At 48.7% G+C, this 49,945-nt stretch carries 34 protein-coding genes; 5 read left to right on the forward strand and 29 right to left on the reverse strand.

Features of this window, described 5'->3' with window-relative positions:
• Positions 1–309: 309 nt before the first annotated feature.
• Together EKN00_RS06595 and EKN00_RS06600 are read right to left on the reverse strand one after the other, a co-directional pair.
• Entirely contained in the window at positions 310–996 is a 687-nt protein-coding gene (locus EKN00_RS06595; RefSeq protein WP_127849351.1) for a hypothetical protein, read from the reverse strand.
• A gap of 270 nt (positions 997–1,266) precedes the next feature.
• Positions 1,267–2,286 (reverse strand): HNH endonuclease, encoded by a 1,020-nt coding sequence (locus EKN00_RS06600; RefSeq protein ID WP_164848056.1) that lies wholly within the window; start codon positions 2,284–2,286, stop codon positions 1,267–1,269.
• A 501-nt stretch (positions 2,287–2,787) separates the two neighbouring features.
• On the opposite strand from EKN00_RS06600, the gene EKN00_RS06605 reads away from it, so the two are divergent.
• On the forward strand, positions 2,788–4,029 hold the full coding sequence (locus tag EKN00_RS06605; protein WP_127849353.1) for a DNA cytosine methyltransferase: 1,242 nt from the start codon (positions 2,788–2,790) through the stop codon (positions 4,027–4,029).
• 38 nt (positions 4,030–4,067) lie between these two features.
• Here the strand turns inward: EKN00_RS06605 and drmB are convergent, their stop codons facing one another.
• The 16 genes from drmB to EKN00_RS06685 all read right to left on the reverse strand — a co-directional run bounded on the left by drmB (position 4,068) and on the right by EKN00_RS06685 (position 30,647).
• Positions 4,068–6,056, reverse strand: a complete 1,989-nt coding sequence (gene drmB, locus EKN00_RS06610; RefSeq protein WP_164848057.1) for a DUF1998 domain-containing protein — start codon at positions 6,054–6,056, stop codon at positions 4,068–4,070.
• Positions 6,043–9,576, reverse strand: coding sequence for a helicase-related protein (locus EKN00_RS06615; protein ID WP_241559469.1), 3,534 nt, complete (start codon positions 9,574–9,576; stop codon positions 6,043–6,045). The genes drmB and EKN00_RS06615 overlap by 14 nt, the downstream gene beginning before the upstream one ends.
• Complete coding sequence (locus tag EKN00_RS06620) at positions 9,573–12,080, reverse strand: hypothetical protein (protein ID WP_127849355.1); 2,508 nt, start codon at positions 12,078–12,080, stop codon at positions 9,573–9,575. Before EKN00_RS06620 ends, EKN00_RS06615 begins: the two co-directional genes overlap by 4 nt.
• Positions 12,081–12,381: 301 nt before the next feature.
• Positions 12,382–13,656, reverse strand: a complete 1,275-nt coding sequence (locus tag EKN00_RS06625; protein WP_127849356.1) for a tyrosine-type recombinase/integrase — start codon at positions 13,654–13,656, stop codon at positions 12,382–12,384.
• On the reverse strand, positions 13,649–13,855 hold the full coding sequence (locus EKN00_RS06630; RefSeq protein ID WP_033572650.1) for a DUF3173 domain-containing protein: 207 nt from the start codon (positions 13,853–13,855) through the stop codon (positions 13,649–13,651). The genes EKN00_RS06625 and EKN00_RS06630 overlap by 8 nt, the downstream gene beginning before the upstream one ends.
• Positions 13,856–13,932: 77 nt before the next feature.
• Complete coding sequence (locus EKN00_RS06635; RefSeq protein ID WP_033572651.1) at positions 13,933–15,213, reverse strand: replication initiation factor domain-containing protein; 1,281 nt, start codon at positions 15,211–15,213, stop codon at positions 13,933–13,935.
• Positions 15,214–15,755: 542 nt separating this feature from the next.
• Positions 15,756–16,580, reverse strand: a complete 825-nt coding sequence (locus EKN00_RS06640) for a hypothetical protein (protein WP_049181995.1) — start codon at positions 16,578–16,580, stop codon at positions 15,756–15,758.
• A 1-nt stretch (position 16,581) separates the two neighbouring features.
• On the reverse strand, positions 16,582–17,055 hold the full coding sequence (locus tag EKN00_RS06645) for a hypothetical protein (RefSeq protein WP_016365045.1): 474 nt from the start codon (positions 17,053–17,055) through the stop codon (positions 16,582–16,584).
• 97 nt (positions 17,056–17,152) lie between these two features.
• Positions 17,153–18,367: a GIY-YIG nuclease family protein gene (locus EKN00_RS06650; RefSeq protein WP_003606592.1), complete on the reverse strand. Its 1,215-nt coding sequence runs from the start codon at positions 18,365–18,367 to the stop codon at positions 17,153–17,155.
• Complete coding sequence (locus tag EKN00_RS06655; protein ID WP_016365046.1) at positions 18,360–20,312, reverse strand: DEAD/DEAH box helicase; 1,953 nt, start codon at positions 20,310–20,312, stop codon at positions 18,360–18,362. Before EKN00_RS06655 ends, EKN00_RS06650 begins: the two co-directional genes overlap by 8 nt.
• On the reverse strand, positions 20,302–22,980 hold the full coding sequence (locus EKN00_RS06660; protein ID WP_003606596.1) for a DNA methyltransferase: 2,679 nt from the start codon (positions 22,978–22,980) through the stop codon (positions 20,302–20,304). The genes EKN00_RS06655 and EKN00_RS06660 overlap by 11 nt, the downstream gene beginning before the upstream one ends.
• Positions 22,981–23,207: 227 nt before the next feature.
• Positions 23,208–23,993, reverse strand: coding sequence for a hypothetical protein (locus EKN00_RS06665; protein WP_003606599.1), 786 nt, complete (start codon positions 23,991–23,993; stop codon positions 23,208–23,210).
• A 309-nt stretch (positions 23,994–24,302) separates the two neighbouring features.
• Complete coding sequence (gene guaA / locus EKN00_RS06670; RefSeq protein WP_127849357.1) at positions 24,303–25,859, reverse strand: glutamine-hydrolyzing GMP synthase; 1,557 nt, start codon at positions 25,857–25,859, stop codon at positions 24,303–24,305.
• Between the two features lie 246 nt (positions 25,860–26,105).
• Complete coding sequence (gene coaA, locus EKN00_RS06675) at positions 26,106–27,026, reverse strand: type I pantothenate kinase (protein ID WP_127849358.1); 921 nt, start codon at positions 27,024–27,026, stop codon at positions 26,106–26,108.
• A 17-nt stretch (positions 27,027–27,043) separates the two neighbouring features.
• The gene (gene helD / locus EKN00_RS06680) at positions 27,044–29,335 is read right to left on the reverse strand and encodes an RNA polymerase recycling motor HelD (protein WP_127849359.1); all 2,292 of its coding nucleotides are present in this window, start codon (positions 29,333–29,335) and stop codon (positions 27,044–27,046) included.
• Between the two features lie 163 nt (positions 29,336–29,498).
• Positions 29,499–30,647, reverse strand: coding sequence for a cation:proton antiporter (locus EKN00_RS06685; protein WP_127849360.1), 1,149 nt, complete (start codon positions 30,645–30,647; stop codon positions 29,499–29,501).
• A 370-nt stretch (positions 30,648–31,017) separates the two neighbouring features.
• Here EKN00_RS06685 and EKN00_RS06690 point away from each other — a divergent pair, with 370 nt between their 5' ends.
• Both EKN00_RS06690 and EKN00_RS06695 read left to right on the forward strand, forming a co-directional pair.
• On the forward strand, positions 31,018–31,920 hold the full coding sequence (locus EKN00_RS06690) for a proline-specific peptidase family protein (RefSeq protein WP_127849361.1): 903 nt from the start codon (positions 31,018–31,020) through the stop codon (positions 31,918–31,920).
• A 280-nt stretch (positions 31,921–32,200) separates the two neighbouring features.
• On the forward strand, positions 32,201–32,551 hold the full coding sequence (locus tag EKN00_RS06695) for a DUF2200 domain-containing protein (RefSeq protein WP_127849362.1): 351 nt from the start codon (positions 32,201–32,203) through the stop codon (positions 32,549–32,551).
• Between the two features lie 135 nt (positions 32,552–32,686).
• On the opposite strand, the gene EKN00_RS06700 is transcribed toward EKN00_RS06695, so the two are convergent.
• Positions 32,687–33,112 carry a Gfo/Idh/MocA family oxidoreductase gene (locus tag EKN00_RS06700; RefSeq protein WP_127849363.1) on the reverse strand — a complete coding sequence of 142 codons (426 nt, stop codon included), beginning with the start codon at positions 33,110–33,112 and terminating at the stop codon, positions 32,687–32,689.
• Positions 33,113–33,313: 201 nt separating this feature from the next.
• Here EKN00_RS06700 and EKN00_RS06705 point away from each other — a divergent pair, with 201 nt between their 5' ends.
• Positions 33,314–34,492, forward strand: coding sequence for an AbrB/MazE/SpoVT family DNA-binding domain-containing protein (locus EKN00_RS06705; protein WP_127849364.1), 1,179 nt, complete (start codon positions 33,314–33,316; stop codon positions 34,490–34,492).
• Between the two features lie 155 nt (positions 34,493–34,647).
• Here the strand turns inward: EKN00_RS06705 and EKN00_RS06710 are convergent, their stop codons facing one another.
• Entirely contained in the window at positions 34,648–35,904 is a 1,257-nt protein-coding gene (locus tag EKN00_RS06710) for a C40 family peptidase (protein ID WP_164848058.1), read from the reverse strand.
• 408 nt (positions 35,905–36,312) lie between these two features.
• On the opposite strand from EKN00_RS06710, the gene EKN00_RS06715 reads away from it, so the two are divergent.
• Complete coding sequence (locus EKN00_RS06715) at positions 36,313–36,636, forward strand: hypothetical protein (RefSeq protein ID WP_127849366.1); 324 nt, start codon at positions 36,313–36,315, stop codon at positions 36,634–36,636.
• 272 nt (positions 36,637–36,908) lie between these two features.
• On the opposite strand, the gene EKN00_RS06720 is transcribed toward EKN00_RS06715, so the two are convergent.
• The 9 genes from EKN00_RS06720 to EKN00_RS06760 all read right to left on the reverse strand — a co-directional run bounded on the left by EKN00_RS06720 (position 36,909) and on the right by EKN00_RS06760 (position 49,795).
• Positions 36,909–43,556 (reverse strand): MBG domain-containing protein, encoded by a 6,648-nt coding sequence (locus EKN00_RS06720; protein WP_127849367.1) that lies wholly within the window; start codon positions 43,554–43,556, stop codon positions 36,909–36,911.
• A gap of 480 nt (positions 43,557–44,036) precedes the next feature.
• Positions 44,037–44,525, reverse strand: coding sequence for an NUDIX domain-containing protein (locus EKN00_RS06725; RefSeq protein WP_127849368.1), 489 nt, complete (start codon positions 44,523–44,525; stop codon positions 44,037–44,039).
• A 140-nt stretch (positions 44,526–44,665) separates the two neighbouring features.
• Positions 44,666–45,076 carry a MerR family transcriptional regulator gene (locus tag EKN00_RS06730; RefSeq protein WP_127849369.1) on the reverse strand — a complete coding sequence of 137 codons (411 nt, stop codon included), beginning with the start codon at positions 45,074–45,076 and terminating at the stop codon, positions 44,666–44,668.
• 85 nt (positions 45,077–45,161) lie between these two features.
• On the reverse strand, positions 45,162–45,758 hold the full coding sequence (locus EKN00_RS06735; RefSeq protein ID WP_127849370.1) for an NAD(P)H-binding protein: 597 nt from the start codon (positions 45,756–45,758) through the stop codon (positions 45,162–45,164).
• A gap of 19 nt (positions 45,759–45,777) precedes the next feature.
• A complete protein-coding gene (locus tag EKN00_RS06740; RefSeq protein WP_127849371.1) occupies positions 45,778–47,103 on the reverse strand; it encodes an MFS transporter in 1,326 nt (441 codons plus the stop codon).
• A 159-nt stretch (positions 47,104–47,262) separates the two neighbouring features.
• Positions 47,263–48,306 carry a zinc-dependent alcohol dehydrogenase family protein gene (locus tag EKN00_RS06745; RefSeq protein WP_127849372.1) on the reverse strand — a complete coding sequence of 348 codons (1,044 nt, stop codon included), beginning with the start codon at positions 48,304–48,306 and terminating at the stop codon, positions 47,263–47,265.
• A gap of 104 nt (positions 48,307–48,410) precedes the next feature.
• Positions 48,411–48,884 carry a flavodoxin gene (locus EKN00_RS06750; RefSeq protein ID WP_127849373.1) on the reverse strand — a complete coding sequence of 158 codons (474 nt, stop codon included), beginning with the start codon at positions 48,882–48,884 and terminating at the stop codon, positions 48,411–48,413.
• 181 nt (positions 48,885–49,065) lie between these two features.
• Positions 49,066–49,221 carry a hypothetical protein gene (locus EKN00_RS10840; protein ID WP_164848059.1) on the reverse strand — a complete coding sequence of 52 codons (156 nt, stop codon included), beginning with the start codon at positions 49,219–49,221 and terminating at the stop codon, positions 49,066–49,068.
• A gap of 226 nt (positions 49,222–49,447) precedes the next feature.
• Positions 49,448–49,795: an iron chaperone gene (locus tag EKN00_RS06760; protein WP_127849375.1), complete on the reverse strand. Its 348-nt coding sequence runs from the start codon at positions 49,793–49,795 to the stop codon at positions 49,448–49,450.
• Positions 49,796–49,945 lie beyond the last annotated feature (150 nt).

Consider the following 49,945-nt stretch of genomic DNA (forward strand, 5'->3'; position numbering starts at 1 on the left):
AATACTGGAATGAAGCCGCTTAGAGACAGATTCAATTTTATAATATTTCATCTGTCAACTTGACAGGGCCTAGTGCATTATGGCGGTTTTTTGAATCAATTACATTTACGTTTAAGCACTTCAATGGCCAAGACAAAATGAAGTCCCACATGTCTATAACACTACGTACCCTCTGGCTCCGCATCAGATTGAACTGAAGAAGTTTACCTAGTTTCCGCAGTCAAAATTTTGCCACTTTGGGTTTACAACGTTTATTTAATCAATTCGATAGGCGTACTGTCAGCGTGAGCCATAACTAGCCCATAAAAATCATTTATCAGTGTCTGAATTAGGAAAATGAACAACATTATCCTGTTTTCTGTGTTTTGTCTTACTGAATAAACTTTTCACGAAGTCTTCCTGCTGTTTTACAGTTTCCTCCTGCGTTCTACGGTTATCCTCCAATAAATTATTATCCATGGAATACTCGAGGATTTTTTGGACAGAAGCAGTAGTTTTTTCATAGGCAAACAGAATATATTGAATATGACGATTATTCATGGCCATAATTGCTTCGTCCTTAGAGGTCATGTTAACTAAGGCCTGAAACATCACACGCGGCGTGAAGCTAGTAAATCCATCGTCCGTCATTATGACAAAATAATCATCATACATCTGTACTTTCCGAATTTCACTAAGATCTATTTTCAAAGTCTTTTTAGTGTCTGACTGAATTTCTTTAAGGCGCAATTCCGGGACCGCAATTGATTCGGGATTAATTGGCGCGCGTGGATGTTTAGCTTTCTTAGTCACGCTTCGAACAATATCCTCCATATCAGCCTCAAACTCTTTTTTGTCAAGGTGCCGTCCAAGGTCTTCTTTCATATCGTCGACAAGCATCCAAAAAATTGAAATATAATCTTCGTAGCTCAAAACCCCTGGTGTAGAGTCAATCCAGGTTGTTCCATCACTGGAATTCCCGGCTATGAACGCTTGGTGGTTAACTATTGGCTTCATTGTAACAACCTCTTTTCAGCAGAAATTAGATTATAGAACGTTTGTTCGCATACAATTGTATTCCACAAGCTTGTTTCAATCAAGTCACCAATATTTTATCTGACAGCACTTCTACTAGTGGTGATAGAAAATTGGTAAACAGCCAAACCGGCCGTCATTAAACCAAAGTAAAGTAGCTAACCTCAATCTTACATTTTTCCAAATCTACCGCAAAGTGTCTGTCACAGTAACCGTTTTATTGTCACTGAATACTATGACTACCAATTAATTTCAAAGCCTTTCATTAGTGTCAAATCGCTTCCTATGAATACGAAGATAATGCTGAAACGGTTCAAGCCCAGGGTAGTGCTTGCCAGCAATTAGACCAGCTTGTTCCACCGTAGTACGGCTTAAAGATTTGGAAACTATAAGGTCGCCAGTACTGCTAAAGGTTATTAACAGTCTGTCAAACAAACGATCATGAAGCGCACACAGGATTAGTCCGTTATGTGGGTCAACCTTCTCTCTGTCTTTACTGTCCACCCATCGCTTGATGTGACTGGCAATAAGTAGTCGCTCATCGGTTATTTGACAAATGAGACAGGACTTTTGAGTTTGCAGAAGCCCTCTTCGAAAAACAATTTGGGTCGTACGGGTCAAGACCGTTCTTGGTTCAACCATAGCGTGATCAGCATCCCAAATCTCAGGCATTTCGTCACAGATATAGTCAGTCCACGACTGAGGAGCATGAGGGCTAGACTTCCATCTACCTTCTTTTAGGTCTGTAAGCCATGCTTTTGTCACGACGGTTTTTTGATCAATATAGAAATTCGCCCGAAAATTGTGGACACCGTCCTTTTCAGATTTTTCTAGTCCATTAACTAGCGGAAAACAGAGACCGACAAACTCAATTTCTCTTTTACTAGTAGATTTAAAAAACATAATCGGATAGACATCGACAGATTCCAAACGGTCGTCAGCAAAAATCTTGTCCAAATATTTGTTGCCTTTAGTGAACTTAACATCGGTATTAGGGGTATCGTTATCTCCATCATACGTTAAAATGCCACCATTGATTGTGTCATTCCAAGAAGCAGGCTTTCTGACGTCTTGGCTAACGACTAGTGCGAGAAAAGCATGCCTTTTCGAATTGCCTTCAACTCTAAGCATACGGAACCCGCCTTGAACTGGTGAAGAGCAGTATGCATCCCTTGTCTTAAGGAGCGCGCTGAGCGTGTTAGGGCTCTTCTTGTCATTCTGATAAACTACATTTGGAACTAGGTCTGCTTTTTGCAGCTCTTTCTCATTCATACTGACTCCCATTTGTAAGCAACATTTTCCATAAATATATTTATGGTCATAAAAGCATTATATTGTTAATAGTTGATTATGCATATAGTATATTAGGCTAATTTACCTCAATAGGAAATTGCGAGTGAAAAATCACTAAATTATATGTATGATTAAAAAGTCTAGTCGTTTAGACATATTTCAAGTTAAAGACGATCAAAACATTCTTAATCATTTACTGTTAAAAGTCTTTATGTAATCAATTTAAAGTTATGCACTAAAATGAGTAATGATACAATTTAAGCGACCAATATTCATTGTCTCGTACTGTTTTCGATTGAAATAGAGTATAAAAAATTTCGTGTTAAAGCTAAATCAATTGACAATATGCTTAATAATGGTGAAAAATCATAAGCCACTCCACAAACCAGTATCAGCAGAAGGTTCCATCATTCGAAAAGCCTCATCAATCGTGGATGTAAGCTCTTCTAAAATTTGGTATAATTCCGTAGAGGTGAGAACATGCTTAACATTATTGATCTGTTTTCGGGTGCAGGAGGGCTTACAGAGGGATTTCGCTCGCCTGATTTTAATATAATCGCACACGTAGAAATGGATTCTGCTGCAAGTCAAACGTTAGAGCTGCGGGATATTTACTATTATTTAAAAAAGTCTGGTAATATTAATCTTTATCTAGATTTCATGCATAATAATCTTTCCTTCACCGAATTAAAAAAATCTGTTCAATCTGAGCTCACCTCGTCTGTAATCAACGAAGCAATCGGTGCTATCACGCTTCCAGAAATAATGTCACAAATTGATCAGAAGCTGGCTGGGCGTAAAGTTCATGGAGTAATTGGCGGACCACCATGCCAAGCGTATTCAACTGTTGGCAGAAAACGTAATGAGTCAAAAAAAGCCACTGACGAGCGTATCTATCTTTACAAGTATTACATCAATTTTCTGGAAAAATATCAGCCTGATTTTTTCCTATTTGAAAACGTCAGGGGGCTTCTCTCGTTTAAGGACATCAACAATGAATTATTGTTTAACAAAATCCTTAATGATTTTCAGTCAATGACACCTTCATACATCGTTAAGTGGAAACTATTGAACGCCTCTGACTATGGCGTTCCTCAGTCCCGGCGGCGCCTATTCCTCTTTGGTTACCGTGAAGGACTAAAATCGATTGAACTATTTGAACACTTACAAACGCAACAAGCTCCAAGCATTCGTGAGTTGTTTCGGGATTTACCAACCATAGCGGCTGGCGAAACCGCGAATTACTATAACACACAATCACCTAGCGAATACGTTAAACAATACCTACGCTCAGAAAATGTCCCTTTGACGTGGAACGTTTCACGTCCAAATAACCCAAGAGATCTTGAAATTTATAAAATTGCAGCAAAACTCAGACAAAAAGGGAAAATACTGAGTTATCCTGATCTTCCAGTTAGTTTAAGAACACAACATCCAGAGGGCTTTACGGACCGGTTTAAGGCCATTCCATTCGACGGTATCAGTCAAACTGTGGTTGCTCATATTGCAAAAGATGGTCACTATTATATTCATCCCGATGCGCGCCAAAATCGTTCAATTACAGTTCGAGAAGCAGCTAGAATTCAAACGTTCCCTGACGATTTTGTATTTATGCGTTCGCGCACAGATGCGTTTAAACAGATAGGTAACGCGGTCCCGCCACATTTAGCAAAACAGTTTGGCCAAATTATTGCACAACAAAAAAAGAAGTTCATCGACTGACATGAATCATGACAGTCTGAACTTCTTTTTCATTTGTCTTAAAGTGTTTCGGAAAAAAAGCCATATTCTGGATGTTCCAAGGTTCCAATAAGTACACCACGATCAAGGAACAAGTTCATACGCTCACAGCTAGTTTCTGAAACCAGTGCACATGCATGGCAAGCGGCTAAGTTCAGCGAATTTCTACCCTGACCATTGCTTTCAATACACGTAGGATCAAAACTACACCAGCGTGCTTTTTCAATCGCGCCTTTAAGCATCTCAAAAAAATTTGAAGGTAAGCCTTGCCGCACTAAACCGCCCAGTGTTCCTTCAGAGTCTGAGCTTGATGTATAGATCAAAAACCCACACATCTGTTCATCGTCATTACCATCTGAATAGTAAATTCGTTCTTGCAATGCAGATGAGGAATAGCCGCTTGCAAAACTGAGCTCTCGAATTACCAAATGGCTCAAAGTGTGAATCAGATAGTAGGCTGGGTCGATATACTCTTGCTCATAATCTGATGACACCTTGCTAATCTTACGAATAATCCTATTTTCGAAATTAGTTTTTTTGATTCTTTTTCGCCATTCGGAAATATTGTGTTTGTCTAAAGAAACAAAAATTCCTTCGCCTCGATTTCGAAGGCCAACATAACGCCCGTCTGTACGCTTCAAAGACACTTCTTTGATTGCTGCTTTTTGACCCTTACCTTCTTCGGACCGTTCTGAACCTTCTTGATCAATCATCCACTGTGACTCAATCGGCCGAATCCTACTAAAACTTTTTAGAATACTAACGACTTCAAGCTGATTAACTAACGTAATCCTATCAAATAACGCGGCTGTTTTGATGTTATTGGGGAATTCATCAGTACCAATTGAGCGCATATCAAATCGATCCGTGTCTTCACGGTATTCCTTCTCCCCCATCAACACAGCATACTCCTCACGTCGATAATCAGTTTCGCTAATACTTTCTCCGCTATCATGAAATCCTTGATAGTCCACTATTCTGCTTCGTATTGCTTCAAGATGTTCCTCGCTCTCATCGGAACCGTATATGTTTGAGGAAATCTTTAATAACGCCGAACGGGACCATGGTTCATAAAGTGCCTTTCTACGAGCAGAAACATCACTATACTGAGATAAGGCATTTTCCAACTCAAGGAATCCAGCCGTCGATTGAATTTGTTCAAGCGTGGCATTTTCCTTCAACGGTATATTTACCGATTTTTCGACATTTGGAAAGTATAAGCTGTTTGAATTACGCATCATCGGTTTAATTAAAGCATTACAGGAGTGACTGATATTTTTTTGCTCCCAGCCAAATTGTCCACGGCACGTAACCCCAATCTTTTTTAGAGTATCGCCCGCAAAATCGCTAAAAATGCCTCGTAAAGAACGACTCTTTCCGCAACAACAACTAACCCACATATCTCCAATCGTACCAGATCCGCCAATGTTTTTAAGCATAAGCACATGCTTTGTCACATCTTTTTTGACACTCCCAGAGGAGTGTGCCCATTCATACCACGGAAAATCCTGGACGTGACCATTAGCACAAGCACAAACGATTCTTACTGGTATTAAATCGATGTGTACTCTTTTACTAGTTTTTTCATTAAGCCACAAATGAAATGGTTCTCGTTCGAACTGCTGGTGTAATCGGTCGCTTGTGTTCGTCCCTGGTAGCAGACGTTCCCAAGACCAAATCGACCTCAGCTCACGTGTCTTTGGAGAAAAATACCATGATGGAAATGTTTTAACTGAAACAGTATCCTGCTGTGTCCCTGCAGGAGGTTCTATAAAACCCTCTGCATGCATCGCTTGTTGTAACCGATTGTCATAAAAAGAATTTGCGTCAACTGTCTCAGCGTCCCAAAAATCTGAGTCGGCAACCATTACGGAGCGATTTTTAATATCCGTTAGCGCACCGGTACCAAAAGGAGTAATGAGTTGTGAACGGCGAATTTGATTTTCTTCGCTACGTACATAGCGTCCTTCCCGGTGAAATTTACCATTTCGCCTATTATTTTGAATCATCGCCAACATTCCCTTTCACTTGTAAATTGGTCACATCTTCAATATCTCTCATTGTATTCATAACCGGAGTCTCTCCATCTGTAATTGTATTATCGTACGGAACCAACAGATATTGAGTATTTGGTTCCGCTCTACGACGACGGTAATAGAACAGCTTATCGACACCGAGTTCGCGGACATCATTTGCCTGCTCAGTCCATTGACTAATAAATTCATTGAGCAAGTATCGAGCCCTCGTTGCATACAAATGATTCGGATCATTCAAACGGATTCTTGCGAGCATCACTTCCGATACCTTGTTAACCTCATCCAAATGGTCAAGTATCTTCACAGCTCCGTCGTCACCTTCCATATCAGGCACGGTATATCGCAACATCGTCACTAACGCTGCTGCAAGAGCTTTTTTCAAAGCTGGTTGCGAAAATGGTGTCACACTGCTTGGCTCAACATAACGATACATTGACTGATGATACCCCGTGAATGACTCGTAGTGTGATCGATCGCGACTACGAACTGAGTTGTACAACGTAAATACTACACCAAGCGTATTTCTACCCACGCGACTGGTTGCTTGAATATACTCTGACGTCAGTTTGGGCTGACCCACCACCAACATCGTATTTAACCGAGCAATGTCAATCCCAACTGACAACATATTTGTAGCAATGACTGTATCAACGACCCGATTTTTATCCTCATAAGTTATTGATAGCTCATCGAGCGTCTGTGAAATCTTATTACTTGAAATTCTTGAAGTCAGTTCAACATTATTTGAAATCCAGCGAATAGACCGTCCCCTCCGTCGGGCAATCCGTCGAATTTCGTCTTGAACATCATCAACTATTAAAGAAGACGCCTTACCGAGTTCACGAATGCTATTAAAATATCCCACACACGTCCAAAACAATTCTTTTTCAGCATCCGGAATATCAAGATAAGCAATTGTCGACAACATTGACGCAAACACTCGAACCTCAGTTGTTACTTGTGATTTTCCTGAGCCCATAATTCCCACATATCGTCTACCAAGGTTAGGCTCATTAGCCTCACGGACATCTGGAGTTACAAAAAACGAATCGTCTGCCAGTAGTCCATCCGGAGGAAATTGAATGACGCCTCGTCCATACAGATTGCTTATCTGGTCTCTGGAATTTCTAATAGTAGCTGTTGATGCCAGATACTTAGGCTGAATTCCTTCACTTGCCATGACATAATCAAATCCTGCCTCATATAAGCCAACAATACTCCCTAGTGGTCCTGAAATAAGGTGTAACTCATCTTGTATCACAAGCTGGGGTGTGTAGGTTTTCAAGCCATCATCACTTATAGCATGAAAGAATGCACCTGTTTTGTCATTAATTGGCACCTGTGCAAATTTATCAACGGTCCCAAACAACAATGTAGGCTGCTCAGCATAAATTGTCGTATCTACAACGTATACGGGCAGGGATTGCTTAAACTCACAATCTGGGTTTAAGCAGCACATATCATAATGCAATCTTGCATTTACTGACGGATAATAGCCCCACTTCGTAGAATTTTCCCTATCATTATCTGCTGGCACTAAGCTATCTTCCTTGTGACACCACGGACATCTAAGTACCTGAAAAACATTTGGGCCGTGTTCAGTTCTCATTTTAGAAAATTTATCTTTAACATCATTAACATCATTTGGAGTTGAATCTTTACCCACCCACAGGCCAATTGATATCGGATGAGTTCCTAATCTAATACCTTGTGTGTGTGTCCGCATATATTCAAGAGCACATATAAGAGCACATGCCCGATCAAATTGTTGTGCAGTTAGTAACCGCAACGTGTAACGCATAATTACGTTGACACCGAACGCCTCAGAATCATTTAATCTTTGGTATAACACCGAAACGGCAATCGCAAATAAATATGCTTCAGTCTTACCACCACCTGTTGCCACCCAAATCAAATCAAGATCCGAACGATTAGGATCAGTTGGATTCACAATGGATGTCAGCGTCGTAAGAATAAAGGCAAGTTGAAAAGGCCGCCACAAAAATCGGCTTTTATTATCCTGGATTGATTGATAATTGCGGTTTTGATAGCATTGAGTTTTTTCTGTGCGGTCCTGAATTCGCTGAAGTAAAATCGCTTCATTTGCTAAATCAAAGGCCTTCAGCAAAAGCGGATTATCTTCCATTTCCTCGATGGCATTTTCCATCCGTGATGCACAAGCCCTACATTTTGTCAGATTATCCTTTGCGAAGTCTTCAAATCTGCGTTTTCTATGGGTGTATAGTTTTGCCTCTATTTCTCTTTCATCAATCCATTTCCGATATTTTGTGACAAACATCCTTAATCTCGTTAGTTGATCACTTTTTGCTACCTCTTTAAGGTATGAGTCCGGACGCAGTATATCATCATCGATACCATCTATGGTAAATTTCATTGGCGTAAGATCAAAGCAAGGCACATAACTAGTCCGGATTACTGCTGGCCCTTCGTCTGAATCGACGATATTTAAGGGTTCCCAAGTGGCTGAAACGCCATGCCCAAAGGCATAGGTTTTGCGGTTTTGATAAGCAAACAGGAGCTTTGCATCCTCTTCTTGAAGGTTATCAATATCAGGTAAGCTGACATCCTCAGACGCAATAAATCTAAACTGTCTATTTGCTTCCACACTCAACTCACACTGGTAATACTCATGATTCGAATTATTTTGTAACACGATGGTCGGCGCAATCACACCGGAAAGATTAGGCCGAATGACCTTGGCGAATAACCTTAATCCAGTAGGTTCCCCATCAAACAATACTTCAACATGGCTTGTGGACTTTGTTAAATCAACTATTACTGTTGTCGAAATAGGAAAACGTTGAAAACAAGCATGTGTCTTGTTTTCAGACTTATTTTCGACACGATTGATTTCTCGAAGATGTGACAGATAAAAATAAACTGGATCAGCTTCGAAATCGGGACGTTGACCTAGCTTTTTTTCAGTATTTTTTAGGAAACGGTCTAAACCTTCCTCTAGTTCTGATGGTGACGTTTCAAATCGCTTTTTATAAGAAAAATTATTATTTTCCTCGTCTATCTCAACGACGTCAGACAATCCGTTCGCATGAATCCTCTCTTTGAATGCTGACATCAGATTGTCAGGTAAATCAATTTTGGGATTGATAATCCTTTCGTACTTTGCTGCTTTAACTATCACTCGTATTTGGTTAACCTCATTGCAGTAGAACGACAAACCAATAGATGTAGGATTAAACCCGTTGTCCACCACTATTGGATCTGATTCGGGATCAAAATCATCCTGGCCGCTGCCTATATCGGTTTGATTATCATTTTGAGCGTCGGACTTATCTCTATTGTGAAATAAAATCCCCGTTACATAACGAGTACGCGGAGGCTCACTAATAACTTCATGTTCAGCATCTCTTGAAATCATTTCAGACCCAGGACCAATAATTTCTTGAAGCACACCATCTAAATACTTATTACGAACAATAGATTGTCTAGTACGTGAAACTTTTGAACTCATCATCTCAACTCCTCTTCAGGTTTTTCTAATATACGGTTCGTCTGCGACCGATTAACATCGGAATGCACAGATTCAACGTCGGAAACAGTCAAAAAACTAACTGGATAATCAATGCTATCAATATCTTCATACTCTAATCGCTCAAGTTGAGATTGACGCTCTACCTGAAACTGTTCTCGAACCGTCTGACTAGCTTTGTAATATTTTCGAGAATAATGAGAAAATTCTGAATGTCCTGTCAGTTCACCGATTTTTTCAATAAACTTAATATCCCTTGGAACAAAATTCAATCGGTGGGGTGAAGACCATGCTTGAAAAAATCCAACAGATCGTTGATATCCCAGCGCTGAAAATTGCTTTTGTAAATCAGAAGGAGAAAGCTTGTGTTTTTCTACATAATTTATAAATTGCCTTTTCCAATAAAAGTCTAGCTTCTGATTCAAATTTATGTCTAGATTATAATTCAGCTCTGTTTCACTATCCGATATTTTTAAGAATGTCTTCCGATAACTCTCAACGCAGTCTTCCAGTTTTACATATGCAATAACGTCCCCAACATGTACACAGTCTATCCTTGCCAACTCAAAAGCATCGTTTTTTCGTCGGATAACTCTTCCATTTGGTGTGCCCAGCAGTATAGCTGACTTATTCTGCTCAAATCGCAGCAGAGATGTTACAGTCACAATCCGATTCTGTTCTAGTTGATTATCAGAAAGTATTTGCCGACCCGTAGGTAACCTTTTTGAAATCAATTGGTCTAATTCACCATCTTCGAACTCATCATCTTCAAATCCATACATGCTTTGCTCATCAATATCTTCGACTTTGTCTTGAACTTTATTCTTTTCTTGTTTGGTCTCTGTAATGGCCTTCCGTATAGATGGAATAATCTCATCAATACCACCATCATTGATAAAATCACTGTCAGATATCGTATTTGCAAAGGCAAGATCAGTTTGCATTGAACGCAACGAAAAAGGTAGAAACGATTCCGGATAGAGACAAATTAGCAATCCACCTAAACCCGCAAACAACCATCGTCTTCTTTGAACTGCAGTCGGATTAATTAGTACAATTTTTGAAAATGAGTGATAGAGTTGATGATTAATCTCTGCATTATACCCTAGCACTGTTGCACGTTTGCCACGTCGCTTTAAATATCCAGCAGTCACCGTGGCAGTTCGGGGGCTCGTAAGGATTAAGGTATCCTGCCCGTATCCAATTTTATTTAGTTCATTGTCTAGTCGAATTGCAAATTTGGAATCTAGAGAATGATTAAGCGCCTCGTTTAGATTACCCTTCACTTCTCGATCAAGCTGAGAATAAAAAATAGCGTCCTGAATACTAGCAAGCAACTTTGATGCTGAATCGTCTCCAGAATCAATAGTGGAAAAATAAATTGTTCGCAGAACACCAATCCAATTGACTATACCAAACGCTTCGGAATCTTCACGGTACTCCGAACTAAAATCAACAATATCTCTCCACGCGTCAAACTCTTCTCTACTTTCATCAATTGGATTAATACTCAGCTTCGTCCTTAAGACGTTCTGAGATTCAAACCATGCATATATCGAGGAAGACTTACTAATCCGGTTGAGGGTAACACGATTCATCATGCTTGCAACAGTAGAAACAACATCTATAGAAATTTTCTTTGCTTTGGCATACGAAAACAGCCACTCAATTGCCGTTTGATGTTGAGGAGCCCACCATTTTCTGCCAATTACATAGATACGTTCAACATCTGACGCTGATTCGTTTAAATACGCCCAGAGTGCATCAATATTTGTGGCATAAGTAATGAACGGATATGCGGTTCTACTAGTATGTCTTGATATTTTAAAATCATCAACCATTTCGCCCTGTGACTTGAGTATTCGGCCTTGGAAAAGTGCACCAAAATTTATGCTTGCACCTCCTAAATCAACCATAGAGTTAGTTACTTCGTTGATTACAGAACTTTCGGCCAAAATAATAATTTGCTTGTCACTCGTCCGACTAAACTGTTTGATGCCAAGCTGTTCAGCAAATTTTTCGCGATAATCAATCATCCTCCGAGTAGAGATACTGTTTGCCGTTGAAACTCTTGCAATAAAATCCGCAGTAGAAATTGTTCGTACCACTCCACGCTCTCCGCCTCGAGTATTAATCGACTTAAGCTGCCATCTTTCCTCAGGCAGGTCTTCAGTACTAAGTCCAGCAAAGACGACGCTTTGCATTCGGTTGTCCCTAGGGAGTGAATACATTAGCTGCGTCCCAACATCAAGCTTATGTGGATCGATGATACCGTTGTCTAACATGTTGCGTAACAAAATTCGATAACCTGCCAGTTCAATTACGGCCGGAAAAATTTCTTCGTTCAAGAAGAGATAAACATAATTATCGTCATGCTTGTCTAGTTCATTAATATCCTTGACAGCCGTACCTATTAAGCTTCGCTTAGAATCGATCATCTTCTTCAAAATGCAATCTGTAATTGTATCAATTAGATTCTCTTCGTTCATGTTCTCGCCCCATCAACTCATTCAAATCGTATCGCCCATATCGATAGAATATCATTTATTAGCCGGCTTAACATTAGAATTTTGGGATACCTCGGAAGACAAAAAAGCCCCGCTAATTTGGCCCTAAAAAGGACCAAACATAACGGGACTTATAGCAGGGACAGTAACTTAGCCCCCTCTCATAATATCTTTCACATTCCCCGAAAGCACCCTAAACATCGCTTTTGGTTAACTAAATTTTGCTATTTACTCCCACTCAAGCGTATTTTCAGCGGCGCTAACCCGCGCCACCACTAGCTTTCTATGCCTCAACTGCTGTTTTGGCGGGGAGTTTGGCGGGGCTTAGTTGATCGTACTTTACCGCCTGATTCCCCACGAACCGCACCTGATTCTGACCCGCCGTCTTGATCGTGATGTTACCCGCAATCTGTTCGGCGATATCTGCATCCAGTCCGCCCCATAAGTGCGAGTAGTGCTTCAGCGTGATCTCAGGTGACGAATGGCCTAAGCGCTTGGACAACACCAGTACGGAGACGTTGAACTCATTGATGAGATACGACGCATGACTGTGGCGCAGCCCTTTGCCTTCGACTGGGTGCACCTGCGCCAACTTGGCGTAGCGGTGGATAATCCGCGAGATCGTGGACTTGGTCATCGGCAAGCCATCGTAGGTCATGACGAAATCATCTACCCCACCCAGACCGAAACTATGCTGCACCTCGCGCCAGCGCCGTAGAATTGCCACGGTGTCATCATCAAGCGTCAAGATGCGCTTGCCGCTGTCTGTCTTCGTGTAGTCGTGGCGCTCCCAGTCATGCCGGTTCTTCATCACCAGCATGTGGTCAACGTGTAGCTGCTTCTTGGCGAGATCAACATCTCGCCACCACAGCGCCGTGCCTTCGTTGACGCGCACGCCAGTCAGGAAGTACAGCCACAACATCACGAAGTTCAGGTGACCGTAAATGTCATCAATGCAGATTTGCGCGATGACTTGTTCAAACTCAGCTTTCGTCCAGAACGGCACGCTGCTTTTGGCCTTAGGAATCGCCTTGACCCGCTTCGACACATTGCTGGACAGGTACTGCATCTGCATCGCATGGTCAAGGGACTTGCGGAAGCAGCCGAACACCAAACCAGCATAGCCTTGCGAGTAGCCCGCACCGCCGTCTTTTTCATCCGTGAGCAGCCACGTGCGGAAGTTCTGCACGTCGGTGATATCGATATCGCGCAACAGCTGGTCGCCAAAGCGGGCGATACAGATATCAAAGCTGCGATTACGGACAGCGAAGGTGCTTTCTTCCACGTCGGTTTTGTACGCTGGGATATACGCGTCTTTCATGAACTGGCGGTAGGTCATGCGAAAGTTCGTAAACCCATGCGCCTCATGATATTCACGCTTCACCCGCGTAAGTTCCTTGTTCGCCGCAAACGCAGTGTTGAATGGCATTCCTTGACTGTCCTTCCGCCCTTTCTTGCGGACGCGCTTGCCACTCATCTTATCGGTGCCCAACTCGGTTTCATAGTAGAAGTTACCTTTGGCGTCTATGAATACGCCTGGATATTTGGTTTTACTCATTCTCAACAGCTCCATTCATCGGTGACCCGAGAATGGACTCAACGACAGAACGCGGCACGCGCCCTAAGTTTCGGTTGAGATACAAGGGATAACCCTTTTGTACCATCCTTTGCTTCGCTTGTCTAATAATATTGCGCGCGGTGTGCTGCTTAAAACCTAATGCCATCAGATCTTGATAGCAGACAAAACTCTTATCCAATTACGTCACTTCCTTCTCATTGATTGAAGTGAGATAATCAAACCAGATAGGACCCAAATCTTATCTGTGAAGGGTGACTACTTGCTTTGGTCGGCATAGTCGCTCTTTTTTGATGTCTCACTCGGTTCTGAATCCGTCAAAACGCCGTTGCGGTGATGCTGATAGTGGTGAATCAAGTCCCAGTGGCGTTGCGTCAACTTGCCGCCGTCAATAATCGCCTTCAGCTCAGTAGTGCCATTGTACTGATCAATCAGCTGCAACATCTTCAGCGACGGCGCGACCTGCTTCTTGAGCCAACGGGTAATGTGCGCGTAACTCAATGGTTCAGGATTGGTAGAAAGTCGCAGCTTGTCGCGATAATTGCCGATGAAAGCATCCCAGCGCGGATCTGTCGCCCACTGACTCTTCGCTTTGTGACTCGGCGTCAAAAAACGCAGGTAGCGGTTGATGATGCCGAACACAACTTTCTCTGGATCATGCTCTGCCAACAAATTCTTAATTGCCGCAGCGGCGCGTTTGCGACGTAACCGGACTTCAAAGCGTGTCCGTATCGGCTGATCTTCAATCGCAATCTCAGGGTGCTTCTGGTGTTGCTCAAAAGCCTTGTCGTAAATACAGAAGTACACTTCACTTTGCGGCGACCCCAGATACAAGGTTCTGCCCGATACCTTCCACTGCTTGGTGCGATTATCTCGGAAACCATGAAAACGTGAGGTGAATTCATCACGGTCACACTTCTCAATCAAGGTTGGTACGTCAAGCAAGCCATTGCGATCATTGATGGCGAGGTCAACTCGGGTGAAATGACCGTCAAGCGCAATGCACGTCTCTAGGAAGTCGTACCAGGTGCGATTCTGCTGGCGCAAATACGATTCAACATAGCGGCAGCCTTGGCCCTTCAGTTCAATCATTGTGCCACTGTCTTCGCTTGGATCATAACCGTCTGCATTCACATCTTGATACGGCGACAGCAACACATCGATTTCACCACATTTGAAGGTCGCCGCGTACCCGTATCGCGCCCCTTCTTTGAGATTAAAGTGATTCAGGTTAATCTGGAACAGTTCGGTCACCAGTTCTTCATAGTCGTGCGACTTGAAGGTAACGCCCAAGTAATCAATACAGACGTCAACGTTGTTCTGGCCGGTCAACGACCGCAGTGCCAACGTCAATCGCAACCGCGCTTGTTGGTTAATCGGCTTGTTTCCCGTCAGCAGCTGGTTCAAATGCGATCGACTGTAATCAGCCGTCTTCGCTAATTGGCCCTGAGTGATCTTGTGCGTGCGCATCTCATCATGAAACTGGTTTAGCCAGTCGGTATTCGTCATCCCGCCGACTAAGTTCAAATCTTTCAGCATGTTAGCTCCTTTCGAAGCGACCTGACAGCAAAGCCTTCTTTCTGCTTACGCAAAGTGGCTTGCCACCGGCGCTTTCGTCCTACTTACGTGTATTTTGTCTCTAATATTTGCCCCCCTATTAGAGACCGGGGGCTCGTGGCGGCCGGCTAACGCCGACCGCCGCCGCTCGCGCTAGCGGCTTTCGCGCTGCACGCCGCGCACGGCGGCGTATGTTGCAAGACCCTTCCGGAAGGCCTGTGAGAACTTTCGCTCTCAACATATACAGACGGTTTGTAGGACGAGTTTTGAAACTGAAAGTTGAACTGTAACAGGATCTTAATGTTGCAAACAATTTGGCGCAATACATATCCAGAAGATTCAATGCATCTCAATCTACCCAAGCACCAATCGTTGAATTAGCGAGTCCGCATCATTCTTTACAGCATTCAATATTTGTGGGACATTATTTGAGCACGAGCAAGATTAAGACAAAAAAAGATGCCATCATGAAAAGTCGGATGACATCTTTCGGTACAACTATTCGTATTCGAACCTAGATGAGGTTACTTTGCACGTCCAATATTAATTACGGAATTGGCAATTCTTTTTTCATTATCAATAGGTGTTGTGTAGTAACGCTGATCGATACCGTATATCAACTTTTTTAGATCCGCATCCGAGCTGATTAAGAACTTTCCATCTTCGAAACGCAATCCTAAATCATACCCTTGAATGTATTTTTTAAGGTCATTTCTCTGGCTATTATTATAGGCATTATACTTATCCCTTAGGGCAGCAATTCGCTTGCGATTGTTAACTTGAACAGAATCGCCGTTAAACCCTTCTGCTGTTTGGATAAAATCCTGACTGAGAAAGTCAGAAATTTCTCTCTTCGTTGCATCACGATATAAGGCAATGATTCCCGGAAAAATCGCCTTGATATTATCAAACTTCAGAAAATATAATACATCCGTGTCTTTTGAATATATTGCGTCCGCATGGTCAAAAATCGTTATTGTGCTACCCTTCTCTGAAAAATCATACATATTGCCATCTGGTAAGACTCGAAGAAATCGTTTTGGCTTCAGCGATGCTGTGGTAATCCGTTGGAAATAATAAATGTCTCCTTCAACATTTATCAATATTTGCTTGTCATACTCGGCTTTATATTCGTTATAATCAGTGGTACTTAATTCATGCTTCAAAATATCAAGACAAAATGAGTGTTCTGAAAAATTTGAAATTTTGTATACTTGGTTAGAGCTAATTGCAGTATCGGGTGTGTATTCAAAGCAACCATCAGAGTGGTCGTAAAGATCGTAAAGCTTTTCAGTCACGCCTTGCAATGTATAAATATTTTCCTTCGCTTCAATAAATGTATGCGCCATATTATTTTCTCCCAATGTAAGTTAAATTATTGATTCTGTGCAGCTTTAAATTATCCAACTCAGACGATTTTCGGACAACCTCATTGCTTTTCAGAATAATGATAGTTTGTACGCCTTGTTCACTTTCAGCTTTATAAAAATGATATTTTAGAAATAAGAACATTGGATTGAAATACTCTGATCCAGAACAAAACACAAAAATATATATAAGACAATAAAACGCCCACATTGACACATAGTTATCCACGCTCATTGAAACGAAGAAATATCCAAGGTATGAGGGAACAAACGAATTGTCAACAAGCTCTATTAGTTTTGCTTTTGCAAACAGTTCATCCTTGGAAGCCCTGGTTATCCAAATGGGCACCACTACCATAATCACAGTTCCAAAAACTAGTATTCCTAAACGAACAGGATGAAATTTTATATAACTCAGTATTACCTGATAAAGGAATGAGACATCTGCACGCTGCAAAACAAACAGCTTCCTCAAATAATATGAAATCACAAATATCCACGTAGACGAAATCGTTAGACTAAATCTCCGAATATTATTTATCATGTGTTTTTCCTCAGGTACTAGACAGGCTCTGAAGATTTGTGATTAAACCGTTGACGACTTCCTCTATGGTATTCAGACCGACAGCAAACCACTCACGCGGCTTAACAATTCGTCCGTTAGCTGCGGTAATATCTACATCTAACTGGTATTCTGCTAAAGCATGATGCAGTGCAGTTTCCAACGCTTCCGCTTTCAAGTTCACCACTTTGATTTCGCCGACAAGTCGTACTGGACCATATAGATAAGTTGACTCATTCTCGGCGTAGGCAATTCTCGCCTGCACGGATCCAGTTGTAAACCCAACCTTGTATAGTGGATGCTCAGCTTGTATTCGCTTAATCTGAGGGTTGTTGCTCAAAGATTCCAGTATATATATGAACCCCGTCACGTGGTCATCACTGGTCAGTTCAATCCCGTGCTCAACTTCCGTAACAATCCTACCTTGACGCCCATACAGAGATGAAGCAAGCCCATTTCGCGTCGGGTTGTTTTCAGTCCCGTTATCGTAGATTACATGCATCCTTGCGTCGGTTTTCCGGTTGCTATTGTCATTAAGCTCAACTTCTTCGCCAATCTCATCAATATACAGTAACTGTCCCTTAAGAACGTAGAAGTGCTTGCTCAGCAACTCGTAATTCTTGAACGGGCGAAGCTGCCGCTGACCAGAAGCAAGTTCAGCCTGAACCTTGTGGAACATCGCCTCATACTGACTGAATTCCTTCATCGGTTTACGCTGAGAGATCACTTCCGGACGATTTTCTTGCTCACGCTGAATTTCGTTGAGCTTCTTGGTATCGAACAACTTACTACCGGCAGCCTGCTGATCACTTTTCTTAAACAGAATGGAATCATCGCTAAGAATATCGTCCAACGATGAGAAATCCCGCTTTTCGTTTTTCACAACTTCATTCAACGCCGGACCGTCTTCATGAACAGTCAGCAACCCTGCGGTATCATACGGCATTAACAGATTCCGGCGTTCTGGATCTTCACGGATACCTTTCAATCGACTTGCCAACTTGCGCTGTTTCATCTGTGAGGGATCTCGCAGCTTCTGTGGCTCGTTACCGTCATGAGCAATCACCCAATCGGTAATCTCTTGAAATCCTTCTACCGTGGGGTCATAGCTTACGGGAGTATGTTTGGGTTTGCTAGCGAGCAAAGACGTTGCGTCCGGATCATTAAAAATGTCATCCAGCGACCGAATCAAGCTTTGATTATCCATTCTGCTGCCTCCGTGCCTGCATATCCCTTAATTTAGCAAGCGCATACGCCATCTTTACCTCAAGCTCGTCGCGACTTCCTTTATCTGGTTCCCGACCGTTATCGGCGATGAATTGCTTAGTCTGATTGTACAGGTAGACGAGTTCAGCTTCATCGAAGTCAAACTTCTTAGCGTCAATAGAACGCTGAATTGTCCGCAAAACGTCACTGTCAATATTCTGGGACAGCACTTCATATGCTCGCTGGAACGGATTGATGGAATCAATTAAGTTGATATCCAACTCGTCGACGTTGATGAACTTATCAGCCATTCGTAAAAATTCATTGGTGTTGCCGTGCTTGTCCGTAGTTTGATCCACGACAGCATGCCGCAGCACAGTGTCTGCTACCGCGTACTGACGGACTTCTTCGACTTCCTCATTATTTAGCCCTGGGTAGCGGGTCATAATGACTTTAGGAATCAGTACCTTGTTCATCGTCTCAGCGTCTACATTAGCCGCAATACCATTCTTCACCGCATTATCTTGCAGGATAGCCGCCTTCAGGTCCGGCATGTCATTCTCAATGATGCTCCGAACCGCCTTGGTTGATGGATCTTTCAATCCGCGGACAAAGATATCACCACCATTACCTGAAGACTTATCTGCCTTATGCTTGCGTGCTTTCAGGTGAATCTCCGGAGCCAGTACTTGCTCCATCAACAATGAGGCAGTAATCGCCTTGAGAATTGAGTTGACCGCATACTGCACATCACCGTCTTTAGCATCCGGTTGTTCAATCATATTCGTAAACTGGGCATGCGTCTTATTGGAGCTATCACGCGTAACCCGACCAATGATCTGCACAATTTCCGTTAATGAACGGCGATAGCCAATAGTCAACGCCTGTTCAGCCCACGGCCAGTCGAATCCTTCTTTGGCCATGCCTAACGCTATTAGAATGTCAAGCTGATCAGCCTGCTTCATCTTACGTAAGTATTCTTGAACCTTGTCGCGGCCTTCTTCATTGACTAGGTCAGCAACCTTCAATAAACGTCCATCCACATGGCTCTTGAGCACGTATATCCCCGTCTCATCGTCCTGCGACTCAATTGTGCCAATCGTATCAAATATAGCATCAACCTCATTGTATTTGTCCTTGGTTGATTCACTTGAGTTGACACTAGGAATATGAATAATGGTCTTCTTAGACACATCTACCGCCTTATCCAAAGCCGTCAGATACGACCCTTGATAGAACTTATAATCAATACCAAATGACTTCAAGTATTTGTAGCCGTCCAGTTGTTCGTAATAGGTATAATTAACCTTATCAAACTGTTGCTCATCTTCTGGCGTTAGAATTGGCGATGAATCGCCACGGAAATAAGACCCCGTCATTGCAAGAATATGCGCCGTTGAGTTGTGCATAATGTTCTTCAGCGCACCGCCAAGGACAGAACTGTCTTCAGAAGAAACGTGGTGAAATTCATCAATCGCCAACATTACTTTGTCGAACTTGTGATCATCGTCGACTTTCTCATATGCAAAACGCAGTGTGGCGTGCGTACAGATGAGAATGGTGGCCGTATCATCGTTCATAAAATCAATGAATTTTTGAACCTTACCCGCATCCCCACCGTTTAGAGTAAGGTCATACTGCGAATCTACTGACCAATCTTCATAAAACCCAAACTTAGCCAATTCTGTATGTTGGAAAGACTTCCCGATTGAGCGTTCAGGTACGGCAACAATAACCTTTCGAACACCTTGATTAGCCAACTTATCAAGCGCAACAAACATCAGCGCCCGTGACTTACCAGAAGCTGGTGGCGCCTTGACCAAGATGTACTGTGAACTACGATGTTGATAGACACGTGCCTGCATCTCACGCATGCCTAACTCGTCTGTATTTGTGCTTTTCCCAGTTCGATGATAACTAACATCCACTACATTTTTATTCTCCAAGTTTCTGCACCTTCTCCTCGTACATTTGCAAAAGTACAGACAGTCGTTGAGATCTATTCCTAAACCCATCCTGCCTATATGCGTGTTCTACTACCGAATCCAATTTTTCATGAATCTTAAGTAATCTTTGATTCATAGGCTTTGGCTTCTTATCGGCAAGCGGAGACCCATACAATTCAGCCAAGCTTCCACCTTCTTCTTCCCGAGCATCTAACAACTGATAGACAATTTCCTCTATTTCCATTTTTCGCCTTGCGGAAATCCGAGGAACAGGAAAAGTATTGTAGTCAAGTGAGACGGAATAATTATAATCCGTCTTCATTCTTCCTCCGACCACGTCAACCCAAAGCGTATGCATCGAAGATTCAAGAACTCCTAACAGCCAGATTGGTGCTCCAAATACCCCAAACATAGAATCGGAAATAATCGTGTCCTTGTCCACAAAACCCATAGGAATATATCGTCTGGTAGCAGATGAAACTTTCGGTACAATTACTCCACTCTCTCCTTGATATCTATTCTCTGCAAATGAATATGGCGACGTGGCCAAGTCTCTTGTTGCTTTCTTTTTACTGGCCAAGCGTATCCCCCTAACCTTTGAAATTCGTTGAGATATAATCGGATTATTTTTTACGGATTGGTACTCTTCATTATCCAACCATAACGCATATCGATGCGTGTTCTTAATAAATTCAGACCCACCTATATGCTTTTTAAATAATGAAGCAAGACACGGATATTGGTTTATAAAGCTCTGGTACTCATCCTCTGAGAAAAGCAAACCGCCACCATCCACAGCCTTACTCCCATACAACATATCCGGCATATCGAAAAGGTTTGTCGAACTCGGTTTTACAATCACGTGACTCTGCGATTCAACTAAATACGGCGTAATATTGCTTGCTTGAGTAACTATACTTTCAGAATATAGTAGTTTTTTCGCCTCTACAAATTCATTGCTTGATAGCCCAATTACAACTACCATCACAGCAGCATTTTGCTTTGCATTGTTTTCCCACTTAAATGATTGATACGCAAACTGAATCTGTAAATTCTCTAACAAGGAACTCCAGAGCGGATAAACTTGAACTCCTTGCGTAACAGAATTCGTCGTCACAAATGCACATCTTGCCTTTGTGCCAGAAATATATTCTCCTCCAAGCTTTATCCATGCACAGCAATAATCCAAGAAACCATTTCCTTGAATATTCTTAAAAACGCTCTTTATCTCTGACTTCTGCTCCTTGCTTTGCAGTGAATATCCAAGATACGGGGGATTACCAAATAGATATACTTCATCACCTTGTTCGTGAGGAAGTATGTAATCCCATTTTATCTTTAGTGAATTCTCGCAAATGATTGCACCGGCATGCTGTAACGGCAGAGTTGGCCGCACGGCATCACTAATCTGTTGATGCAGTTTTAGATTCATTTGATGTTCGGCAATCCATAGCGATAGCCTTGTAACATCGCATGCAAAGTCGTCTATTTCAATACCATAAAACTGATCAAGTGTTACTGAGGGAAGGTAATAAACTTGAACATTCGGAATCCTATTCAATTCTTTAATAATGTCAATTTCAAGCTGCCGTAATTCCTTGTACGTGATGATCAAGAAGTTACCAGAACCACACGCCGGGTCCATGAACTTGATTTTTCCAATTCGGTCATATAGCTGCTGTAACTTGTTTTCGTTACCCTTGGCGGCTTCAAAGTCTTCACGTAATCCATCCAAGAACAGTGGCTTGATAACCTTCATGATGTTCGGCACGGAAGTATAGTGCATCCCAAGATGACTACGGCTATCTTCACTGGCAACCGCCTGAATCATCGAGCCAAGGATATCTGGGTTAATCTGATCCCACTTAAGCAGCTCCCCAGCTTCAATAATGAGCTTCCGAGACTTGGCACTAAAGTGTAAAGATTCATGCTGATCTTTGAACAAGTCGCCGTCAACATACGGGAAGTCATTCAACCAACTAGGAGTATCCATCGAACGCTGACTCTTTTCAAAGTCCAGCACGCCAAAGAGACTACCGATGAACTGGTCAAAATTGCTACCGTCATCAGCAGTCATCTGCTTAACCCGATTAGTGAACAAGTCATGTTCAAAAATATTGGTATCTTCGGCAAACAGGCAGAAAAGAATACGAATCAGAAATAGGTTCAATCCTTTGCGTGTTGCATCCGGGTTATCTTTAACCACGACATCGTATAGCTTTGCAAACCGTTCAGCCGCCCGGACATCGGCAGGGTTTTCCTTATCGAAATCAGCCTTTTCAATACCATTCCATGCAAGAAAGAAGTCAAAATACTGTGGCAACTTCGCAAATTCGATATCGAGCGTCTCGTTAGTCTTTGTATCCTTGGCTAGCAAGTGATGGTAGTCCGTAACCAGAAGATAACGCGGCTTGGAACCAAGCTCGTCGACCCGTTCTTGCAAGTCGGCATAGTCTTGCATTAAATCGCCAGTGCCTTCTCTGAAGTACAACTTGTTTTTCAGATAGACCGCACCCGCCTCTTTCGCTAGGTTGTTCATTCCTTTGCGTAGCTTGGTAACGGTTGCTCTAGGAATGTCATAAACGCCCAGAAAATCATAAATAAACTCGGAATGGTCCGGTTTGCTTACGATTTCTTGAATCTGATCTTCGTACTCGGTGATTGCCATTTTGTTCCCCCTACATGGTGTTCTTAATCTAATTATCTAATAGAATATGGCAAGCTACAAGAAGGTATTAAATAATGTATAGCGTTTTCTCGAACGACTACAAAAATCCCCGCCAACTCGACCAAATGGGCCACCTTGCCGGGAATCCTCACAGGAAATTTAACATTCCAATTTAATATACAAACGAGCTGGATTACTATAATCGAATTCACTTTACTAACTCGCACCTATTCGTTTGAAGATTTTTTGATATCTTCGAGGATAACGTTTTGTGCCTGCTTGATTTGGTCAGGCGTTGCTGTGAGTGTGGTTTCAAAAGTTTTAATCAATCGGTTACCCATAGGTCGAAAAGTAATCAAGGTCAGACCACCCGAGACAAAGCCACCGATAACAGGGAGTGACTTTGAGATCACAGCAGAGGTTGTTTTTTTGGTCACGGAGACACCAATGTATCCGGCAATCTTTTTCAATAGCGGATACCACGTTGTGCGAGTGACCGCGGTTGCCATGAACTTCTTGCTTAGTGTATTACTCAGTCCCTTAGAGATAAACATCAATGCGGAATTTGCTGAAGCTACGCCCAACATCACACCGAGATAGATCATGACATCACGCTCGCCGTCTTCAGACAATGTTCCCTCTTCAGTGAAGAGATTTTCTTGACCGTAAATATAAGCAACCTTTTGGGCCATACGTAAGGCAAAACCATAGTACTGTACGAGGTCAGCTGTGCCGGTTCCAGCAGCGACAGCGATATTTGAAGGCAATCCTGCGGCAAATGAAATCGCCGAGGTCTTCTCGGTATCGTGCATGACGACGTGACGGGCAACCTTAGTCAGCTGCTCCAATGTGTAGACGGCTTGCGGGCCATCTTTTAGAATCGACATCAACTCGACTTCTGTGGCATGCGGAAATAATTTGGTTAAGAATGTGCGCCGATCAACGCGAACGACTGGTAGCGCTAGGGCCTTGGAAATTATGTCAGGAAGCATATGTTCAGTTTGTTCAGACATGGTGAACTCCTTAGAAAGAAAATGGGTTAGTAGATATACGATTACGGATTATTGGCATCGTAGTACGAAACTGACTTTTTGGCAAGCAACTCTCCCAGGCCGCTGATATTAGTGGCTCTAACAACGGTAAGGAACATAAGCACAGACTGACGAACTAACCTAAAAATCCCCACCAGTCCAGCCCTCATTCGGCCCAAACTTGGCGGGGATTTTGGCGGGGAACGTAATAATTTCCCCGCCAATCGTATCCTTTGTATCTTCCGAAAATGCCGTTAAATCAACATTCCGGGTTCAATTTACATGTACCTTTTATTCCCATTCCACCGTCGCTGGTGGCTTGCTCGTAATATCGTACACTACGCGGTTGATGTGCCCGACTTCATTGACAATCCGGGCAGAAATCTTCTGCAGGACGTCCCAGTCGATGCGGGCGAAGTCGGCGGTCATGCCGTCGATGGAAGTGATGGCGCGGATGGCGATGGTGTAGTCGTATGTCCGGCCGTCACCCATGACCCCAACGGAACGGAAGCCAGGCAGAACAGTGAAGTACTGCCAGATGGATTCGTCGAGGCCGTTCTTCTTGATTTCATCGCGGAGAATTGCGTCGGATTCACGGACGATTTCGAGCTTCTCTTCGGTGACTTCACCGAGGACACGAATCCCAAGGCCTGGGCCTGGGAATGGCTGCCGCCAAACCAGTTCGTGCGGAATCCCCAGCTTTTCACCCAGTTCACGTGCTTCATCCTTGAACAGCTTGTTCAAAGGTTCGATGAGCTTGAACTTGAGGTCTTCTGGCAGGCCGCCGACGTTGTGGTGACTCTTGATGGTCTGGGCCGTGTCGGTCCCGGATTCAACCACGTCGGTGTACAGCGTGCCCTGGGCGAGGTAATCGATGCCGTCGAGCTTGGCTGCTTCGGCGTTGAACACTTCGATGAAGTCGCGGCCGATGATCTTACGCTTCTGTTCTGGGTCGGTAACACCCTTCAGGTCAGCGTAGAACCGTTCGTGCGCGTCGACCTTGATGATGTGCACACCGAGGCCCTTGCCGAGACTGTCCATAACCTGGGCAGCTTCGTTCTTGCGCAGCAGACCGTGGTCCACAAAGATGCAGACGAGCTGGTCGCCAATTGCTTTGTTCAGGAGTGCGGCAACAACGGAGGAGTCAACCCCACCGGACAGGCCAAGGAGCACCTTCTTGTCGCCAACTTCAGCGCGGATTGCCTTGATCTGGTCGTCGATGAAGTCGCTCATGGACCAGTTAGCTTCAGCGTGACATACGTCGAATGCGAAGTGATGGAGGATTTCGTGACCGAATTCGGTGTTCTGCACTTCGGCGTGGAACTGGATCCCGTAGAACTTGCGCTTGTCGTCAGCAATTGCCGCGATGGGGCAGTTCTTGGAGGTGGCGGTGACAACGAAGCCATCTGGTGCCTGACGCACAAGGTCCCCGTGACTCATCCACACGAACTGCTTGTCAGGCAAGTCCTTAAACAAGATTGGGTTCGTGTCTTCGTTCACCTGGATGTCCACGTGCCCGTATTCGCGGTTGTCCGCGGATTCGACGCGACCACCGGCAAGTTCTTTGGCCATCAGCTGCATGCCGTAACAAACCCCGAGGATTGGAATCCCGAGTTCGAACAGTTCTGGGTCAACCCCAAGCGCACCCTCATCGTACACGGAGTTCGGACCGCCAGAGAAAATAATTCCCTTTGGGGCGATCTCCCGAACCTCGGCCGCACTAATGGTGTGGGGCTTCAGTTCAGAGTAGATACCGAATTCACGAATCCGGCGGGTGATGAGCTGGTTGTACTGACTACCGTAGTCAAGAACGATAATCTTGTCGTAATCCTTGTTCGCAGTTGCCAACGTTTCACACTCCCTAAATTTTATTTTTGATTGTTTTAATTTTAGCGGTTATCCGCGCTAGGGTCAATCATCCACCGCGCAAAGAAAGCGCCCGCATCTGTTATTGAAACAGGTTTTTGCAAATCCTCATGTGGCGTTAACCGCCAGCTTAGAAACACTCAGCAGTTTATCCAGCGCGCTGCCCAAACCCACAATTCAAAAATGGACCGCCAACAGCACGATTTGCTCTTGGCAGTCCATTTTGATTTAAAATTTGCGCAAGTACACCTTATCGATTGCGTGCGTTGCTGTCTTGTGCAGCACCACGCTCGCGCGGTCCCGCGTTGGCAGGATGTAATCGTACAGGTTCGCCAGGTTCACCGTCTGCCAGACGTCCTTGGCCATCGCCATCGCGTCGGCCCGCTTACCCATTGCCCACTGGTGGTAAAAGTCATTCGGGTCATCTGCGGCCAGGTCAAGCAGCTGGTTGAATCGTTCTAAGAACCACCGCTCGATGTTATCTGGTTCCGCATCCACGTACAGCGTGAAGTCGTACAGGTCGCTGTAATAGATTGGACTTTCGTGCCCCTTTTGCAGCACGTTAATCCCCTCGACAATCAGGATGTCAGGATGATCAACCTCGGTGAAAGCCCCCGGGATGACGTCGTAACTGGCGTGCGAGTACTGCGGCGCCAGTGCTTTACGGTTCAGCTTCACGTCAACCAGGAAGTCGGTCAGCGCGCGCATGTCGTAGCTTTCGGGGAACCCCTTCCGGTCACTCAGACCGCGGCTTGCCAATTCGGCGTTCGAATAGAGGAATCCGTCGGTCGTCAGCATCTGCACCTTCAGCTGCGGGAGCTGGCGGCTCAGCATCAGTTGCAGCAGCCGCGCCGTCGTACTTTTGCCCACCGCCACCGACCCGCTGATGCCGATGATGAACGGGGTGTGCCCCGCGTTATCGCGCAGGAAGGTCGCATCGTTGTACGCCGTGCTCAGGAATGAACGCAGACGCACGCGGATGAATTCAGTGAGCGGCAAATATATTTCCCGCACATCCGCCAGGTCCACCTTGTCGTTGAGTGAGCGAATCTGGTCGAGCTCGGCGGTACTGACGGTCTTATCCTGCCGGCCGTGAAGCTGGGCCCACTCGCTGCGCTTGAATTCGCGATACTGTGCTTCTAGAGCCAAAGTCTCCACCTCTGCAATTAGTCCTTTTCGTACAGCTTAGTATCCATCCCCGCCAGCAGCGGTGTCAGCTCCTGGGTGCTGAGCACGGTCAAGCGGTGCATTGCCCGGGAGCAAATCGTGTAGAGCAATTCACGCTCCTCATCACCCGGGAAGTTCGCCTTATTTGCCTGCCACACGATGATTGCGTCGAATTCCAGTCCCTTGGCGAGGAAGGATGGCACGATGATGGTGCCCGGCACTAGCCGCTGGTTTTCGGACTTGATCAGGGTCACCTGCACCCCGTCCTGCTTCAGCTCGGTCCAGAGCTGCTCCGCTTCTTCCAGCGTCTTGGCGATGATGGCCGTGGTCTGGCCCGCTGCGTCGTTGACCTGCAGCTGGTCGCGCAGCCGCGCCCGCAACTGCTCTTCGGAGTCGCGCAGACTGATGGTTGGCAGTGGTCCCTGCCGGTTGAACGCAACAATCTGCTGGCCGCTCTTCAGAATTGCCTTAGTGAACTCGGTCACCTGGGCCGTCGACCGGTAAGACTGCGTGAGTTGTACCACCCGCGTTTTTTCGGGGTCAAACATCTTGCTGGTGTCGGCAACCAGGTTGCGCGCCTTGGCGCCGGAGAAAATCGCCTGGTTGAGGTCCCCGAGCAGCGTGAACTTGGCCTTCGGGAAACTGGTCTTCAGGTAGGCCAATTGGTATGGCGTGTAGTCCTGAATTTCATCGACGAAGACAAAGCGCATCTTGCGGTCCCCGTGCCGGCCCGTCAGCAGGTCGTACAGGTACAGGTACGGCGTTGCGTCGGCCATGGACAACTGCCGCTTCCGGAAGGCGTCCACGAACTTGTCGACCTCACCTTGCCAGTCTGCGGCGGTCAGGCCAAACTGACCCAGATCCATTAGCTCAGGAATTGCCCGCAGGAAGGAAACGTACTGACCGCGCACGTTTAAGAACCGGTTGCGCTGAATGGCGGTTTCAATCTGCTTGAATTCACGCGTCACAATTTTGCGGGCCAAGAAGCGGTTCTCATCATCCCCACTCGTGAATTCGCCGGGGGCATCGGATTGCATCATGCGCAGGTCTTCTTCGGACATGTCTTCGATGATTTCCTGCACCCAGTCAGCCTTGAGCTCTGGTTCAACGCGCCGGTTCAGCATGTTCGCGAGCCGTTCCTTAGTGGCCGTGATGCGGTTGGACATGTGGTAGTTCTCGTTGTAACTGTAGAAGATGTCGGCGATGCGTTGCTTGCTAAAAAATGACCGGCCGTGGAACTTAACGTCGCGGAACCGCACGCCGCGTTGTTCAAGGCTCGTCGCGTAATCCTGCGTCGCCTTGAAGAATTCCCGGCTTTCTTTGACCTGCTGCACCTTCTTTTGCACCGGCGACTGCACCTGCTCGAACTGTTCGAACAGGTTCTGCACGTCGATGTTCGGCACGCGGCGGGTAACGTACTGGTAGTAGGTGAACTGGACCATATTCTGTTCGCCCAGTTCCGGCAGCACGTTGCCAATGTAGTCGGAGAACAGCTGGTTGGGGCTGAACATGATGACCTGGCTGCTGGTCAGGTTGCCGCGGTACCGGTAAAGCAGGTACGCCACGCGCTGGAGCACGGCCGAAGTTTTCCCGGAGCCGGCCGCCCCCTGCACGAACAGCAAATCAGCGGAGGTGTCCCGGATAATCTGGTTCTGCTCCCGCTGAATCGTGGTGACGATGCTCTTCATCTGCGTGTCGGACTTCTCGCCCAGCACTTCAAGCAGCATCTGGTCACCGATGGTCTCGCTCGTGTCGAACATGGTCTCGATGCGGCCATCCTTCAGCACGAACTGGCGCTTGAGGGACACATCAACTGACTGCGGGCCATCCGGAGTCTGGTAGGTCACGTGGCCGAGCTCGCCATCGTAGTAGATGGAGCTAATCGGTGCACGCCAGTCATAAATGAGGAATTTGCCGGCCTTGTTCGTGAAGCTGCCGAGTCCGATGTAGATGGTCTCCGGCTTTTCCCCGTGCTCCTGAAAATCAATGCGCGCGAAGTACGGGTTCTTCTTGAGCAAGCGGACGGTCTCAAGACGGTGGCTTGCTTCCTGCCACGCGAGACGCCGTTCGTCGAGCATCATCTGCTGCTGCTCGATTGAAGCGGCGGTTTCGCTTGCTTCCGCATCCCCACTGAAGTTGAGTGAAATGTCACTGAAGAAATTACTGTTCAAATTCCGTTCTTCAGTCTTCTTCTTATCAACATCCTTGCTGAGACGTTCGTCCGCTTCAGCAAGCTGATCAATAATGCTATCGAGGTGTTTTTGTTCATAAATGCGGCTGTCGTCTGTCAAGAAAATCCTCCCGCGGTTGCGTCATGCAACGTGTATTGGTACAAATAAAATCGTTATAACATAATACCACTATTGCCCCTATAACTCAATTTTCCACTATATATACAGCTGCAAAAACACGCGCGTGATGAAAGCGGACGCATGCACCGGTGCCCCAGTCGCTTTAGCCATTCGCTTTTCGCCGCTCCACCTGCACCTGCCAGCGCAGGATAAAGGGCGCGATGATGGTGGCCAAAATGATGGCGGCGATGATGACGTCGTACTCGCTCCCCGGCAGTAGACCCGCCCGTTCGCCCATGAGCGCAACAATCAGCGCCATTTCTCCCCGACTAATCATCCCCGCACCAATCACACTGGCCTGAACGGTGGAGCTACCGGTCAGCTTGGCGCCAAGTCCGGCCCCCAGCCACTTGGAAACCACGGCCAAAACTGTCAGGGCGGCCACAAAGAGCCAGTTGGTTTGCGCACCCAAGTGCAGGTGCAAACCGATGCTGACGAAGAAGACGGGCACGAAGATCCCGGTCCCGATAGCGTCCACCGCGCGGGCAACATCGCCGCGGACCTTGGTCTGACTCACCGCAATCCCGGCGAAAAACGCGCCCAACGCCGCACTGAGGCCCACCACTTCGGCCACCCCCGCCATCAAGAGGCACAGCCCCAATCCGGTCAGTTCCCGGCCAAACGGGACCAGCAAATGACTGGCCAGCCGCATGAGCATTGGGGCCAGCCAGCGCACAATCACCCAGGTGGCGACCATGAAGCCCGCCTGAAGCAACAGCTGCACGCCCATGTTGCCGGCGCCATCACCGGTCATTCCCATGAATAGCCCCATCATCATGACGGCGGCAATGTCGTCGAGCACCGCGGCGCCGAGGATGATGCTACCGGCGCGGCCGGTGAGCACACCCAGTTCACGCATCACGGCCACCGAGATGGACACGGACGTCGCGGAGAACACGATGCCGGTAAACAGGCTGGTCATCTGGGACAGATTCCAGGCGCGGGCGAGCAGGTACGTGGTCCCAACCGGCACGGCAATGCCAAGTGTCGCCACCGCCACGCTCGGCCACAGGTGCTTCCTCAGTCCCGCCGTGTCGGTTTCGAGCCCGGCCAAGAACATGAGCACGACCACGCCCAAATCGGCAAAAATCGTGATGGTATGCGTTAGCGGGATGAGGTGCAGCACCGTGGGCCCGAGCAGGATTCCGACCAGCATCTGGCCAATCACGGCGGGCTGCCCGAGCCGGACAAAAATATGTCCGGCGATGGTGGTGGTGATTAAGATTAAAGCGAGCGTTAAGGCAAAATTCATGGGACCTCCTGGCGCAGTGCACGCCGCAAACTTCACGCGTTTGCGGTCTTGCACCACGATTCTGTTTTATCTGTGGCAATCTCTAAATACAAAAAAACGCCCAAGAACCGCCCCAGCCAACCCAAGCTGAGGGGAATTCTTGAACGTTTCTGTCCAACCAGTATGTGCGCGCCAACTTGGTGCACACCTTGTATTTAATTCATGCTGTCTATTTTACAGAAAACTACCGGCTTATGCAAATTCCGGATGTTGCCCGCGACCACTGCCGGTTTTACGACGCAATGTTTTTACCGATGGGGCGAGCTTGCTGCGACGTTTTGGCATGCACTGTGCTAAAATGGAGACAATCTTAAGAAACTAGGTGAAACCTATGAAGCAAGGTACCACAATCCTCACGCTTGATAATGGGTACCACCTGTGGACCAACACGCAAGGCACTGGCGATATCCATTTGCTCTGCCTTCACGGTGGCCCCGGCGGCACGCACGAATACTGGGAAAACTTTGGCGAAGAGCTCGCCGACCTCGGTGTCCAGGTACATATGTACGACCAGCTCGGTTCGTTTTACTCCGACCAGCCCGACTACAGCGACCCAGAGAACCAGAAATACCTGACCACGGACTACTTCCTCGATGAAGTTGAAGAAGTTCGCCAGAAGATGGGCCTCGATAACTTTTACCTCATCGGCCAGTCTTGGGGTGGTGCACTCGTGCAGCTGTACGCTTTGAAGTACGGCCAGCACCTCAAGGGCGCAATCATCTCCTCCATGATTGACAACATCGACGAATACGTTGAACACGTTAACCTCTGCCGGGAAGAGGCACTGCCACCATCCGCCGTTAAGTACATGCAGGAACAGGAAGCTGCTGGCAACTGGGATGACCCGCAGTACCAGAAGTACGTGGACGTGCTGAACGCCGGCTACGTTGACCGCAAGCAGCCAACCGCGATTCGGCACCTGATCTCCACCACCGCAACCGATGTCTACGGCGCATTCCAGGGTGACAACGAATTCGTTGTCACCGGGAAGCTCAAGGACTTCGACCTGCGCGACCAGATTCACAACATCACCGTGCCAACGCTGCTCACGTTCGGTGAACACGAAACCATGCCCGTTCGTTCCGCTCAGCGCATGGCCGAAGTAATTCCACATGCGCGCCTCGTCACCACGCCTAATGGTGGTCACCACCACATGATTGACAACGCACCAGTCTACTTCAAGCACCTGAAGGAGTTCATCAGCGACGTCGAAAACGGCACCTTTAACGACTAATTCAAAGAATCATCAAGAAGCCTCGGCACTCATTGCCGGGGCTTTTTTCGTGCGCCGCAGCGCCAGAACTATCCCCACCCTGTGCGCATCGTGTGCTTAAGGGGAAAAAACGCGCGGACTTATCCACCTGTCGATACGCGGCGGTGTCAGAATTCACGTATTGCGGCATTGCGTCCGGCTCCCACCGGCAATCCGCCCTGCGTGCCACTAGTTATCCACTGTTGACAGTTGGCAGGGGCAACCGCGATAATGCAGGTAAACGCACCGGAAAGGAGCCACCATGGCCCGTAAAACTCTCGCCGAAATGACGTTTAGCTCAATATATCCACTATACCTGCAAAAAATCGAGCGCAAGGGACACACTGCATCCGAGCTGAACACCGTCATCACGTGGCTAACCGGCTACGATGATGATACAATCGCCGAACTTGCCCGCACCGATGCGACCCTGGCCAATTTCTTCGCGGGCGCGCCGCAACTGAACCCGAACGCAAAGTTAATCACAGGGGTCATCTGTGGCGTGCGTGTGGAAAACATCACCGATCCACTGACCCAGCAGGTCCGCTACCTGGATAAGCTGGTTGATGAAGTGGCCAAGGGTAAGCAAATGGCGAATATCTTACGGCATTAACTTGCAGCCCCGCTTGGCAATGAAAAAAGTTCCTGCAATCAGCACACCGGGTGCGTGGTCGCAGGAACTTTTTTTAGCGAAATATATAGCAATAATCAGCTCACGGTTCACCAGCGTCTAACTGCCGCCATGCCGCTAGCAGACCAGCGTCTCGTCAAATGGCGACAGAATTGGTTCGCTCAGCGCAGTGGCGACAACCGCCAGCTTGGCATCAAAGGACTCGCCATCACTAGTGGGCAGCTTAATCAAATCGCCGTGCTGCAGTCCCAGTTCCAGTCGGTCTGGAACCAACACCGTCTTGCCAGCGCGCAACGCCTGCTTGACTACCGACTTCGCGTGTGGCACCTCCGCGGACACATAGACCACATCGATATCCGTCCGGTTCAACAGTGCCTTTGTTTCCATGTAGATGGTATCAATATCATGGTGCAGGCTGAATTCAACACTGCATTCAAACGTGTCCGCATACGCCGCTGCCACGTGAAAGCGGCCATCAGCGCGTGCTGCCGCCAAGACCTTCTTTGTGTTATCGTCAATCCCAATGAGTGCCAGATTCAACATAATTCATTCCCCCATCTCTTGCTCACGGTAGCCTAGCATCTATACCAATAATGATGATAGATGCCGAAGTACCCGTACCTCTCCAAAAACAGCAACGTTTATATTACTATTTTATTGTAAGTAAGTCAACCAATCAGGGCCTTACGTCAGGTGCGACAAACTGTATAATGATAACAGTATAGGACTTGGAGGATACAAAAATTGACGAATAATACCAGACCGACAACCATCAAATTGCCAGCCGCCGTGTGCACACAGCTGGGAATCGACGGCAAGACGCCGATGCAGATGGTGGTGAAAAATGACAAGTTAATCATTCAACCACGTAGAACTGACCGCATGACTAACCGGCGTCTGTTCCTGGTCTGGCCCCTGGTTGTTGCTCTGATTAGCACAATCGGCACCTACATTTACTGGCAACTGCAAGGCATCCACACCATTCCCCTGAGCGGCGACGTCTCCGTGTCCAGTTTTGTCATCGGGATTGGCGTCGTTACCGGGACACTGCTTTTTGCGGGTTTCTTCATCAAAACGCGCAATGATCAAAGCGGCCGGTTCTCCGCACGCATCTACTGGCGCAATCTGCCGGCCATCATTTTGTCATTCACCATCATGCTAGGGCTCGGACTGCTTGGCATCATGTGGTTGTTCGACGTGCTCTTTCCCGGCGCGACGTTTGACAAATTCACCGCGGCCCTCATGTTTTTGCTGTTCACCTTCATCGCGGATGCGTTCATGGTGTTCGCCGCCATTGCGATTGACGCCACAACGCTGATGCAACTGTGGACGGTCGTAATTATCACGGGCGTGGTAATTGCGATGGCCACGAACGGCACCCGGCGCTGGTGGCAGCACAACCTGAGTTTCCTCGGGACCGACATGTCAAGTAATGCGTGGCGCTTTAACTTCACCCTCATCATGGCCGCGGCGCTCATGATTACCCTCATCGACTACATTTTCGTCACCCTGCAGGAACGTCATCCCCGCAGCTGGCGCCTGCTCACCATGCGCACCATCCTATCGCTCATCGCGGTGGACGTCGCCCTCGTCGGGATTTTTCCCAACAACAAGGCGTCACACTGGCTGCACGATCAGGCGGCCGGCATGCTCGTCATCTTGCTTCTCATCCTGATTGTCGGCGTGCGTTGGCTGTTGCCCGAAGTGAGCCGCGAATTCCTCATCACTTCGTACACAATTGCGGTTTTGCTCTTCATCCTGAACTTCGGCTTCCGCGTGCTGGGTTACCCATCCTTGACGTCGTTTGAAATTCAGGCGTTCATGCTGGCGTTCGGCTGGCTCCTCCTGCTCTTCTCCAGACTCCAGGCGCTGATGGCCAGTGGGACCGTCTCGTGGGAAGTCGTCGTTAAAGCACAGCAATAATCTGCCCCGCCTGCCGCGGTTACGGTGGCGCGCAACCCGGAACCGTCTGGCAAAAGGCCGGTTCGACTGGCAAACGTAAACGCTAATCAATCAGCACCCAACAAAAAGGCCAACTGCGAAATTGCAGTTGGCTTTTATTAATTAGTTGATTTGGTTTAGAGACGAACACCGTAGTCAGGACGGTAGCCGCTGATGCTGGTAATCTTAACCACATCACCAGTGTGTGGTGCGTGGATGAACTGACCACCACCGATGTAGATACCAACGTGGTGTGCAGGTGAACCCCAGAAGACGAGGTCCCCAGGCTGCAGGCTGCTTACGGATACGCGAGTCCCCATCTGGGACTGAAGCGCAGCGGAGTGAGGCAGGCTAACACCAATCTTGGCAAAGGCCCACATCGTCAGACCGGAACAGTCGAATGAGGAAGGACCAGCACCGCCCCAGACGTATGGCTTACCCATCTGGGATTCAGCAGCGGCAATTGCGCTACCGTATGATGCGCTGTAACTACTGTTGCTGCTGGAGCTGCTGGAGCTGGCACTTGAGCTGCTTGAAGAAGAACTTGCGGACTTCTTGGAAGAGCTCGTCTTGGTCAGCGTTGCACTTGTTGCTGGAGCAGCACTGCTACTTGCGTTTGCGTTAGCTGCCTTACCAGGTGCCGCAGCAACTTCAGCGATCTTGGTATCAGCCTTCTTGCTTGCAGTAGCGGCAGCCTTCTTGGCAGCTGCTGCAGCTTGCTTAGCTTCCTTGGCGCTGATTTCAGCAAGGACATCCTTGTTGTCTTCAAGCATCTTGTTCAGCTTAGCGCTGGCAGCCTTGGCGTCCTTCTGCAGGGAAACAAGTTTGGTCTTGTCGGACACGAGCTTGGTGCGTGTGTCTTCAAGGGTCTGCTCAGTTGCCTTCTGATCTGCCTTCAGGTCGGCCAACTTGTTCTTGGCGTCCTTAACCTGTTGCAGTGCGTCCTGGTTAGCTGAGTTCAACTTGCTGACGGTGGTCCCACGAGAAATGAGGTCGGTCAGGTTCTTGCAGTTCAGAACAAAGTCAACGTAGACGTTCCCGGTAACGGAATCGCCGGCTTCCTTCTGCAAGGACACCAGCTGCTTCTTCATGGCCGTGGTCCGAGCCTTAACTTCCTTTTGCTCCTTGACGATCTGGTCACTCAGGGATGCAATTTTTGCTTTTGAGCTGTCAATCTTCTTGTCAGCTGCGTTGATGGCGTCGTTTTTTGCACTAACCTTGTCAGCTAGTTCGCCGTTTTTCTTATCTTCTGCTTCAATTTTAGACAGGATAGATTGGTTTTCCTGTGTGATTTCTGATTTGGTTGCGGCAGCAACAGGGCTAACATTTGTCAGGGACACCGTTGCAAATGACAGTGATGCGATTGCTGCAAATAATAATTTAGTAGACTTCACTTTCATACCTCCGCGTTTCGTTCTTAAGTAACTGTATGCAAGACTAACATCGAATTATTACGTCAGCATTACGTAAGTGTAACTTAACAATACAAAATACAAAATCGGGGCCAAAACAGCAAATAATGCTGGTTTGGTCCCGATTTAGTGAAGCCAATTAAGTAGTTTTACATTTGTTACATTGTTATTTGCCGCGGAAAACTGGAAAAAGGACGGCCCGAATTGAGTTGCACAGTATACTTTTGGTGCCAGGAGTATGATGCCGGGCATATAAATAACGATTTTAGGAGATGAAAGTAGTGTTTTTCGCTACGGTTAGCGAGTTAAAGTGCTTGCCATTAACAATCAACCGCGGTAACTAAAAGATATATTTGTGTAAGCGCTTTGTTTATTTGGAGGGGGGAGCTTATGCCTGACGAAAAATTGCACATCATGGCGGCGCTAATTGACCTGATGCATAGTTTCAGTGACAACAACCCAACGACATTTGGTCTAGAAATTGCCGCAAGCATTAACCAAACCATCGGCGTTATTGCCGACCCCAAGTGCCAGGGAACGGTTTTGTACACTGAAGTTTTGCCCATCCGCAGTCAAATTGCTGGAGAGATTACCTTGGACCATTACCAACTTACCGACCAGCAGCAACGTGCCTGGACGAACTTCAAAGAGGAAACGCAACATGCCTATGATGACTACTGGAAGGCCATCTCGATTATAAGATCACTGCCTTAACAAAAAGACTGCCACGTGCACGAGATTGTGCGCATGGCAGTCTTCTATATATTGAAAACTACTTTCTTTCTAATAAATTTTCACTGATTCTAGAAACCTAACTAGAACAAGGCGTTCCTATTTTCGTAACTGAAGTGTTCATTCCACCTCAGGAAAATTTTTCCACTTGTGTTGTGGTGAATTATTTCCCGGGTAATAACTGCATAATTCCATCTCCAATAGCCAAAGAAAGAAGCCACCCAAGGATGACTTCTTTCTTTGGCTATTCAGTTTTAATCCTCGCGTTTGTTCGTCTTGAACCCAAGAATTGAAACCAGACTCATCATCGCCAGACCAATTACACCTAGCAAACTGTTCTGTGCCTCGCCAGTTTGTGGTAAGGACTTGCTGCCACCAGTCTGTGGCAGTGAGTGTGCTTCAGTCTTCAAAGCTGTTTCGACCGATTGTTTCTTCTTATCATAAGCCTTACCGGCAGTCGTACTGTCGCCGTCTGGCTGATCAACACCACCAAACGTGCTTGGCAGGTGTGGTGTGTCTTCGGAGCCCTTTGGCGTGTCCGTTGGCGTATCTGTTGGCGTGTCCGTCGGTGTGTCCGTTGGGGTATCCGTCGGCGTGTCCGTCGGCGTGTCCGTTGGCGTATCCGTTGGCGTATCTGTTGGCGTGTCCGTCGGTGTGTCCGTTGGGGTATCCGTCGGTGTGTCCGTCGGTGTGTCCGTTGGCGTGTCTGTTGGCGTGTCCGTCGGCGTGTCCGTCGGCGTGTCCGTCGGTGTGTCCGTTGGGGTATCCGTCGGTGTGTCCGTCGGTGTGTCCGTTGGTGTGTCTGTCGGCGTGTCCGTCGGTGTGTCCGTTGGCGTGTCTGTTTGCGTGTCCGTCGGCGTGTCACCACCCGGTGTTGTCCCATCGTCTTTTGGCAGTGCCGTGTACTCAACGGTTACCACTTGGTCAGTTGGCAGTTCGTGACCTGGGGTTGCCTTAAAGGTTACCTCACTTTGATCAACCGTGTATCCTGGTACATCTGGTGACTGAATCGTTTCGCTAGTCTTATCCGGCGTGTAGGTGGTTACCTTGGTAATCGCATCACGGTCGGTACTCCAATCGATTGTCGCCGTCTCATCATCCAGCGCCTTGTCTGCTGGCAGACCCGTGTAGTGCACGGTGCCGATGGTCGTCAACGTGCCAAGTTCGTGTTTGTGCGCCAAGTGGATAACAATGTCCTGGTTGTCCGCTGCCGCAAAGGTGTATGTGCCCTTGTCTGCCTGGTCCTTCGCCAGTACGTAACCATTTGGCACCACTGCTGTCCAGTCGACACTTGAGCCCGTCTTCCCCGTCAGCTTGACGGTGTCCCCGACTGGTGCGCCTGCGCGGTCATCGTCAACGTACTGGATGTGAGTGAGTTGAGCGTTGGCAGTGTAGTTCACAATCACTGCTTGGTCAGTCGGTAGCTCATTGGTTGTTCGTGCCGCAAAGGTTACTTGGTCCTGATCTGCTGTGTAGCCATCAACGTTTGGCGTCGCAATTGTTTTGCTCGTCTCTGCCGGCGTGTAGAACGTCATTTTGGTAACTGCATCACGGTCGGTATTCCAGTTGATTGTCGCCGTACCATCATCCAGTGCCTTGTCTGCTGGCAGGCCCGTGTAGTGCACGGTGCCGGTGGTCGTCAACGTGCCAAATTCGTGTTTGTGCGCCAAGTGGATAACAATGTCATGGTTGTCCGTAGCCGCAAAGGTGTAGGTGCCCTTGTCTGCCTGGTCCTTCGCCAGCACGTAACCATTTGGTACAACTGCCGTCCAGTCGACACTTGAACCCGTCTTCCCCGTCAGTTTGACAGTGTCCCCAACTGGTGCGCCTGCGCGGTCATCATCCACGTATTGAATGTGCGTTAACTGGGCACTTGCAGTGTAAGTGATTGTTTTAACCACATTCTGCGGGGTGACAGAACTTGCGCGAGGATTGTACATCAGCGCCAGTGCATCAGGCGTGTACCCAGCAACATGCGGTGCCACGACTTTGAAGCTATCCTGAACCGGGCTGAAAATTGTTGCTCCCGTCACTACATCGCTGTCAGTTTGCCAGTCAATCTGGCTAACACTTGAAGGAACAGCCAAGTTCTCTGGCAGGCCCACGTAGTTGACGGTGAAGGTTGTGGTTATCTTTCCCACAACGTGTTTGTGGGCCAAGTGAACGATGATGTTCGAATTCGACTCTGCACTAAATGTGTACGTACCCGAGTCAGCCTGACCGTCAGCCAACTGGTAGCCGACCGGTACGGAAGCAACCCACTCAACCTTGGCACCGGTCACTCCATTAATGGCTTTTAGTGACCCAACTTGAGCGCCGTCTGCATCATCATCAACGTACTGAATGTTGGTTGTCTGGGCATCAGCAGTGAACGTCACCGTGACGGTCTGATCAGTTGGCAGCTCGTTAGTCGTTCTTGCGGCGAAGGTTACTTGTTCCTGATCTGGGGTGTAACCCGCAACGGTTGGCGTCGCAATTGTTTTGCTCGTTTCTTCTGGCGTGTAGATGGTGACCTTGGTGACCGCATCCCGGTCGGTGCCCCAAGTAATTGTCGCCGTACCATTATCCAGCGCTTTGCCTTCTGGTAGACCAGCGTAGTGCACAGTGCCGGTGGTCGTCAACGTGCCAAGCTCATGTTTGTGCGTCAAGTGGATAACAATATCCTGATTGTCCGCTGCCGCAAAGGTGTAGGTGCCCTTATCTGCCTGGTTCTTCGCCAGCACGTATCCTTCTGGCACAACTGCCGTCCAGTCGGTGCTTGAACCGGTCTTCCCAGTTAGCTTAGTGGTGTCACCAACTGGCGCTTCTGCGCGGTCATCATCCACGTACTGAATGTGGGTGGATTGGGCATTGGCAGTGTAGTTAACAATCACTGTTTGGTCAGTTGGTAATTCATTGGTTGTTCTTGCCGCAAAGATTACTTGGTCCTGATCTGGTGTGTAACCCGTAACGGTTGGCGTTGAAATTGTTTTGGCCGCTTCTTCTGGAGTGTAGATGGTGACTCTGGTGACTTCATCATGGTCTGTGCCCCAGTTGATGGTTGCCTTGCCGTCAGTAATTGCCTTATCCGCTGGTAGTCCCGTGTAGTGGACGGTGCCGGTGGTCGTGAGGCTACCCAGTGTGTGCTTGTGCGTCAGGTGCACAACGATGTCCGCGTTATCTGCGGCCGCAAAGGTGTACGTGCCACTTGCCGGCTGGTCCTTGGCCAGCACGTAACCATCCGGCGCAACTGCCGTCCAGTCAGTACTTGAACCCGTCTTCCCAGTCAGCTTAGTGGTGTCACCAACTGGCGCCTCCGCCCGGTCGTCGTCCACGTACTGAATGTGGGTGAACTGTGCGTCCGCAACGTAGGTCACCGTCACGGTTTGGTCAGCCGGCGTCCCAGAATCAAGCGCGGCCATGGTGAATTCGACTGTCACCTTATCCGGTGTGTAACCCGGAACTGCTGGGCTGTCCACCTCCTGCGTCAGCGTATCTGGTGTATAACTCGTGGTATTGGTGGCCTCATCGTGATCAGTCGTCCATGTTACTGGGCTCGTGTGCGCCTCGATTGCCTTGTCTGCTGGAAGCCCGGTGTAATTCACCGTGTTGGTCGTGGTGACTGCGTCTTGCGTGTGCTTGTGCGTCAGGTGCACCGTGATGTTATCCGTATCATCGGTTGTGAGGGTGCCACTGACCGCAGTTTGGGTATCATCAACTAGCTGGTAACCTGAAGGAACGGTCAAATCTTGGGTGAACGCATCGCCTTCCGTGCCTTTCACCGTGATGGCATCCCCAACCTGGGCCCCATCGGCGTCATCATCGACAAACTTGATGGTGGCGTCGGCCTTGGTGGCGTAGACGATGGCAATTTCACTGCTAAAGGCGTACAGGGATTGGTCGAAAATCGTTGGAATCTGGCCGAACGCGAGCGGCTGGTAGTCACCAAGCATCTTCAGGGCCAGGTAATCACTTGCCGATGCGGGATTACCCATTTGCTCAGCGTTGAGCGTCCCTGAACCCATATTACCCAAAATTAGGTTCGTCATGGTTAATGTGTTGTTTTCGTTGTCAGCAGAAAGGATATTAACGTTGAATGGGTGCTCAGTCGTACCGTCACCCCTGTTGACAATCACCTGGCGCAAGTCCGCAATGGTGTAACCAGGAGCACTGATATCCGCGCCTTGCGCAGTACCCTTGGACGCACCGTGCAGCGTGATGGTCTGGGTGGCCCTCAGCGGATTACCATTTTGATCAACCACTTTTACTACTAGCTGTGCTTCCGCCTGCTTCAGGTGCACCTTGACCGTCCCGGCTTCACCAAACTGGTAGGTCACATCGAATTTGTTGGCCTGGTTTTCTGCCAGTTCGTAAAAAAGTGGCACACTGACCGTGTAACTGTCGGTCGTATTTTCCGTACCTGTCAGTGGGTCGGTTTGGACAACCTTCCCGTCTGCGTCATCATCAACGTACACGACATTGACGACGCCCTGGCCTGGGGTCACGGTCAGCGTACCGCCTGTGACAATGTTGCTATCAAACAGATAGTTCGGGTTAGCCGCCGCCAGCTTAACTAGACCCTGCTGGCTGAGCGTGATTGGGTACTCACCGATGTCGGGACTAATCTCGCTCAAATCGAGGTCTGCGCTTGCTGCCTCAATGGTATAGCTGCCATCATTGTTTTTGGACCAATCTTCCGGCGCCACCAGCTCATCGGGCAGGGTGACGGTGTACTCGTCGGGCGTGTTGCCATCGTGAACGTGCGTAATGTTCTTCACGGTCACGTGGGTTCCATCAGCCCCGGTGTCCAGCACCTTTTGGTAAACAACGGTGTAGGTGTTACCCGCCGCGTTTTGCGTTGGGTCAGTGACCCTTGTCGTCACGATTGGGTAGACGTTCAGGGCTGCCACCGCGCCGGCCGCAATCTCATACTGTGATCCGTCGAAGTTGATGGTTTGTGGGACCACGCTGCTGGTTGCGTAGGCATCCCCCGCGGTCCCGGCAGTCTTGACATCCTCGCCAACCTTGTTACCCTGCCCGTCCACCAACTTGTACGTGTCTTCAATCTTAACGGCATTCAGGGAGTACGGGTAGACAAATCCAGTGTACGTTGTATTGAGGGCCGCTGCGTTGTCCAACCCCAGACTGGCCGCGACTTCTGGCACATCAGTGTAACCTGAAAGGGTCAGCTTGTAGCCACCCTTAGTGTCCTCATAATTGTCGGTGACGTACAGTACTGAACTGTCCATTGAACCAGCATTTGTGCCCATGAAGCCACTCATCGATTGTGCATTTGGGTCAGAGACAATCGTAATGCTGAACATACCACCCGGCTTATTATCCATTGTGTCGAAATGGAGTCTGAACGTCTGCCGACCGTTATAATCTGCCACCTGGTCAACGGTAAAGCCACTATACGTTAGAATTTTCGCACCGTTTTCACCTGATGTCATTGCGTGTTCGAGTTCATCATGCAATGTTTGTGCCGGATTAGACGCAGCCACCGTTTTCCCATCAGCGTCTTGTTGCGCGATCTGGAAACCAGCCGGAATAATCAAGTACTCTGTCAAATTGGGAATGGATAGTGAGGCATAATCATTAAAGTGATTAATGGGTAACGACAGCTTGAGCGAGGAGCCTGCCACCAGGTTCAGATTCGATTCCGGAGATGGTATCACGAAAAAGTTAGCTGGGCCCACAGACGGCGAATTAGTACTTGGTTCGTGCACTGTCGCTTTGCCGGGCTGCACGGTCGTATCGTCAAACGTGGTGTCCGGATTATCCGCATTGAGCTGGGCCAAGGTTGCCGCGCTGAGTTTCAGGGAATACGTCCCATTCGTTGCCGTATCAACGCTAGCAGTATCGAAGCTAGCAATCGGTACGTTGTAAACAACCGAATTCTGCCCCGTGTTGTCGTAAACTACCTGCCAATCGTTCGGCACCAACACGTTCCGGTCGTTAATCGTGACCTTGGCTGTCGCTGGCAGCGCGCTACCGTTGTTGATGCTGAGCGTTCCCAGAACCGCGTTGTTGTGTGTGGCGATTTGGAAAGTCCCACTCGTGACGCTGCTGTCCACAAGCTTGTAGTTCGGGTTCAATTCGTTCAGGTGCGCAAACCCGACGCTGGACAGCTTAACCTGATAGTGGCCCGCTTGCTGACTAGTGATGTTGGCTTCCAAGTCACCGGAAGATAGTGGAACACTGTACGTGCCATCCGCATTTTTGGTCCAGTTGGTTGGTGCGACGAATCCATCCGCGAGCGTCACGGTGTAGCTGGTCGGATCCGTGGACGCATCGTTGTCGTAATTCTTGCTGGCATCAGCAATCTTAACCGAGCCTGATGGGGCATCCAGTGGCGTGATTGTCACCTTGCCGCCAGTCACAGCGTCCGCTGCCACCGTGAACTTGCCATCGTTGGCTGCTTGAACCGCGGCCAGTCCCTTGTCACTGAGCTTAACGTCGTAGGAGCCGACGTCGGTGTTGGTGCCAAAGTCGAGGTCACCCGAACTGGCAAGCACGCGGTAGGTGTCCGCCTTATCCGTCGTGTACCAACCAGCAGGTGCAATCATCCCGGCCTTGAGTGTCACTGTGTAGGTCGCGTTGTCGGCTGGCTTGCCGTCATAAACCTTGGTTGCGTTGCCCACGCTAACCGTACCAACGCTAACCGGCGTGGCAGTATCGGCCTGCTCCTGCGTTGGTTCGGCAACCTGATTATCCGCCTCAGTAGCTGGGGCCTGCTGACTAGTTGGATTAGGGTCGGTCTCGCCCGCCGCGTGCACGATGCCTGTTTGTTGCAGCATGAGCCCAGCAGAGAAAATAACCGCAATCCCGGCTAACTTCCAGGTTTTGCCACTCTTGTATAGCTTGTAATGCCGCTTTTCCTCACCAAATAATTGCTTCCTATTCGAAGTTAATTTCCGCATAATTATTACACCTCACAATTCCTCTCCGCGTGCGTGGCGCACGCCAACAGTTGCCGTAAAGCTCACATTACTAGATTTATGATTGCTCATTGATAAAGTAATGCTCCCAAATCAAATATACCAAGTGAGCTTCGCGCTAACTGTCACAAGTAATAAAGTGTTTTTGTTTTTAGCTGTAATCGAATAGGCATGTATTATGTAAATGATAAACGTTGCAAAAACGCAACCAAAAAGCTGGTCGCTGGCGCCATTAAGCTGAATTAAGGTAATGATTCATCGTGAAAATTGTTCTTATTGATTTCTTCAGTTAACTATTAGTCGTTATTTTTATTATTACCTCTAGTCAATGATGAGCAAGATACTGGTAAAAAAAAAGGACCACTCCTGCATTAACTCCTAGGCTTGAAATTAACTGTTCAAGCTTAGGAGCCACTGCCGGGTGGTCCTGCTATATGTCATATAAGTTGGTTTGGCTAAAACTCACCGATAACTAACTCCGTGTTGGTACGGTATCGCCGCAGACAGCAGCGCACCAAGCGCATCGGGCAATAACCGTTCACGCACCTGACTGACCGGCAGCCAGGCAAGTTTGGTGTCTGAATCAAGGCCCACAGTTGTCAAATCAAGTCGGGTCACCGCTGCTGCCTGGGTGTCCGTTAGCTGGGCGCGGCTGGCCAGAATGATTTGGTGAATATCAGCACCGTTAAACTTGTAAAACGCCTCGACGGTCCCTGCCGGTATCAGCTCAACATCGGTCAGCCGCAGCTCTTCCCGCAGCTCCCGCTTGGCGGCGACCACGCCGGACTCACCGAACTTGACGGCACCGCCGGGCAACTTATACCGCTGCGCATCGCCCGTCTCGGGTGTCACCAGCACATTATCGCCGTGAAGCAAAATTACCGCGGCCCGCAGAATAAAGCGCGCATCCGGGTGCACCCAGAACCTTAGATCATTATCTTCCTGGACCAAACATACCGCCTCCCAATTTTGTCATGGAACGATAGTGTATACCTTGACCGTGAAAAAAGCCATATATGGCAGGCAGATAAAACAAAACGACCACTATCATCAAAATGAACAGTGGCCGTCAGTTGATATTTGTTTAGCGCCTAGTCGCCTAGGTCATCCAAGTGCTGCTTTTCCAGGTTTCGCAGCTCTTCCTCCGTCGCCACCATGTGGTCATCGAAGTGATCCAGCTTCCAGTGCAAGTGGTCGATGGCCGCCTGCAGGTCGTCGCGCTTTTCTTCCATGATTCCGACCTGTTCCGCCAAGAGCGCACGTTGCTCCGTCAGGTTATTCTCCTGCGCGTCAAACAGGTGGATGTATCGTTGCAGCGCCTCGATACTCATCCCCGCGCTGCGCATCTGCTTGGCAAAGTTAATCCGGCGAATAATGCGGTCGTCAATCTCCCGCACCCCGGCCGCCGAGCGGTCAATGCTGGGGATTAGACCTTCCTTTTCATAGTAGCGAATCGTCGCGGCGGGCACTCCCGTCCTGGCACTAGCTTCCTTGATGTTCATTTTGCCGTCCCCTCTTCCGTATCCGTTGACTGATAGTTTAATTATCCTCCAGTCCGTCCATTTTGGCTAACCTTGACTGACTTGATTATGGCCGGTTGATGCCGACGCTCTCGTGACTGTACAGCTGTGCATCGGTCAGTGCGGCCACCGCCAACCGGGCAATCGCGCGCCGGGAAACGTCGTGGCCGCCAAATGGTTCGCATTCACGGGTGACAACGTAATCGTCACTGCCGTTGTCAAACCATCCAGGGCGAATCACGGTGTAATTGAGGCCCGACGCCGCAACGATATCCGCCGCCTCCCGGTATGGCCCCAGCATCGGATTGTGCGCCAAGTTACCCCGAGCGCCGACACTTGCGGGAATTTCGTTGTAGATGCCCATTGAGGAGATAAACACGAGTCGGGATACCCCCGCTGCTGTCATCGCCATCACAATGCTGCGCGCCATGGCTGTCAGGTCCCCGCTGAGTGCCACAAAGACCGCTTCCACTCCAATCAACGCATTGGCCAGTACCACACCGTCTAGCACGTTAATGTTGAGCGCTCGCTCCCGTGCATCATCGGTCGTCAGATTCGCCGCGTGCCTAGACACCAGCACCAGCTGTGCGTCGGTCGTCGTCAGCAATTCCCGCCGCGTCACCCGGCCCAATGAACCGGTGGCGCCAACTAGCATAATTTTCATAGTGCTTCCTCCCGTCCTCCTAATGTTTCGTCCGCAAAATGTTCAGCGTTGCCAGTAGCGCGATGACCATAAACCCCGCCATCAGCAACGCCGCGTGGTTGTAACTCACCGCCGCCTGGGCGAAGCCACTGGTGAGTGCCACAATGACGGACAGGCCGAATGAACCGCCGATTTGGTGCGCAGTATTAACAACACCCGACGCCGCACCCGCAATGTCCGGGTCGGTGTGAGCCACCCCGGCCACGGTCAGCGGACTCAGGCTCAGCCCCTGACCAATCCCGATGATGACCATCGGTACCGCCAGCGCCCAGAAGTAACCACCGTGAATTCCGACCACCGCACCCATGATTAGACCCGTGAGTGTGATAACGACGCCGGTCACCAGCAATTGATTGTTACTAAACCGGTTGTTGAGCCGCGCGAGCACCGTGGCCGCGATGAACTGTGGCACCGTTTCGGGCAGGAATCCGAGTGCCGCCAGCAGTGGCGTGTAGCCGTACACGTTTTGCATTGCTTGAGGCACCAAGAAGAAGTACGAAATCATGGCACCAAGGTAGAAGAACCGTGCGATGTAGGCACTGCTCCGCTCGTTGTCAGCGAACAACCGCAGCGGCATCAGCGGATTAACACTGCGATACTCCGCCCAAACAAACAGAGCCAGAAAAATCACAGCGATGATACCAGCGAGCATTCGGGCATACGTACCGTTAATGCTATAAATCAGGCCGGCAAAACCAACGACCGAGGTGACTGCTCCGACCCAACCAAGACGGCCGCCCTGACCCTTACTCTGGGGCACCACACGTAGCGTCAATATCAGCAGGGCAATTCCCACCGGTACGTTCAGCAGAAACCCATCGCGCCAGGACAGGTAACTGGCAATCAGGCCGCCGATAACTAGACCAAAGCTCGCCCCGATTCCCGCCGTAGCCCCATAGTACGCGATTGCCCGGGTACGCATGCTGCCGGTGTAGTTGTCCATAAGCAGCGCCAGCGTGGTCGGTGCCAAAATGGCCGAGCCCACACCCTGCAGTGCGCGCATGGCGATGATCATGGGACCACTCTGTGCCAGCCCCACAAGCAGCGAACCAATTGTGAACAGCACCAACCCGCTAACGAACACGTGTCGCCGCCCGATAATATCTCCGGCCCGGCCGCCGAGCATGAGCAAGCCGCCAAAGGTCAGCGCGTAGGCGTTAGTCACCCACGACAGGCTCTGCGCGTCCATGTGCAGGTCCGCGGCGATTTTGACCGTGCTGGTGAACACGATGGAGTTATCTAAAAGAATCATGAAGTAACTAATTAAGATGATTGGCAGCACCAACCCAAATTTATGTTTTTGCATTACAGCCTCCGAGTCTAGTTTCATGTAAGCGCCGTGCTGACGGCATCTGGCTTACTTGATGAACCTAGCTTAAGCCTTAAAGTTAACTTTAAGGCAAGGACTTTTTGCAAAAAAAAGCAACTTTCTTCGCACTGGGCGAAAAAAGTTGCCTTTGTTGTTTTATTCACTGATAATCAGCAGTGATTTAATCGCCGTCCGCTGGTCCATTGCCGCGTATGCATCCTGTACGTGGTCAAGGTCAAACCGCTGCGTGAAGACCTTGCCGGGGTGAATTTTCCCGTTCAGGACTGCCTCGAGCAACCCCTCACGGTCGTGCGTGGTCACTGCAGCAATACCGCCGCGCAGACCGATGTTGCGCCAGAACAAGTTGTTGGTGTTCATCTCTGGCTTCTGCGGAATCCCGACACGGCCAACCACCGCACCAGGACGGCCAACCTGCACCGCCGTGGCTACGGACTGCTCGTTGCCGACACACTCGAGCACAGCATCGGCGCCGGCACCATCGGTAAGTGCCATGACCTTGGCCACAGCCTCATCTCCGCGTTCTGGCACGATGTCCGTCGCGCCGAACTCACGGGCCACAGCCTGCCGGTCCTCGTGACGACTCATCGCAATGATGCGCCTTGCGCCGAGCAACTTCGCGGAGAGCACCCCGCTCAGACCAACGGCACCATCACCCATAACCACGACCGTGTCCCCGGGGTGAACCTCGGCGGACTTGGCGGCGTGGAAACCCGTCGCCATCACGTCGGACAGCGCGAGCAAGTCGTTGAGCTGTTCGTCCGTGTAGTCACTTGGCTGACCAGGAACCTTAACCAGCGCCCAGTTGGCATTTTCGTAGCGCAGGTATTCGGCTTGGTATCCAACCGGGCTGCCCTGATGCTTGAAGTTCAGGCAGTCGCCGTCGAATCCAGCGAGACACGCTGCACAGTGACCGCAACCGTGGGTGAACGGAACGATGACAAAATCCCCGGGCTGCACATTCGTGACCTCATCCCCGACGCTCTCGACCACGCCAATCGCCTCGTGTCCGACCGGTTCGTTGCCGGTACGCTTGGAAATTCCGCGGTACCACCACAAATCCGACCCGCACACGCACGCGCGCACGATACGGATTACCGCATCAGTGGGAAATTCCACCTGGGGCTTCGGCAGGTCGCGTGCGACCATCTTCCCTGGTTCTACAAAAATTGCTGCTTTCATATTGTCCTCCTTGATCAGCGGAAACCGGCTGTCGTAGCAGTCGCCGCCATTGATACCGTCAAATTGCCACTTCCAGTGTACCGAAAGTGGACCAATAACGCACATTATTTCGCGGCCAGCACGCAATCCCACCACGATTGAATTGTCGCGTCCGCCGCGCTGCCAGTCACCTCAAGCCCTGGGACAAAAGCTAGATTTGGAGCCAGCGCGCGCAGCGACTCCTCATAGTGCTTGCCACTACCGGCGTCCGTGTATAGCGGCGCAAAGGTCGCAGAACTTCCCGCTACCTGGCGCAGGAACTGGCGCACCGGCGTGGATGGCGCGTCCGACCACACCGGACCCGCCAGCACCACAATGGTCTTCGCATCCAGCGGTGGCAACGGATTGGTCAATTCTGGCAGTGTATCCGTTGCGATTTGACGCTGCGCAATCTCGCTAGTTTGATTCATGTCTGCGGAAAACGTCCCGGGCGCCACGGACAATTCAACCAGCTCCCCGCCGATAACCCGCTGCACCTGCCGCACAACCGCGGCCGTTATGCCCGACCACGAATAATAAGCGATCATTGTTTTCGCCATTTAAATATCCTCCCCTTAACCTGATGCATTCAGCTTACACCTTAAAGCGGACTTTAAGGCAACCACAAATTGCACCAACTTGCCCTAGCAAAATGGCCACAACACGGCGCCGACGTTTGCATTAAAAAAGCGGTGATTAACTGGACCATTTTGGGTCATCAACCATCGCCTCTTGTTGTCGTTATTCCTGCTTGTCAGCATCCCGATTGGGGGCGGATGCAGCCTTCTCCTCATCGGTCACATCCAGCGCAATGTTCATCAGCGTTAGCACACCGTGAATCGTTGTTGCCGCCAGCATAATAATTCCGAATCTACGCCAGGTCATCTTTGTCATCATTTTTCCCTCCATTGCCGAATCTTATCAACTTTGCGGACGTAACTCCGCACGACTGTACCACAGTTTGTGCATAACACGAGGTACAACGGAACGCCATTGTTAAAAACACTATTAGCATTGAGCACGGCCCCGTAGCCGCCCTGTTTACCTTCCACAAACTCGGTTCCGCCACAATATGGACATGGCTTTTCCCCGTCATCAATCATCGCTTTGCCTCACCTTCACGTTAAACGTTGTTGCCCGTCACTTGTGCCAACCGGTACTGCGCCAGCGCCCGAACCAAATCCAGCGGTAATTCCCGGTCGTCCGGCAACCGCAGTGCACCCTTACTGTGGGGCCAATCCTGCAGCTGCTCGGCGAAGTGCGCTATCCCATCCGCGCCAGGATAAATGCCGATGTGGTGCCGAAACGCCGCAAAGTGAATCAGATTCTGCTGCTGCCAGAACGTCGGCATCCCGTAACTGATTTTCACCGTTGCATCGGGCAACTCTGCCCGCAGCAGCGCGTAAATCTGCTCCAGCCGTGCGCGCCGAACACCCGTGTACTGCGATAGGTAATCATCAACTGCCGTCATCGCCCTACCTCCGCATCGCTTTGTGTGCCCTAAGTGTACGCCGATGCGGGGTAAAACAACAGACACCGGGCAAGACGAATTGTCAACTCAAGTGCAACTTTTTACCCAGGTAAACTTCTGATGGCGTCTTCCAGCCTAGGACCTTGCGTG

The organism is Lacticaseibacillus hulanensis (genome assembly GCF_004010095.1).
Lineage (GTDB): Bacteria > Bacillota > Bacilli > Lactobacillales > Lactobacillaceae > Lacticaseibacillus > Lacticaseibacillus hulanensis.

Bases quoted from the DNA above. Each gene is read 5' to 3' on its own strand.
- EKN00_RS06720 (WP_127849367.1), bottom strand. From the start codon at position 43,556: ATGCGGAAATTAACTTCGAATAGGAAGCAATTATTTGGTGAGGAAAAG.
- EKN00_RS06595 (WP_127849351.1), bottom strand. From the start codon at position 996: ATGAAGCCAATAGTTAACCACCAAGCGTTCATAGCCGGGAATTCCAGT.
- EKN00_RS06640 (WP_049181995.1), bottom strand. From the start codon at position 16,580: ATGGCGCATACATTTATTGAAGCGAAGGAAAATATTTATACATTGCAA.
- EKN00_RS06735 (WP_127849370.1), bottom strand. From the start codon at position 45,758: ATGAAAATTATGCTAGTTGGCGCCACCGGTTCATTGGGCCGGGTGACG.
- EKN00_RS06730 (WP_127849369.1), bottom strand. From the start codon at position 45,076: ATGAACATCAAGGAAGCTAGTGCCAGGACGGGAGTGCCCGCCGCGACG.
- drmB (WP_164848057.1), bottom strand. From the start codon at position 6,056: ATGATTCAAAATAATAGGCGAAATGGTAAATTTCACCGGGAAGGACGC.
- EKN00_RS06750 (WP_127849373.1), bottom strand. From the start codon at position 48,884: ATGGCGAAAACAATGATCGCTTATTATTCGTGGTCGGGCATAACGGCC.
- EKN00_RS06620 (WP_127849355.1), bottom strand. From the start codon at position 12,080: ATGAACGAAGAGAATCTAATTGATACAATTACAGATTGCATTTTGAAG.
- EKN00_RS06685 (WP_127849360.1), bottom strand. From the start codon at position 30,647: ATGAATTTTGCCTTAACGCTCGCTTTAATCTTAATCACCACCACCATC.
- EKN00_RS06760 (WP_127849375.1), bottom strand. From the start codon at position 49,795: ATGACGGCAGTTGATGATTACCTATCGCAGTACACGGGTGTTCGGCGC.
- EKN00_RS06690 (WP_127849361.1), top strand. From the start codon at position 31,018: ATGAAGCAAGGTACCACAATCCTCACGCTTGATAATGGGTACCACCTG.
- EKN00_RS06605 (WP_127849353.1), top strand. From the start codon at position 2,788: ATGCTTAACATTATTGATCTGTTTTCGGGTGCAGGAGGGCTTACAGAG.
- EKN00_RS06625 (WP_127849356.1), bottom strand. From the start codon at position 13,656: ATGAGTAAAACCAAATATCCAGGCGTATTCATAGACGCCAAAGGTAAC.
- EKN00_RS06665 (WP_003606599.1), bottom strand. From the start codon at position 23,993: ATGTCTGAACAAACTGAACATATGCTTCCTGACATAATTTCCAAGGCC.
- EKN00_RS06635 (WP_033572651.1), bottom strand. From the start codon at position 15,213: ATGCTGAAAGATTTGAACTTAGTCGGCGGGATGACGAATACCGACTGG.
- EKN00_RS06650 (WP_003606592.1), bottom strand. From the start codon at position 18,367: ATGGATAATCAAAGCTTGATTCGGTCGCTGGATGACATTTTTAATGAT.
- EKN00_RS06745 (WP_127849372.1), bottom strand. From the start codon at position 48,306: ATGAAAGCAGCAATTTTTGTAGAACCAGGGAAGATGGTCGCACGCGAC.
- EKN00_RS06660 (WP_003606596.1), bottom strand. From the start codon at position 22,980: ATGGCAATCACCGAGTACGAAGATCAGATTCAAGAAATCGTAAGCAAA.
- EKN00_RS06695 (WP_127849362.1), top strand. From the start codon at position 32,201: ATGGCCCGTAAAACTCTCGCCGAAATGACGTTTAGCTCAATATATCCA.
- EKN00_RS10840 (WP_164848059.1), bottom strand. From the start codon at position 49,221: ATGATGACAAAGATGACCTGGCGTAGATTCGGAATTATTATGCTGGCG.
- EKN00_RS06740 (WP_127849371.1), bottom strand. From the start codon at position 47,103: ATGCAAAAACATAAATTTGGGTTGGTGCTGCCAATCATCTTAATTAGT.
- EKN00_RS06715 (WP_127849366.1), top strand. From the start codon at position 36,313: ATGCCTGACGAAAAATTGCACATCATGGCGGCGCTAATTGACCTGATG.
- EKN00_RS06700 (WP_127849363.1), bottom strand. From the start codon at position 33,112: ATGTTGAATCTGGCACTCATTGGGATTGACGATAACACAAAGAAGGTC.
- EKN00_RS06615 (WP_241559469.1), bottom strand. From the start codon at position 9,576: ATGATGAGTTCAAAAGTTTCACGTACTAGACAATCTATTGTTCGTAAT.
- EKN00_RS06600 (WP_164848056.1), bottom strand. From the start codon at position 2,286: ATGAATGAGAAAGAGCTGCAAAAAGCAGACCTAGTTCCAAATGTAGTT.